The sequence below is a fragment of the Glutamicibacter sp. NPDC087831 genome (assembly GCF_044742845.1).
In the GTDB taxonomy this organism is placed as follows: domain Bacteria; phylum Actinomycetota; class Actinomycetes; order Actinomycetales; family Micrococcaceae; genus Glutamicibacter.
The window spans coordinates 111,154-167,774 of record NZ_JBIUVH010000004.1; the positions used below are offsets into that span (position 1 = coordinate 111,154).

Annotated in this window: 52 protein-coding genes and 2 riboswitches (2 of these 54 only partly in view); of the genes, 26 read left to right on the forward strand and 26 right to left on the reverse strand. The window is 61.9% G+C overall.

All coding sequences use genetic code 11. The features are described 5' to 3' along the window. From ACIOJF_RS13505 to ACIOJF_RS13570, 14 genes are all read left to right on the forward strand, one after another. A protein-coding gene (locus tag ACIOJF_RS13505) for a hypothetical protein (protein ID WP_402735254.1) crosses the window boundary here: on the forward strand, nt 1–1,141 show its 3' portion. 263 nt of this gene lie to the left of the window's left edge; 1,141 of the gene's 1,404 nt are visible here — the last part of the coding sequence; the start codon falls outside the window, past its left edge; it ends in the stop codon at nt 1,139–1,141. A 37-nt stretch (nt 1,142–1,178) separates the two neighbouring features. Beyond that, on the forward strand, nt 1,179–2,222 hold the full coding sequence (locus ACIOJF_RS13510; RefSeq protein ID WP_402735255.1) for a WxL protein peptidoglycan domain-containing protein: 1,044 nt from the start codon (nt 1,179–1,181) through the stop codon (nt 2,220–2,222). Between the two features lie 297 nt (nt 2,223–2,519). Next, a riboswitch (SAM riboswitch) is annotated at nt 2,520–2,610 on the forward strand. A 118-nt stretch (nt 2,611–2,728) separates the two neighbouring features. Then, nucleotides 2,729–3,748 carry a methionine ABC transporter ATP-binding protein gene (locus tag ACIOJF_RS13515; protein WP_402735256.1) on the forward strand — a complete coding sequence of 340 codons (1,020 nt, stop codon included), beginning with the start codon at nt 2,729–2,731 and terminating at the stop codon, nt 3,746–3,748. Beyond that, complete coding sequence (locus tag ACIOJF_RS13520; RefSeq protein ID WP_134781181.1) at nt 3,745–4,440, forward strand: methionine ABC transporter permease; 696 nt, start codon at nt 3,745–3,747, stop codon at nt 4,438–4,440. The genes ACIOJF_RS13515 and ACIOJF_RS13520 overlap by 4 nt, the downstream gene beginning before the upstream one ends. A gap of 29 nt (nt 4,441–4,469) precedes the next feature. Further along, nucleotides 4,470–5,381, forward strand: a complete 912-nt coding sequence (locus ACIOJF_RS13525; protein WP_134781180.1) for a MetQ/NlpA family ABC transporter substrate-binding protein — start codon at nt 4,470–4,472, stop codon at nt 5,379–5,381. 293 nt (nt 5,382–5,674) lie between these two features. Continuing rightward, nucleotides 5,675–5,766: riboswitch (SAM riboswitch) on the forward strand. 124 nt (nt 5,767–5,890) lie between these two features. After that, entirely contained in the window at nt 5,891–7,522 is a 1,632-nt protein-coding gene (locus tag ACIOJF_RS13530) for an ABC transporter substrate-binding protein (RefSeq protein ID WP_402735257.1), read from the forward strand. An 11-nt stretch (nt 7,523–7,533) separates the two neighbouring features. Next, nucleotides 7,534–8,490, forward strand: a complete 957-nt coding sequence (locus ACIOJF_RS13535; protein ID WP_402735258.1) for an ABC transporter permease — start codon at nt 7,534–7,536, stop codon at nt 8,488–8,490. A 14-nt stretch (nt 8,491–8,504) separates the two neighbouring features. Further along, nucleotides 8,505–9,392, forward strand: coding sequence for an ABC transporter permease (locus tag ACIOJF_RS13540; protein ID WP_402741735.1), 888 nt, complete (start codon nt 8,505–8,507; stop codon nt 9,390–9,392). 28 nt (nt 9,393–9,420) lie between these two features. Next, complete coding sequence (locus ACIOJF_RS13545; RefSeq protein WP_402741736.1) at nt 9,421–11,043, forward strand: ABC transporter ATP-binding protein; 1,623 nt, start codon at nt 9,421–9,423, stop codon at nt 11,041–11,043. 38 nt (nt 11,044–11,081) lie between these two features. Further along, nucleotides 11,082–12,323 carry an acyl-CoA dehydrogenase family protein gene (locus ACIOJF_RS13550; protein ID WP_402735261.1) on the forward strand — a complete coding sequence of 414 codons (1,242 nt, stop codon included), beginning with the start codon at nt 11,082–11,084 and terminating at the stop codon, nt 12,321–12,323. Nucleotides 12,324–12,325: 2 nt separating this feature from the next. Then, nucleotides 12,326–13,744 (forward strand): NtaA/DmoA family FMN-dependent monooxygenase, encoded by a 1,419-nt coding sequence (locus tag ACIOJF_RS13555; protein ID WP_402741737.1) that lies wholly within the window; start codon nt 12,326–12,328, stop codon nt 13,742–13,744. A gap of 103 nt (nt 13,745–13,847) precedes the next feature. Next, complete coding sequence (locus ACIOJF_RS13560; RefSeq protein ID WP_402741738.1) at nt 13,848–14,264, forward strand: CoA-binding protein; 417 nt, start codon at nt 13,848–13,850, stop codon at nt 14,262–14,264. A 10-nt stretch (nt 14,265–14,274) separates the two neighbouring features. After that, nucleotides 14,275–14,694: an MmcQ/YjbR family DNA-binding protein gene (locus ACIOJF_RS13565; RefSeq protein WP_402741739.1), complete on the forward strand. Its 420-nt coding sequence runs from the start codon at nt 14,275–14,277 to the stop codon at nt 14,692–14,694. A 4-nt stretch (nt 14,695–14,698) separates the two neighbouring features. Beyond that, a complete protein-coding gene (locus ACIOJF_RS13570) occupies nt 14,699–15,022 on the forward strand; it encodes a putative quinol monooxygenase (RefSeq protein ID WP_402741740.1) in 324 nt (107 codons plus the stop codon). Between the two features lie 65 nt (nt 15,023–15,087). Here the strand turns inward: ACIOJF_RS13570 and ACIOJF_RS13575 are convergent, their stop codons facing one another. The 5 genes from ACIOJF_RS13575 to ACIOJF_RS13595 form a co-directional block, all read right to left on the reverse strand. Continuing rightward, complete coding sequence (locus ACIOJF_RS13575; RefSeq protein WP_402735266.1) at nt 15,088–17,118, reverse strand: 5'-nucleotidase C-terminal domain-containing protein; 2,031 nt, start codon at nt 17,116–17,118, stop codon at nt 15,088–15,090. Between the two features lie 175 nt (nt 17,119–17,293). Continuing rightward, nucleotides 17,294–17,506, reverse strand: coding sequence for a hypothetical protein (locus ACIOJF_RS13580; RefSeq protein WP_038991944.1), 213 nt, complete (start codon nt 17,504–17,506; stop codon nt 17,294–17,296). A gap of 170 nt (nt 17,507–17,676) precedes the next feature. Next, the gene (locus tag ACIOJF_RS13585) at nt 17,677–18,384 is read right to left on the reverse strand and encodes a DUF1524 domain-containing protein (RefSeq protein ID WP_402741741.1); all 708 of its coding nucleotides are present in this window, start codon (nt 18,382–18,384) and stop codon (nt 17,677–17,679) included. Nucleotides 18,385–18,527: 143 nt separating this feature from the next. Beyond that, nucleotides 18,528–19,691: a Fe2+-enterobactin ABC transporter substrate-binding protein gene (fepB, locus tag ACIOJF_RS13590; protein WP_402741742.1), complete on the reverse strand. Its 1,164-nt coding sequence runs from the start codon at nt 19,689–19,691 to the stop codon at nt 18,528–18,530. A gap of 83 nt (nt 19,692–19,774) precedes the next feature. Then, nucleotides 19,775–20,968 carry a siderophore-interacting protein gene (locus ACIOJF_RS13595; RefSeq protein WP_402735268.1) on the reverse strand — a complete coding sequence of 398 codons (1,194 nt, stop codon included), beginning with the start codon at nt 20,966–20,968 and terminating at the stop codon, nt 19,775–19,777. A gap of 207 nt (nt 20,969–21,175) precedes the next feature. Here ACIOJF_RS13595 and ACIOJF_RS13600 point away from each other — a divergent pair, with 207 nt between their 5' ends. The 3 genes from ACIOJF_RS13600 (at nt 21,176) to ACIOJF_RS13610 (ending at nt 23,135) form a co-directional block, all read left to right on the forward strand. Further along, nucleotides 21,176–21,523 (forward strand): zinc ribbon domain-containing protein YjdM, encoded by a 348-nt coding sequence (locus ACIOJF_RS13600; protein ID WP_121866008.1) that lies wholly within the window; start codon nt 21,176–21,178, stop codon nt 21,521–21,523. A gap of 200 nt (nt 21,524–21,723) precedes the next feature. Beyond that, on the forward strand, nt 21,724–22,830 hold the full coding sequence (locus ACIOJF_RS13605) for an FAD-dependent oxidoreductase (protein WP_402741743.1): 1,107 nt from the start codon (nt 21,724–21,726) through the stop codon (nt 22,828–22,830). After that, nucleotides 22,827–23,135, forward strand: a complete 309-nt coding sequence (locus ACIOJF_RS13610; protein WP_402741744.1) for a hypothetical protein — start codon at nt 22,827–22,829, stop codon at nt 23,133–23,135. Before ACIOJF_RS13605 ends, ACIOJF_RS13610 begins: the two co-directional genes overlap by 4 nt. On the opposite strand, the gene ACIOJF_RS13615 is transcribed toward ACIOJF_RS13610, so the two are convergent. Then, nucleotides 23,118–23,798 (reverse strand): NADPH-dependent F420 reductase, encoded by a 681-nt coding sequence (locus ACIOJF_RS13615; RefSeq protein ID WP_402473753.1) that lies wholly within the window; start codon nt 23,796–23,798, stop codon nt 23,118–23,120. The two genes, ACIOJF_RS13610 and ACIOJF_RS13615, sit on opposite strands and share 18 nt — an antisense overlap. 16 nt (nt 23,799–23,814) lie before the next feature. Next, a complete protein-coding gene (locus tag ACIOJF_RS13620) occupies nt 23,815–24,858 on the reverse strand; it encodes an LLM class flavin-dependent oxidoreductase (protein ID WP_402741745.1) in 1,044 nt (347 codons plus the stop codon). A 209-nt stretch (nt 24,859–25,067) separates the two neighbouring features. On the opposite strand from ACIOJF_RS13620, the gene ACIOJF_RS13625 reads away from it, so the two are divergent. Beyond that, a complete protein-coding gene (locus ACIOJF_RS13625) occupies nt 25,068–25,595 on the forward strand; it encodes a hypothetical protein (protein WP_402735272.1) in 528 nt (175 codons plus the stop codon). A 150-nt stretch (nt 25,596–25,745) separates the two neighbouring features. Here the strand turns inward: ACIOJF_RS13625 and ACIOJF_RS13630 are convergent, their stop codons facing one another. From ACIOJF_RS13630 to purS, 9 genes are all read right to left on the reverse strand, one after another. After that, nucleotides 25,746–27,098, reverse strand: a complete 1,353-nt coding sequence (locus ACIOJF_RS13630) for an enterochelin esterase domain-containing protein (RefSeq protein ID WP_402741746.1) — start codon at nt 27,096–27,098, stop codon at nt 25,746–25,748. Continuing rightward, nucleotides 27,082–27,930, reverse strand: a complete 849-nt coding sequence (locus tag ACIOJF_RS13635; protein WP_402741747.1) for a siderophore-interacting protein — start codon at nt 27,928–27,930, stop codon at nt 27,082–27,084. Before ACIOJF_RS13635 ends, ACIOJF_RS13630 begins: the two co-directional genes overlap by 17 nt. Before the next feature lie 14 nt (nt 27,931–27,944). Further along, a complete protein-coding gene (locus ACIOJF_RS13640) occupies nt 27,945–28,964 on the reverse strand; it encodes a FecCD family ABC transporter permease (protein WP_402735275.1) in 1,020 nt (339 codons plus the stop codon). Next, nucleotides 28,961–29,980, reverse strand: a complete 1,020-nt coding sequence (locus ACIOJF_RS13645; protein ID WP_400291153.1) for a FecCD family ABC transporter permease — start codon at nt 29,978–29,980, stop codon at nt 28,961–28,963. The genes ACIOJF_RS13640 and ACIOJF_RS13645 overlap by 4 nt, the downstream gene beginning before the upstream one ends. A gap of 10 nt (nt 29,981–29,990) precedes the next feature. After that, on the reverse strand, nt 29,991–31,013 hold the full coding sequence (fepB, locus tag ACIOJF_RS13650) for a Fe2+-enterobactin ABC transporter substrate-binding protein (RefSeq protein ID WP_402741748.1): 1,023 nt from the start codon (nt 31,011–31,013) through the stop codon (nt 29,991–29,993). Between the two features lie 197 nt (nt 31,014–31,210). After that, nucleotides 31,211–32,590 (reverse strand): helix-turn-helix domain-containing protein, encoded by a 1,380-nt coding sequence (locus ACIOJF_RS13655; RefSeq protein WP_402741749.1) that lies wholly within the window; start codon nt 32,588–32,590, stop codon nt 31,211–31,213. Between the two features lie 151 nt (nt 32,591–32,741). Continuing rightward, a complete protein-coding gene (gene purL / locus ACIOJF_RS13660) occupies nt 32,742–35,057 on the reverse strand; it encodes a phosphoribosylformylglycinamidine synthase subunit PurL (protein WP_400291159.1) in 2,316 nt (771 codons plus the stop codon). Beyond that, nucleotides 35,054–35,806 carry a phosphoribosylformylglycinamidine synthase subunit PurQ gene (gene purQ / locus ACIOJF_RS13665; RefSeq protein WP_102598680.1) on the reverse strand — a complete coding sequence of 251 codons (753 nt, stop codon included), beginning with the start codon at nt 35,804–35,806 and terminating at the stop codon, nt 35,054–35,056. The genes purL and purQ overlap by 4 nt, the downstream gene beginning before the upstream one ends. Continuing rightward, nucleotides 35,806–36,057 carry a phosphoribosylformylglycinamidine synthase subunit PurS gene (gene purS / locus ACIOJF_RS13670; protein ID WP_102598679.1) on the reverse strand — a complete coding sequence of 84 codons (252 nt, stop codon included), beginning with the start codon at nt 36,055–36,057 and terminating at the stop codon, nt 35,806–35,808. The genes purQ and purS overlap by 1 nt, the downstream gene beginning before the upstream one ends. A gap of 220 nt (nt 36,058–36,277) precedes the next feature. Here purS and ACIOJF_RS13675 point away from each other — a divergent pair, with 220 nt between their 5' ends. After that, entirely contained in the window at nt 36,278–36,688 is a 411-nt protein-coding gene (locus ACIOJF_RS13675; RefSeq protein WP_402473694.1) for a YchJ family protein, read from the forward strand. Nucleotides 36,689–36,691: 3 nt separating this feature from the next. Here ACIOJF_RS13675 and ACIOJF_RS13680 read toward each other — a convergent pair whose 3' ends face one another. Beyond that, entirely contained in the window at nt 36,692–37,684 is a 993-nt protein-coding gene (locus tag ACIOJF_RS13680; protein ID WP_388024565.1) for an ankyrin repeat domain-containing protein, read from the reverse strand. A 179-nt stretch (nt 37,685–37,863) separates the two neighbouring features. Between ACIOJF_RS13680 and ACIOJF_RS13685 the strand changes: the two genes are divergently transcribed. Then, nucleotides 37,864–38,994: a methyltransferase domain-containing protein gene (locus ACIOJF_RS13685; protein ID WP_105657980.1), complete on the forward strand. Its 1,131-nt coding sequence runs from the start codon at nt 37,864–37,866 to the stop codon at nt 38,992–38,994. On the opposite strand, the gene ACIOJF_RS13690 is transcribed toward ACIOJF_RS13685, so the two are convergent. From ACIOJF_RS13690 to ACIOJF_RS13700, 3 genes are read right to left on the reverse strand one after another with little or no spacing between them, the layout of a single operon-like run. Continuing rightward, complete coding sequence (locus ACIOJF_RS13690; protein ID WP_105657981.1) at nt 38,991–40,568, reverse strand: sodium:proton antiporter; 1,578 nt, start codon at nt 40,566–40,568, stop codon at nt 38,991–38,993. The genes ACIOJF_RS13685 and ACIOJF_RS13690 overlap by 4 nt on opposite strands. 48 nt (nt 40,569–40,616) lie before the next feature. Next, nucleotides 40,617–41,048, reverse strand: coding sequence for a hypothetical protein (locus tag ACIOJF_RS13695; protein WP_388024563.1), 432 nt, complete (start codon nt 41,046–41,048; stop codon nt 40,617–40,619). A 32-nt stretch (nt 41,049–41,080) separates the two neighbouring features. Beyond that, nucleotides 41,081–41,980 carry a 3-methyladenine DNA glycosylase gene (locus tag ACIOJF_RS13700; RefSeq protein ID WP_105662398.1) on the reverse strand — a complete coding sequence of 300 codons (900 nt, stop codon included), beginning with the start codon at nt 41,978–41,980 and terminating at the stop codon, nt 41,081–41,083. 77 nt (nt 41,981–42,057) lie between these two features. On the opposite strand from ACIOJF_RS13700, the gene ACIOJF_RS13705 reads away from it, so the two are divergent. The 3 genes from ACIOJF_RS13705 to ACIOJF_RS13715 all read left to right on the forward strand — a co-directional run bounded on the left by ACIOJF_RS13705 (nt 42,058) and on the right by ACIOJF_RS13715 (nt 45,467). Further along, nucleotides 42,058–42,612 carry a DinB family protein gene (locus tag ACIOJF_RS13705; RefSeq protein WP_105662399.1) on the forward strand — a complete coding sequence of 185 codons (555 nt, stop codon included), beginning with the start codon at nt 42,058–42,060 and terminating at the stop codon, nt 42,610–42,612. A 221-nt stretch (nt 42,613–42,833) separates the two neighbouring features. Further along, entirely contained in the window at nt 42,834–44,183 is a 1,350-nt protein-coding gene (locus ACIOJF_RS13710) for a TIGR01777 family oxidoreductase (RefSeq protein WP_105662400.1), read from the forward strand. 153 nt (nt 44,184–44,336) lie between these two features. Beyond that, entirely contained in the window at nt 44,337–45,467 is a 1,131-nt protein-coding gene (locus ACIOJF_RS13715; RefSeq protein WP_400291172.1) for a ferrochelatase, read from the forward strand. Between the two features lie 231 nt (nt 45,468–45,698). On the opposite strand, the gene ACIOJF_RS13720 is transcribed toward ACIOJF_RS13715, so the two are convergent. The 4 genes from ACIOJF_RS13720 to ACIOJF_RS13735 all read right to left on the reverse strand — a co-directional run bounded on the left by ACIOJF_RS13720 (nt 45,699) and on the right by ACIOJF_RS13735 (nt 50,461). Then, a complete protein-coding gene (locus ACIOJF_RS13720) occupies nt 45,699–46,079 on the reverse strand; it encodes a twin-arginine translocase TatA/TatE family subunit (protein ID WP_402741750.1) in 381 nt (126 codons plus the stop codon). A gap of 160 nt (nt 46,080–46,239) precedes the next feature. After that, nucleotides 46,240–47,640: an LCP family protein gene (locus ACIOJF_RS13725; RefSeq protein WP_146112293.1), complete on the reverse strand. Its 1,401-nt coding sequence runs from the start codon at nt 47,638–47,640 to the stop codon at nt 46,240–46,242. 167 nt (nt 47,641–47,807) lie between these two features. Beyond that, entirely contained in the window at nt 47,808–48,701 is an 894-nt protein-coding gene (locus ACIOJF_RS13730) for a LysR family transcriptional regulator (RefSeq protein ID WP_402741751.1), read from the reverse strand. Nucleotides 48,702–49,036: 335 nt separating this feature from the next. After that, nucleotides 49,037–50,461, reverse strand: coding sequence for a CitMHS family transporter (locus ACIOJF_RS13735; protein ID WP_105662403.1), 1,425 nt, complete (start codon nt 50,459–50,461; stop codon nt 49,037–49,039). Nucleotides 50,462–50,647: 186 nt separating this feature from the next. Here ACIOJF_RS13735 and ACIOJF_RS13740 point away from each other — a divergent pair, with 186 nt between their 5' ends. Together ACIOJF_RS13740 and ACIOJF_RS13745 are read left to right on the forward strand one after the other, a co-directional pair. Next, complete coding sequence (locus tag ACIOJF_RS13740; RefSeq protein WP_402741752.1) at nt 50,648–52,342, forward strand: ATP-binding protein; 1,695 nt, start codon at nt 50,648–50,650, stop codon at nt 52,340–52,342. Next, a complete protein-coding gene (locus ACIOJF_RS13745) occupies nt 52,339–53,010 on the forward strand; it encodes a response regulator (RefSeq protein ID WP_105657990.1) in 672 nt (223 codons plus the stop codon). Before ACIOJF_RS13740 ends, ACIOJF_RS13745 begins: the two co-directional genes overlap by 4 nt. Before the next feature lie 12 nt (nt 53,011–53,022). Here ACIOJF_RS13745 and ACIOJF_RS13750 read toward each other — a convergent pair whose 3' ends face one another. Next, entirely contained in the window at nt 53,023–53,778 is a 756-nt protein-coding gene (locus tag ACIOJF_RS13750; protein WP_402741753.1) for a phosphotransferase, read from the reverse strand. 139 nt (nt 53,779–53,917) lie between these two features. On the opposite strand from ACIOJF_RS13750, the gene ACIOJF_RS13755 reads away from it, so the two are divergent. Further along, nucleotides 53,918–55,525: an alkaline phosphatase D family protein gene (locus tag ACIOJF_RS13755; RefSeq protein ID WP_402741754.1), complete on the forward strand. Its 1,608-nt coding sequence runs from the start codon at nt 53,918–53,920 to the stop codon at nt 55,523–55,525. 71 nt (nt 55,526–55,596) lie between these two features. On the opposite strand, the gene ACIOJF_RS13760 is transcribed toward ACIOJF_RS13755, so the two are convergent. Then, a protein-coding gene (locus ACIOJF_RS13760; RefSeq protein ID WP_105657993.1) for an aspartate kinase crosses the window boundary here: on the reverse strand, nt 55,597–56,621 show its 3' portion. It continues 262 nt past the right edge of the window; 1,025 of the gene's 1,287 nt are visible here — the last part of the coding sequence; the start codon falls outside the window, past its right edge; its stop codon occupies nt 55,597–55,599.

A 56,621-nucleotide genomic window follows, 5' to 3' on the forward strand; every position in this document is an offset into this window, starting at 1 on the left:
GGCTGTTGAAGGAAACGTCAGCATCCTCAAAGACGGGCCGAATTCAACCAGCATTGCCCCGACCTGGGACACCAAGTGCCAGACCGGTTCGGGTAGCGCAGTTTCGCCCATCGGTACCACCAACGTCAGCAACAACAAGGTAGTACTGAGCCAAGGTTCCGGCAATGTCGACCCGGTGACTGGCGAAGCCACGATTTCGTGGGAAGGGTCGTTCACCTCCGTGTTCTACAGCGGACTGACCTACTGGACCGCCACGGATCCAGTGCTGAACGTCAAAGCCGACGGATCTGCCACCCTGAAGGCCACCGGATCGGGCTACCAGGCAGACATGAACGATGCCAGTACCTGGGTTCCCATCGCACCGCAGACCATTACCCTGGCGAACCTGAAGGGCGTCACCGTTGATGCCGACGGATTCAGCGTCAGCCCGGAATACAAGGAAGTAGAGGCGCCAGCCGGCCTGAGCCAGGTCAAGGAAGGCGCCAATTGGGGTTCCTTCCCCGCGGATTTCGTTGAATTCCAAGGCAAAACCGGCACTCAGTCCTACTGGTACTCATCGGGTGGCAGCGCCGACGCACGCAAAGTCGCCACCCCGCTGAGTGTCGATTGGGACATCGTCGACGCAGAACTGCCAAGCGAGCCGGAAGCACCCGAGGACTCCGATTCCAAGGACGTCGAGGTGGACGTCACCGTTCCGGAGAAGGAGACCGAACCAAGCGAACCGGGCGTCTTCAAATGGAGCATCGCCGACTCGACTGCCAACCTCGGGGCTGCCACCCAGAATGCCGCAGGTTTTACTGCCAACGGCACCCTGCCGACCATCACCGTAAATGACGGCCGCGAAGTTTCCGGAGGCTGGAGCCTGGATGGCAAGGCCACAGACTTCACCGACGGATCCAACGCCTTCGGCGCCAAGGCTCTGGGCTGGACTCCGGCCGGCGCGGGAACCACGGGCGTTGTCAGCCTGGGTGCGGCCGTGGCGCCGGCGACCGGCAATGGCCTGTCAGCTACCGCTCCGCTGGCCTCGGCAACGGGCGCATCCGAAGCCGTTTTGAACACCGGCATCCAGCTGCTGGCACCGGCTGAAGCCGCTGCCGGCAACTACAGCTCGACTCTGACGATCACCGCCATCCAGAAGTAGAGTTCCAGCTTCACCGGCGGCACGCACAGCGTTCCCCGTGGTGCGTGCCGCCACCATTTCTGCCGACCACATTCCCGAGGAAAAGATGTTCCAGCAATACGCCACCCGCAAGAACTTGCGACACCGTGCAACGATCAGTGTGCTCGCGGTAGCCATCGCCACTGCCCTTACGGCGCCGGCTGCTCATGGCGATGACTTGTCGTGGGGCACCAACCCGGGCGGCACAGAAACCCGGTCGAGTTTCGCCTACGATCTCGAGCCCGGGGAACAGGCCCGGGATTCCTTCGAGATCACCAACTACGGGACCGAAGAAATTTCACTGGCCGTCTATCCCGCAGACGGTGCGACCACCAGCAACGGGTCGCTGGAACTCTCCGAGCGAACCGACCTGGCTACTACCGTGGGCGCGTGGATCGAGGTAGACCAAGCTGAAGTAGCCTTGGGACCGGGGGAGAAAACCTCGGTCGAATTCACTGTCGAAATTCCAACGGACGCCGCGCCGGGGGACTATCTGGGTGGCATGGTTTCGTCCTATATCGATACCTCGGCTGGAACCGTGGTGGTCGACCGCCGACTGGCCACGCAGCTGGCTGTCCGAGTCGGTGGCGAGGGAGCAGTCAAGCTGAACGTGTCGGCAGCCAGCGCCCAGGCGCCCATCGCGTGGAACCCGTTCGAACCGGTTGATGCCATCGTGGGCGCAACCGTGGCCAACGAAGGGAATCTGCGGGCCCGGGGCAGCTACACGATCACTGCATCTGGCCCCTTCGGCTGGGGATCCACATCGTCCGAATACCAGCTCGATGAACTGCTACCCGGGTCCATTGTGGCAATCGAACAGCAGCTGCCGGGACTCTGGCCGCTGCTATGGCAGCAGGTCGAAGTTAGAGTGAACGCCGAAGACATCGACTCATTGCCGGCCGGGTTCAGCACAGCTTCGACAACTTTCTGGTCCATCCCAGCCGGATGGATCCTGCTTCTGGTCGCAGTTATTGCGGCATCAATTCTCTTGGGAGTCCGGCGGTCCCGGCGTTGGGAAGCCGACGACGAGCTGGAAGAACCTGTTGCGGTGGAAAGCAACTAGTCCGACTAATGCTGAACGGGTTCGTCGTCGCTCCCAAATCATATGTGCGCAGTCCGTGGCCATTGGCCGCGGACTTAGCAATTTAAAGCTCGGCAATCGATCGCAAGGACGGCATCCAAGTCAATGTTTTGCCGTAATTGCAGTCGTAAATAGTCACAAGATGCTATATGACGTGGAAAATGACGCGAATCAAGGACACGGAAACACGTCACGGGGTTTCATGACGTTTTGCTGACTTCACGCTTGGTCACAAATTATTCCGTGCTCGACACTGAAGTTGTTCAAGATATTGAACGCCACCCATCCAGAGCGACCGAGAGACCTGGCTCGTTGACGTCGCAGCAACCACCCGAATCGCGGGACGGTGCTACCGCCAGGACCGATGGAGCAGTGGCTGCCACCGGGCCACGCCAAGCCGCGAGCCGGCGCAACTTCGGCCCCGGGCAGTGCCTCACGGTGCAACAGCCAAGGAGAATTATGGAGCGCATCGCCCAGGAGCATGCAGCATGATCGAGATCAAGGACCTGCATAAGCACTACGACACCGCGCAGGGGCGCATCGAGGTGCTCAAGGGGATCGACCTGTCGGTGCCCGAAGGCTCGATCACGGCCGTGGTCGGCCCTTCCGGGGCCGGGAAATCGACCTTGTCCCACTGCATCTCGCTGCTGGAGAAGCCCAGCAGCGGGCAGATCCTCGTCGACGGCAAGGACCTCGGCGCGCTGTCGGGCAAGGCCCTGCGCTCCGAACGCCGCGCCATCGGCACGATCTTCCAGAACTCGGCCCTGCTGAGCCGGCTGAGCGTCGCCGAGAACGTGGCCCTTCCGCTGCGGAACCTCGGGGTGGTTCACCATGAAATGCAGCAACGGGTGGCCCAGCTGCTGGACCGGGTAGGGCTGCTGGAAAAAGCGAACGCCTATCCCGGGCAACTTTCCGGCGGGCAACGGCAGCGCGTCGGCATCGCCCGGGCCCTGGCCCTGCGCCCGCGGCTGCTGCTCTCCGACGAAGCCACCTCGGGCCTGGACCCCGAATCCACCCACCAGGTGCTGGGGCTGCTGGATTCGTTGCGCAGCGACCTGGGACTGTCCATCATCCTGATCACCCATGAGATGGATGTGGTGCGGCATGTGGCTGACGAGGTCGCCCAGCTCGCCGGTGGACGCATTGCCGAGCACGGAGCCCTGCATGAGCTGGTGGCATCCCCGGGTTCGGAGACCGGGGCGAAGCTGCTGCCGCTGCGGGCCGAGGACCTGCCGGCAGGCTTCGACTACGCAGTGACGGTGGCCTACCGCAAAGACCGGGTCGATCCCGGCTGGATCTCGCGTCTGGGCATCGAACACGGGATCGCGGTGGCCCTGTTGGGCGGCGCCGTCGAGGCGCACCATGAGGGGACCTTGGGCCGCGTGCGCTTGGGCGTGCGGGGCGCAGCCCCTGAGTACCTGATCCGGTTGCTGGACGGGTGGGGCCTGCAAACCGACCCAAGCAGCCTTGCCCGCAACAACCACGAACTGGTGGAGGCCAACGCATGAGAATCCCCTTTGAAAGCGCAGCGGTGGGCACCGACACTCCGTGGCAGCAATTGCCCGAGTTGATGCTGCCGGCCTACGGCCAGACGTGGGCCATGGTCGGAATCGTCATGGCCCTGGTCATCAGCCTCGGAGGACTGATGGGCATCGCGCTGTACAACACCGATCGGCAGGGGCTCTTCCCTCGGGCGCGCCTGCATGCGGTGCTCAGCTGGATCGCCAACATGGGACGCTCCTTGCCGTTCTTGGTGCTGATGGCAGCGATCATCCCCTTCACCAAATGGGTCACCGGCACCACCATCGGCATTGCGGCGGCCGCCGTGCCCATGACCATTGCCGGCATCCCGTTCTTCGCCCGGCTGGTGCAGAACGCGCTGAACGACCTGCCCAGGCACAACCTGGCCGTAGGGCTGGTGACCGGCGGTTCGACCGCGCAAATCATCGGCACCACCCAGATCCGCGAGGCGCTGCCGGCCCTGGCCTCGGCTATCACGCTGAACACCATCTCGATGATCGAGTACTCGGCCATCGCCGGAACCATCGGGGCCGGCGGCATCGGCTATCTCGCTGTGACCTACGGCTACCAGCGCTTCGACATGAACGTCATGCTGGCGACCATCGTGGTGCTGATCCTGACCGTGCAAATTGTCCAATTCCTCGGCGACCGCATCGCCCGCGCCCTGGCGCGTCCCTGAATACCATCGACGAACGAACGAGCGAGACCATGACTACACCGCACGCCGGGCACGACCACGGCTTCACGCTGCGCAAGAACCGCAATGCCCTTCCCTGGACCATCGCCGCCCTCGCGGCCGTGGCCGCCCTCATCCTCGGTGTGCTGCTGGGCCAGCAGCGCTCCGCCCCTGCCGCTGCTTCGGCCGCCGGAAGCCAGACGAAGTTCACCGTGCACTTCGAACCGGCCATGGCCGGCGAGGAGAAGATCCTGGATTTCGTGGCGCAGGAGATCGCCCCGGACTACGGCATCGAAATCGAGAAGGTCGGGCTTCAGGATCCGATCCAGGCCAACCAGGCGGTGGCCAGCGGCCAATTCGATGCCACGATTTTCGAGCACCAGTGGTACATGGAGCAGTCCGCGGAGGCCGCCGGGGTTGAGCTGGAACCCACGGTGGAGCTCTTCCAGTGGGGTTTCGGGCTCTATTCGAACCATTACGACTCGGTCGAGGACATCCCGCGTGGCGCCTCGCTGCTGCTGCCCAATGATGTGGCCAACCAGGGCCAGGCGCTGTGGCTGCTGCAACGCGAGGGCCTGCTCGGCCTGGACCCTGACATCGAACCGCGCACCGCGAAGATCTCCGATGTCATCGATAACCCCCGGGGCTTCGAGCTGAAGGAAGCCGACCTGCTGGCGATGCCGCGCATGCTCGACGATGTTGGCGCGGCCATCGGCTACGTCTCCCAATTCGACGCCGGCAAGGTCGACCGCGAACAGGGGATCTTGTTCCCCGAGCCGCCCAAGACCTTCGCCTCCCGCCTGATCATGGGCGCGGAGTACGCCAAGAGCGCCGATGCGCAGAAGCTTGTGGAAGCCTTCTCCGATCCGCGGCTGCAGGAGTACCTGGCCACGACCGAGGATCCGCTGGTCCAGGGAGTGCTCACCCCGGTCTCCGGTTCCTGACGGAACTGCCATTGCGCTGCACTGATCGGCGTGCGCGAAGCGGCCCGGCACCGACAGGTGCCGGGCCTCTTCGCGCTCCAGATGGCACATTATCTCCGCCGAGGCTGGCAGCGTCAAGGATTTCCCGTCAAGATGATTAACCCTTGGACTTGTGACGGAGCATTACGCCCAATATGACGAACATCGGGCATTTCAGGATGCGTTGTGTGACTTCATGACCGCTGTCTTACGTAACGCTTGTCTGCTGAATTCACGGGTTGCAGACTTGAATTGTTCGGCCGGTACAGCCGGACACCCCATCCAGAGCGACCGAGAGACCTGGCTCGTTGAAGTCGCAGCAACCACCCGTGAACGGGAGCGGTGCTAAGGCCAGGACCGATGGAGATTGCTAATTTTCATGACGGTCTGCCGGGAGAAACTCGCCAAGAGTATTCCCACAAATCATGGCAGAACGTGCAGCGAATCTAGGCGTAATCCTCGGGTCACCAACCGAGAGGACATTTGAAATCATGCGTACAGCACATTTTGGACTGAAGACCACTGCGATTCTTGCCGTTCTGGGCTTGTCGCTCACCGCTTGCGGAGGCAACGCCACTAAGACGGGCGCAGCGCAAGCAGCAGCCGATCCAGGGACTCCGGTTGAAGGTGGCACCTTCACCTTCGCTGAAGTTACCCCTATCAACAATTGGCAGACTCAGGCAGCACGCTTCTATGAGAAAGCGAATGTTCTGAACTCAGTGCTTGATCGCCTGACCTACTACGATGTGGAAGCCGGCAAACTGGTTGGCTGGATCGCCAGCGAATTCGAAGCCAATGAAGACCAGACGGAGTTTACCTTCACCATTCGCGACGGTGTCACTTTCTCAGACGGCTCCACGCTGGATGCTGAGGCTGTGAAGCTGAACCTGGATGCCCTTGGAAAGGGAATCAAGTCTGCCCAGATTGCGCCAAACGTTGACTTTGCTGCCTATAAGTCGGCAGAGGTCGTAGGGGACAACAAGGTCAAGGTCACGCTCAAGCGGCCAGATGCCAATTTCCTTAGGTCGACTTCCTCCGTAACTGCTGGTTTGGTGTCCCCGAAGACCCTTGAACTGGACAATGCCGCGCAGTCTTCCATCTCCAAAATTGTTGGTTCCGGCCCATTCGTCTTCGAATCGGAAAAGCCTGATGAAGAAGTCGTGTTCAGCAGCCGAGATGACTACGCCTGGGCGCCAGAAACTGCCCCAAACCAGGGTGATGCCTACCTGGATACCTTGGTTATCAAGTACCTTCCAGAGGTCGCTAGCCGTGCCGGCGCCGCCCAGTCCGGGCAGGTGGATCTCGTCCGAGGATTGCAGCCGGTAGACGAACAGGTGCTGGCCTCCAGCGGAGGCAAGGTTTACGCGGCCGAAGGGGTGGACCTGACCACCAACCACGCAGCTGTGCGCATTGGCTCGGGAAAGCTGGAAGACGTCAAAGTCCGCCAGGCACTGCAGGTTGCAATCGACCGCCAGGCCATCAAAGACACCGTTCTCTCGGATAGCTATGTCATCTCGGGATCGATCCTCAACCACAAGGCACCAGGGTTTGTAGACCTGTCTGCCGAATTGGCCTATAGCCCGGACAAGGCCAAGCAGTTATTGGACGACGCCGGATGGAAGCCGGGCGTAGATGGCATTCGGGAGAAGGACGGGAAGAAACTGGAAGTCACGATTTCCACCTCGAATAACTCCGTGGTCATCAAGCCCGCTTTCGAACTGATTGAACAGCAATGGCGCGAGATCGGCGTCCAGCTGATCAACCGTGCGGCAGACAATACTTTCCTGACCAACGCACTTGTTGACGACAAGGTGGAGTTCTTCGGAACTCGCCAGTTTGCGTACGGCGGACTGGGCCCGGTGTATGCACCCGCGAACAACAACCAGACCCTTCGCGCTGATCCTGAACTGAACAAGCTTTTCACCAAAGAGCAGTCGGCGACTACCGATGAGGAACACCTGAAGCTGGTCGAAGAGGAACAGCGTGCCCTGGTGCTGGACAAGGCGCTGACGCTGGTTCTTTGGGACGAAGTCCAGGTCTATGGCGCCCATAGCTCGGCGAACGTCGAGTTCACTTCCGGTACCGCGCCAATCTTCCAAGGTGCTTGGAAGAGCGAAGGCTAGGAGCCAAATCCATGGGCACTTACATCGTAAAACGACTGGGGCAGGCGCTTCTGGTCATCTGGCTTGCCTACACAGCGGTTTTCATTGCCGTGCAATCCTTGCCGAATGACCCGGTCACGATCTTCCTGAGCACTGACTCGGCGGCGGATCCAGCCACCATTGCCCAGATGAAGGCGTACTACGGATACGACCAGCCGCTCTTCGTGCAGTACTTCTCGCAGTTGCTCGGGCTGCTTCGCGGGGATCTTGGATATTCGCTATCCAATGGTTCGGAAGTGGCAACGCGCATCGGGGAAGTCGCTGGATCCACCTTGATTCTGGCTGGTAGTGCATTCGTTCTTTCGGTGGTATTCGCCCTGGCCATCGCGTCGGCTGCGAGCCTGGCCAGAAGCGGGACGTTGCGCAAGGCGCTGCTGAACCTGCCACCTTTGATGGTTTCGATACCTGTTTTCTGGTTGGGGCTGCTGCTCTTGCAGCTGTTGGCCGTGCAGCTCGGCGTGATGTCGCTGTTCCCGGATGGATCGTTCATGTCGTTGGCGGTACCAATCTTCGTGCTGGCCGTGCATCTGAGTGCTCCGATTGCCCAGGTCCTGATCAAGAGCGTGCAGGAAGTGAATAGGCAACCGTTTATTGAAGTTCTGCGCGCCAAAGGCGCAAGCGAAGCATGGATCTTCTACCGGCACACCTTGAAGAACGCGGCCCCGGCCGGGCTATCCATTGCCGGTATCACCATTGGCGCCTTGCTCGCTGGTTCCGTCATCACCGAGACCGTGTTTTCCCGCGCGGGATTAGGCCAGCTGATCTTGCAGTCAGTCACGGCGCAGGACATTCCACTGGTCCAGGGACTGGTGCTGCTGACCGCCATCGTCTTCACCGCAGTCAACTTGCTCGTTGATCTCATCCACCCGCAACTCGATCCACGCATCGTCACATCAACAAGCGGGGCAACCCGCTCGCTTGTTGCGTAAGGAAAGTAGGACCAATGAGTCTCATAACCGAACATGTTGGATCGGTGGCCAGTGATGACCAGCCGCTAGCTTCAACCAAGCCTGCAACCAATAAAGGAAATCCAGCCGTACGCTGGCTGGCTGCCTGGTGGGTTCTCGTTCCGCTGTCCGTGTTTGTGGCGTGGGCTTTTCTTCCATCGCTTTTCACGGGCCAGAACCCGATTACTGGTGTGCCGGCTGACAAGCTGCTAGCGCCATCTGCGGAACACCTGTTCGGAACCGACCATCTGGGGCGTGACATCTACAGCCGAGTTGTCTACGGTACGCGCCAGACGCTGCTGACCGCGGGCCTGGCGTGCTTGGTTGGAAGCGTTGTGGGCTCGATCCTCGGTCTGCTGGCGGGCACTGCTGGACGGTTCGCAGATACCGTGGCAATGCGCTTTGTCGATATTGTCCTAGCAGTTCCGGCCTTCCTCATTGCGCTGATTCTGGTCACCGCAACTGAACCTGGACCGCTGTCCTTGGGCCTGGGTGTAGGCATCGCCTCGATCGCGGCCTTCGCGCGCCTCGTACGCACAGAGGTGCTGAGGGTCCGCTCTCGCGATTTCGTGCAAGCAGCGTTAATGAGTGGCGGGAAGTACTTCACGGTGCTGCGTAGGCACATCATCCCGCACATCGTCGGTCCGGTGCTGTCCTTGCTAGCTGTGGATCTGGGTGCCGCAATTCTTGCGATCTCCGGTTTAGGGTTCCTCGGCTTCGGGTCGCCACCGCCAACCCCTGAATGGGGACTGCTGATTTCCGAAGGCCGCCAGTACCTTTCGGTGGCTTGGTGGCTGACGACATTGCCGGGATTGGTTATCGTGTCGGCGGTCATGCTGACAGCCGTACTGGGACGTGCCATCAACAAGGCATTCCGCTTCTAGCTCTACTCTTCGATGAACGGACAAGACCATGAACGCAACCAACAACGCTTCTCCTGCGGTGATCCGCATCGAGGACTTAACAGTCCAGTATGCCCAAGGCACCGTGGCTGCCGACAACATCAACTTGGAAATCCCAGCAGGGCAAATCGTCGCCGTTGTCGGTGAATCCGGCTCCGGCAAATCAACGCTGACCAAAACCCTGATTGGCCTATTGCCGCAGGGGACGGAGATCCATGGAAGCGTGCGTTTCGGCGGTACCGAAGTCACCAATCTTTCCTTGTCCGACTGGCGTGCCATTCGTGGCGCCGGAATCGGCTTAGTCCCGCAGGATCCGGGCGCCTCGCTGAATCCAGTGAAGACCATTGGCTCCCAGATCATCGAAGTTTTCCGTTTGCATCCGTCACGCTCGGTTCCAAAGGCCAAGTGGCGTTCCAAGGCAATCGAACTGATGCAGAGCGTTGGCATCGACCGGGCGGAAAGCCGACTGGATCAATTTCCGCACGAGCTTTCTGGCGGGCTGAAACAACGTGTATTGATTGCCATTGCCTTCGCATTGAATCCTCAACTGCTCATTGCGGATGAACCTACCAGCGCCTTGGACGTCACCGTCCAGCGCACGGTTTTGGAAGTTTTCGTTTCGCTGGCTCGGAAGAAGGGAACCACTGTACTCTTCGTAACTCACGATCTGGCTGTTGCGACTGACATCGCAGACCGGGTGCTGGTCATGAATTCGGGGCGGGTCCTCGAAGATCGCAGCGTTCCGGCGCTGGTTGCACAGAGCACTGAACCGTACACCAAGGCACTGCTCGATCAGGCCTATGCGCATCAGGACCGGCAACAACCTTCAACCTCAGACGACATCGCGATCACAGTGGAAGGACTCGGCAAGGTCTTCGGCAAAGGCCGCAACGAGCACCAGGTTCTTTCCGGCGTCAGTTTCGAAGTGCAGCGAGGGACCACGTTCTCGCTGGTCGGTGAATCCGGCTCCGGAAAATCCACAACAGCGAAAATCATCATGGGAATGCATCCAGCCACCGAAGGATCCGTGCGGGTCAACGGGAGAGAAGTCGCCAACATCAGCGGCAAGCAGCGCTATGACCTGTGGAGGGACGCGCAACTGGTCTATCAGAACCCCGACTCCGCTCTGGACCCGCGACAGTCGATCGGCTCGATCATCGCTGAACCAATGGTCAACTACCGTCTGGGTGATTCCGCTTGGCGTGCCAAGCGAGTAGCGCAGTTGATGGAACAGGTGAACCTACCTGAAGAGCTAGCAGGAAGACGCCCAGGAGAACTTTCCGGGGGACAACGCCAGCGAGTCGCCATTGCCAGGGCTTTGGCAAGCGGTGCCAAAATTCTCGTCCTTGATGAAGCATTGAGCGCACTTGATGTACTCACCCAGGAACAAATACTTGAGTTGCTCGACCAGTTGCAGCGCGAAGAACAACTGACCTACCTGTTCATTTCCCATGATCTGCATGTGGTGGAACGGATCAGCCACCGCGTTGGCGTGATGTGTCGTGGGCAAATTGTCGAGTCGGGAACCGTCGATGAAATCTATTCCAATCCCCAGCATGAGTACACCAGAACCCTGCTTGCGGCGAATCCCGGCAAGGTACTTCGCAAATTGGCCGATACGCGTACCGCCTAGCCATTTCACACCAATTCCAAAATCTACAAGGAGCATCCATGAGCACTGAAGCCGTGGCAACTTTCCGTCATTCCGCCCAGCAACATACCGAAGCCGCTTACCAAGAACTTCTGGCACACTTCAGCCCGGTATTCGCCCGTATCGCGCAGGGCGCTACCGAACGCGAGCAGCAGCGTATCCTGCCTTTCGAGCAGGTGCAGTGGCTCAAGGATGCAGGTTTCACCACCTTGCGCGTGCCAGCCAGCCACGGAGGTTCGCCGATTAGCCATGAGCACCTGTTCCGCTTGCTCATCGAATTGGCGGCGGCCGACTCCAACGTGGGCCACTTGCTGCGCAGCCACTTCTCGTTCGTGGAAACCATTGCACTGCAGCCGCAGGAGTTCCAGGACCGCTGGTTCCCGCGGGTGCTTACCGGGGAAATTTTCGGCAATGCCGCCACCGAGCGCGGCGGCAACGCTCTGGGCAGCACCAACACCAAGCTCGTCAAGACGGACGCCGGGTGGGTACTGCGCGGCGAGAAGTACTACACCACCGGATCGATCTTCGCGGACTGGGTTGTCGTCATGGCCACCACCGACGGCGTTGAGGGGCGCCAGTATGCGGTAGTCGAACGCCATGCCGAAGGCGTCGAAATCCTGGATGACTGGGACGGATTCGGCCAGCCTCTGACCGGCACCGGCACCGCGATCTTCACCGACGTCGCGGTGGACGAGCAGAACATCATCCAGCGCAAGGTGGCATCCACTCTGGAACCGGCGTTCTTCCAGCTCTGCCTGCTCTCGGTGCTGGTTGGCATCGGCAAAGCAGCCCGCAACGAAGCCGCCCGCATCGTGGCGACCCGCACCCGCACCTTCAACACCGGCTCCGGCGCGCTGTTCAAGGACGACCCGCAGATCCAAGAGCTCGTAGGACGCCTTGCCTCCAACGTATTCGCTGCAGAATCAATTGTGGTGTCGGCGGCCCGTGACCTCGACGCAGCACTGGACCCGAGCCTCGGCCTGAATGCCGAGGAGGCCTTCCTGCGCGCCGAGCTCGCCGTGCAACAGGCGCACGTGGCCGCACCAAAGCTGGTCTTGGACGCCACCAGCGAACTCTTCGACGTCACCGGCGCCTCGGCGGTATCCACTTCCAAGTCGCTGGACCGTTTCTGGCGCAACGCGCGCACCGTCGCCACCCACAACCCAGTGGCCTTCAAGGCCCGTTCGGTGGGCGATTACTTCATCAACGGAACCATCCCGACGGGTTTGCACTCGATCGGTGAAGCCAAGGGAGCCAAGTAGCCATGGGAACCTTCGAATCGCGGCCGCGCTTCCTGCTGTCGGCCTTCCTCATGAACACCTCAAGCCACATCCTCGGCGGAATGTGGCGCCACCCTGAGGCGCAGCAGCACAAGTTCAACGAGCTGGAGCTATGGGTGGACCTGGCCAAGAAGCTGGAAGACGCCAAGTTCGACAACCTGTTCTTCGCCGACGTGGTGGGCCTCTACGGCGACCACGAAGGCGGCTGGGCCTCCCACGTGCGCAAGGGCATGCAGGTGCCCAGCCACGACCCGATGGTGCTGCTCTCCGCGCTGGCCGCCACCACCAAAGACATCGGTCTGGCGATGACCAGCTCAGTCATCCAATCGCACCCGTTCCAGTTCGCCCGGCAGATTTCCACGCTGGACCATCTATCGCAAGGCCGCGTGGCGTGGAACATCGTCACCAGCGTGCTGGAGAACTCGCACCGCAACTTCGGCGGGGCGAGCCTGGTCGCGCACGATGACCGCTACGCCTGGGCAGAGGAATATGTTGAAGCGGCCTACAAGCTGTGGGAAGGGTCCTGGGAGGACGACGCGCTGCTGGCCGACAAGGAGTCGGGCATCTACGCCGACCCGGCACGGGTCAACAATGTCAATCACCGCGGCGACTACTATTCGATCGACGGTCCGCATCTGGCTCTGCCCAGCGCCCAGCGCACTCCGTTCCTTTTCCAAGCCGGCTCGTCGCCACGCGGCTCGCAGTTCGCGGCAACCCACGCCGAGGCGACGTTCCTCTTTGCCCCGCACGCCGAGTACGTGGCGAAGAAGAACGCCCAGCTGATCGAGCACCTGGCGGCTGCCGGACGCAAGCGCGAGGACATCAAGGTCTTTGCCGGATTGTCTTTCGTCGTCGGTTCCACCGAAGCTGAAGCCAAGGCCTTGGAAGCTGAATACGACGAGTATCTGGATCTGGACGCCATCATTGCGCACATCGGCGGCGGCATCGGTGTGGATTTGGGCGGGCTGGACCTGGATACCCCGCTCGGCGAGATCCAGACCGAAGGCGCGCAGGGCGTATTGGAGGCCGCGCTGGCCTCCACCCCGGGACGCAATCCCACGCTGCGCGACCTGGCGCACTACCGTGCCAAGGCGCAGCAGATCGTGGGTACTCCGGAACAGATCGTTGATGAGCTGGAACGCTGGCAGGACGCGGGGATTGATGGGTTGAACATCATGAACCACGTACTGCCCGGATCCTATGACAACTTCATCGAAGGCGTCCTTCCGGAGCTGCGTCGCCGCGGCCTGGCGCAAACCCGGTACACGCCGGGGAGCCTGCGGCAGAAGGTGTTCGGCCGCGGGGACAAGCTCCCGGAGAATCATCCGGCGGCCCAATACCGCGGAGCCTTCACGCAGAACAGCGCAGCATCCACCCAGAAAGCAGCGCAGCTGCAGCACTGAATTCCCCAAGCTTGAAAGACCAGTGGCATGGATGGGTCCGGGCCACTGGTCTTTCTTTGATGCCCGGAAGCTGAATCGCCGGCAACGCGGTAGGGTGTCGTGCATGGACACCCATCACGTAAATGATCCAGAGACGATCCGCAGGCTGTTGAGCACACCGGGGCGCTGGGCCGTTGTCGGCCTGACCAATAATCCCGCTCGCGTGGCTCCTTCCATCGCACGGTTCCTGCGCGACGAGCTGTCGATGAAGATTTTTCCTGTGTCATTGAGCGGGGAAACCGAGATGGGCGAACCGGGATTCACGAAGCTTGCTGATATCCCGGAACCCATTGATGTGGTGGATTGCTTCGTGAACTCCTCCAAGGTGGGGGATATCGTTGACCAGGCGATCTCCGTAGGCGCCAAAGCGGTGTGGTTGCAGCTCGGTGTGATTGACGAAGCCGCTGCCCAGCGAGCCAAGGACGCGGGATTGGACGTGGTGATGGATACCTGCCCTAAGATTGAGTACCCATTCCGATAGCGAGGCTTTGATGGCGATATCAGCTGGTCAAGATGAACTGGAAAATGCCTGGGCGCAGCTGTGCCTGAGCATGCCCTGCGCTTATGCAGATTATCCTTTTGGACCTGAGAGCACCGTATTCAAGGTGGCGGGCAGGGATCCGGGCAAAGGCAAGATGTTCGGGCTGATCATGCACCTGAACGGCGAATTGGTGCTGAACCTGAAATGCGAGCCTGCCCTGGCTGACCAGCAACGCAACGAGCATCCGCAGATCACCCCGGGCTATCACATGAACAAGAAGCACTGGAATTCCGTGCGTGCTGGACTCGACCTGAACCTGATGCGTGAACTTATCGAGGATTCCTATGATCTGGCCGTCGACGGCATGCCCCGAAGGGACAAAGAATACATCCGCCTGCAAGGCACAATTAATACGGAGAGCCTAGACTAGAGGCATGTACTTCATCGTTGTTAAATACCAGGTAAAGCCAGAATCAACCCCGACCTTCATGGATCACGTCGCTGAATTCACCGCGGCCACCCGCGCCGAAGAAGGAAACATCTTCTTCGACTGGTCCGTGAGCGTTGAAGACACCAACGAATTCGTTCTGGTTGAGGCCTTCCGTGATGACGAGGCCGCTGCGGCCCATGTGAACTCGGCGCACTTCGCTGCCGGTCTTGAATCCATGCGGCCACACCTGGTCTCCACCCCGAAGATCGTCTCCCGCAAGGTGGACGGCGAGGGCTGGGATTCCATGGGCGAATTGGTCATCGATTAATTAACTGGGACAAAGGCATAGGGAAGAACCTCAACGGTTCTTCCCTATGCCTTTGCCTATGAACTTTAGCGGCCGGCCTTGTTGCCGAAGCGGCGTACCAGAATCAAGGCGATGCCGGCCAAGACAACTACACCGGCGATGATGCCGATCCAGCTGGCGTTGAACCCGGTGTCGGCCAGGTCATCGGTGTTCTGATCCGGGGAGTCGTTCTTTGGCTCGTCAGAGGCATCGGGGGATTCGCTTGCATCCCCAGTTGGCTCGGGCGAACTGGTTGGCTCTCCGGTGGGCTCGTCGGTCGCATCTTCAGATGGTTCCGGCGAAGCAGTTGGCTCGGTTGGATCCTCGGAGGGGTCATCCGAAGGAACCGGCGACTGCGTTGGCTCTTCCTCTTCGAGCAGGACCGAACGTCCCAGAGGAGCCGGCTCGACGACGTCGTGTGCCCTGAAGTAGTTTACGGTAGCGTCCAAATCGATCTGGCCGGAGTCGGCGTGATCGGTGCCGTCCGCGAAGGCATTGAAGTTATCGCCACCGGTCGCCAGGAAGGCGTTGGCCGCGACCCGGAAGGTTGCTTCCTCGTCCAGCGGCTCGCCCTTGAAGGTGATGTCCTTGATGTGCTTGCCCTGGGCGGCTTCCTCAACGTAGGTGTAGGACAATCCCTCGGAAATGCCCAGATGCAGCTTGGAGCGCTCCGAACCGGCCGGCTGCCACTGCTGCTCCAGCGCCTCGCGGATCTGTGCCCCGGTGAGGTTGAAGGTGATCAGGGTGTTGGCGAATGGCTGGACCTCTGCTGCGTCCTTGTAGGACACGGTGCCGTCTTCGCCGTAGAGCAGGTCGGCACGCAGGCCGCCCGGGTTCATGAATGCGATCTCGGCAGGTTCGCCGGCAAAGTCTTCGTTCGAGGTGGCCCACAGGTGGATGTCGGCTACGGTGTTGCCCAGAGTGGATTCAACTCCACGGTCTGAGCCTGGTTCTTCGCCTCCGCGCAGGATGTCATCGGAAATAGCGCCAATCTTCACGCTCCCGACCACTTCGGCTTCGGCTTCAGCGTCGCTGACGATTTCTGCAACCTGGGCGTTGGCCTCGAAGTTGCCGGCCCATTCGCCGTCGGCGCCCTCAGCGGCCAAGTCGATTCGTTCAGTGGAGGCTTCGGTGACCTCGCCGGTTTCGGGATTCACCTGCAGGGAAACCTTGCCCAAGGTGGTGCCGTACTGGTGGGACTGGATGACTGGGCGGTCCGCGATGTCGCAGTCGTAGGATTGGTGGGTGTGGCCCGAGAAGATCGCGTCAATCTCATCGCTGGCTTCGCGTATGAGCGTGCCATAGGTGCTGTCTTCGGTGGCAATATCTGCGCACTGGTCGCCAGCGGAACCATTGTGGGTAAGCAGCACCACGACATCAGCTTCGCCGTTTGTTTCATTTCCATCGGAGAGCTGGGCTGCTACCCGGTTCGCTGCTTCCAGCTCGCTGCCGAAATCCAGGTCGGCAATGCCAGCTGGGGAAACCAGCGAGGGCATGTCCTCGGTAACGGTGCCGATGAAGCCCACGGAAACGCCGGAGACTTCACGGATCGCATATTCCTGCAGGGCAGGAGTCTTGGTGCCCTTTTCATAGACATTGGCGCCCAATGCGAAATCTGCACCGTTTTCACCGGTGGAATCAGCGTAGCTGTCGATGACGCGTCCAGCCAGATCAGCAAAGCCCTTGTCGAACTCGTGGTTGCCTACTGCCGAGACATCCAGGCCGCCGGCTCCGAGCGCCGCGATGGTTGGTTCATCATCCTGGGACGCGGAAGCGAAGGTCGAAGCGCCAATGTTATCGCCGGCAGAGACGAACAGGGTGTTCTCGTTTTCTGCGCGCAGTTCATCAACGGCGCCGGCGAGCACCGCGGCACCTGCGGAGCTCCTGTCTGCGGAAATGCGACCGTGGAAGTCATTGATGCCGACTAGGTCCACGGTGACTGCTGCGGCATTCGCGGCTGCGGAAGAAGATGGGCTCTGCGTGGACGTAGCCTGGGCTGCTGCGGCACCGCCGGCCGCCAGCGAAATCGTCGCCAGCGAGGCGAGACCGAGTTTGCTTATCTGCCTGAATGCAGACATGGGTACTCCTAAAAGTGACGAGTGTGACAAGACATATGTCTATCGCATCTGAATGAACCTGTCGATGTTTTAGCGTTAAATTTAGGTGCAGAAGTACAAGTTCTGGCGGTTATTCAACAGAAGCAACCTCCCAGCCGTAGGCCGAGAGGTTGCTTCTGAAAATGGAATTTTGCAGCTATTGCCGACGCTTTCGCGGAGGGTCTCCCGCGGTAACGGTGGAGGAGCCGACAATCGCTTTCAGCAGCAGCATCGCTGCTCCAATGAACATGAGGGTGGAGACTACCCAGCAGGCAGTGGCCGTATCGCGCTGCGCGGTGTTCAGGGCAAAAGAGAAGATGAATCCGCTGGAAACCAGCAGGAGGACCCCGGGAATTCGTGTCTTCATCATGCGCCTTTGCAGTGGAGGATTAGGCCAAACGATCGCAGAACATAATCGCTATCGTGTTGAGTAACATCCATCTTGCCACAAATCCATCGACTTTACGATAGGCCTTAAGGTGGATATTACCTTGGGATATCCTGTGTCCGGCTATAGATGCAGGCAAAGCTGCTTGGCTGCTAGATGCAAGACTTAAGCAGTTTTCCGATCGCGGCGTGCTCTGCCTTGGTCATCCAAACGCCGTATTTGGCTTTTACCTGGGTCTGCCGCGAGACATAGTCGCAGCGGAAACTCTTGTTCGGCGGCAGCCACGATGCGGCGTCCTTATCGCCCTTAGCAGCATTAGTCGGCCCATCGGAAGCCAGCAGGTTCAACGGGTCGTTGGCAAATTCCAGTCGGGTGTCGGCATCCCAGCCCTGCGATCCCTTTTGCCAGGAATCGGACAGCGCGACAACATGGTCGATCTGCACCGCGGTGCTGGTGCCTTGGCCTCGCTTGAATTCAATGGTCTTGCCCGTGTAGGGATCATCGAACCGTCCGCTCAGGACAACGCAGGGTCGAGCGGCCGACTTATAGGTCACGTCCACCAAATCTCGCGACAGGATGTCGTTGCGCGCGTCGCATCCATTGCGGTCCGGATCTTTCCACCCCTTGCCGAACTTTGCTCTGTCGTAGCCGGTTTTCGGCGCGCGGCCCTTCACAGCAATTTCGTCGAGCAGTTCGAGGGATTCCGCATAGATCTCACGTTGCTCTTCGGTGCTTGGGGCAGGTGCGCCTTGCGCATCAGGCAGGGGAGGGAACTCTACGCCGTCCAGCGAAGAGCACGAACTGAGTACAAGAGTGGATACGAGGGTGAAAAACGCTAAGGTGCGACGCAGCAAACGCATGCGGTGGTACTACTCCTAAATTGGCCGGTGCTTGAGCAGGAAAATGCCTCTGACATGAACTATAAGCAGTGGGGCTGACTATTTAGCCGTGCCTGCTTCGTGTGGTGGCGTGACTTTGAATGCACAGGCATAAGAGACTGCTGCTATTCAAGCTCGGAAGAACTCAGACCTGGGAAATCGTGCTCGAAATAGTCCAGGATCTCCTGGGCCGCGTAGTAATCCAGCAGGTGCGGGGTGCTGAGCGGGAAGACGGAGCCGCTTTGCACCGAAGGCAGCTGGGCTAATGATTCATCCGCGGTAAACTCCTTGGCGGTTTTCTTGTTCGCCGCCAGCAGGAAGGTGGCATCGCCAGTGAGCGCCGCTGGCAGGTCTTGGTAGCTGACGAAACTGAAATCCTCCCTTGGCTGCGTGGACGTGTCGAACTGCTTTGGCGTTGAAACCATCGTGAAGCCGAGTCCGCTCAGCAGCTGCGCGTACGGCCCGGCGGCCTTGGCGATCGGAGAGGTGCCACGGGCAGCATAGGAAATGAGCGAGGCGGTGGTTCCGGAAGGGATTGACAGCTTCGCTCTCAGTGTTGAGATCCGTTCGGCAACGGCTGCGGTGTTCTGCTGTGCCTTGTCTTCGGTGCCGGTGGCTTCCCCCAGCAGTTTTGAAAGTTCGTTCCAATCCTTATCCGCATAGTCCAAGACAATGGTTGGTGCAATCTTTCGCAGCTCACCAATCTTGCCTAATTCGGAGTCTGCGCCTGTCGCCGCCACAACGATGAGGTCAGGCTTCTGCTCAGTGATTTCTTCCAGATCGAACTTTCCAACTTCATAGAGCGGATCGACTTTGCGAGCCGAGGCAACATCAGCCCAGTGCTTGAAGAAGCCGTCGCGATCAGCGTCTGGTCCTTCCGGTGCCGTCGCGCTGGCAATGACCGGCGCGTCCAGGGCCAGCAGAGAGCCCGTAAGCCCTACCGAGGTCGAGACGATGCGTTCAGGTTTTGCCGGAATCCTTACGGTGTTCTGCAATGAATCCGTGAACGTGCGAGGCCAGTGCCCGACGTCAAATGCCGCTGTGCCCGTATCCCGCGCTGGCTCGGCAGGTGTCGTCGCGCACGAGCCAAGGGAGAGGGCTAATGCGCTGATGAACAAGGCAACTGCGATTCGTGACAAGCTGGGGCGCACTAAAGTTCTCCTGGGCCGATGGCCAAAAACTGGCCAGGCGGCATATGACGGCAATGTATTACTCGAAATCTCTTTCCGAACCCATTTTATGTTCCCCAGCCGCAGGCACGCCCCTTGGGGCAAGAACAAGCGGATCACGTTGACTGCGTAAACCGCTGCTTCTTGCGCAGGGGAGCTGCGGAAGAGCCATTGCCGATGCCGACGCTCATGCAGCCTGGTCTTTAGCGGCGCAACCTCTCTTCACGGAGGGTCCAATATGAGGAGATATGGGTGGAACGCTTGTCGAGGTGCCAGTGCCGGGCAACGTGGCTGATCTCCTTGACCGCGGAACGCTCTGCATGAGCGATTAACCCAATCCGAAGATGAAGCAGCGGCAGGGAACTGAGCTCCTCGGCCAGCAATGTGCTGCGTCCCGCCGAAATGCCATCGCGCGGCAACCAGCGTAAATCAACTCCAGGAGGATGTTTCACGTCAAACATTGCGTTCTGATCCGCAACCTCGAGCAGCGCTATGCCGTGCGCATCGGCGGGCAATGCTTCCAGAGCCTTGCAGATCGCCGGGATGCCCGCTTCATCCGCTGCCAGCAAATAATAGTCGGCGTTCAGCGACAGCGAGGACTTGCTGCGCGATGGCGAAATGACCAGCGGAGCCCCGGGCTGCACCGTTCCGGCCCAATGGCCAACGGTGCCCGGCTCGCCATGAACAACGAAGTCGATAGCGATTTCCGGGACCAGCGCGTCGATCCATCGGATCGTGTACGACTTGGAACGTGGGACATGTTCGCGGGGCAGGCGTTGTCGCAAGGCCCGCAAATCATAGGGAGGCTCGAGTCCAAGGGCAGGATCAGCGACAAAGACTTTGACATATTCGTCGATTGCTCCATTGGAACGGTAGCCATCCAGATCTGGGGCACCGGCGATGATGCGCACCATCTGGTCATTCAGCCGCTCTACCCGGGTGATCGTCAGAACGTGCTGATCAACCTTTTTCCTTGGCGGTTCTTGATATCCCAGGGCAGGGGTGTGCCTGGCGAGGGGCTCCTCATAGGTTTCTGCGTAGCTGCGCGTTTCCGAAGGGACTGCGGGTGGCGGAGCAAGAGGGGCGGGCGAGGCCTGCGCCGGCGGGTGGTGATAGTGCTTGAAAGAGGTGCGCAGCGTCTTATCCAGGACTTTGCGTGCAGCGGCGAGCGCTGCGGCGGCACCGGCACGTTCGGCAGCTGCCAGCAGTTCGTCGGTTTGCTGCTCGTTGAACACCGAGTTGTCGCCAATATTCCGGTATAACTGCTCCTTGGCCACCGCGTATCCGGCCTTCGCTCCAGCCTTTTCTGCCTGGGCCAGGACTTCCAGGGTGAACCCTTCCCTAGGTGTCACCGTGTATTGCGGACCGTAGCTCTTGTACTTGTGATGCTTAGACATGGTGTGCCCCTAACCCGGCCGGTGTGAGCACCCGCCTGTATGCCTGAGTATGGGGGATATCGGGCATAGAAAACAAGTCATTTTAATCTGCAGAACGCCAAGCTCTATGCGCCTGGCGCCTTGGCCATTTCTACCGCGGATTTCCGCGGATTATTCGATATTCGATTCATTCGACAATGAGCAGATCCGGTCACTAAAATTAGCCCCATGTCTGATACCTTGCCACCGTGCCCTGAATGCTCCAGCGAATACACCTACGCAATGGATGCCCTGCTGGTCTGCCCAGAGTGCGCGCATGAATGGAATGCCGAGGCCGAACACACCGAAACCGCCGAAGCGGTGATCAAGGATGCTGTCGGCAATGTGCTGCAGGACGGCGATACCGTCAGCATCACCAAGACCATGAAGGTCAAGGGTGCGCAAAGCGCGCTGAAAGCCGGAACCAAGGTCCGCGGCATCCGATTGGTCCAGGGTTCAGGCGACCATGACATCGCCGCCAAGGTCGATGGCTTTGGGCAGATGGAATTGAAGTCTTCCATCGTCAAGAAGATCTAGTTTTCCAATCCGGAGTCCCATAAGGTCCCAGAATCCTCCGATGGAAAGCATCCCGAACTCAGACGCTCATGGCAGTTCCCACAAGTGGCATGCCCAGCGCTTCTGTCTGCCGCTGGGGAAGATCCGTGAAGTGTTGACGGAAGCGCCCGCGGGAACAAGACTCGTGCTGGAAAGAAGGTTTCAGCAGCGAGGGGTTTGCCGTGGATTCAACAAGCGTGGACGAAAAGCTCGACGCGATAATCATCGGGTGGGGCAAGGGCGGCAAGACCCTGGCCGGCACCTTGGCCCGGGCAGGCCAGCGGGTGGCAATCATCGAGCAGTCTTCCCAGATGTACGGCGGCACCTGCATCAATATCGGTTGCGTCCCCACCAAGGCGCTGATCCCTGATGCCGAAAACCGGGACGGCAGCGGATATGACCAGCAGATTTTCGACGCGGCAGTCGATCGCCGGGACAAGCTCACCGCCAAGATGCGCGCCAAGAACTTCTCCATGCTTGACGAGCTGGACTCGGTGCTGGTGGTCAACGGCACGGCTGCATTCACCGGGCCGAAGCGCATCAAGGTCAATGCCGGTTCAGAAGAGCTGGAACTGAGCGCAGAAACGATCATCATCAACACCGGCGCCCTCCCTGCAGTCCCGGAAATCGACGGCGCGCAGATTGGCGGGCGGGTGCATGACTCCACCACCATCCAGCACGCCCCGTTGCCCAAGACCCTGGCCGTGGTGGGCGGCGGATATGTCGGCATCGAGTTCGCGTCGATGTTTGCCCAGTTCGGATCAAAGGTCACGGTGCTGGATCGCGGAAGCCGTGCACTGTCCAAGGAAGATGCGGATGTGGCCGCCGAGGTCCAGGGATGCCTGGAAGATGCGGGAGCCGAGATCATCAGCTCGGCCTCCGTGCGCTCAATCAGCCAGGACGAGCACGGTGCTACCGTCAGCTATGAACGCGAGGGCGAGGTGCATCGATTGCAGGCCGATGCGGTGCTGATCGCGCTGGGGCGCGTGCCGAATACTGCCGGCCTGGGCTTGGAAGCCGCCGGGGTTCGCACGGGTTCCCGCGGGGAAATCGTGGTGGACGAGTTCCTGGCCACCAGCGCTCCGGGCATCTATGCCGTGGGTGATGCCAATGGCGGCCAGCAGTTCACCTATATCTCGCTTGATGACCATCGGGTGCTGGTATCTCGCTTGATGACCATCGGGTGCTGGCCAACCGGCTGCTGGGCGACGGATCGCGCAGCACCAAGGGCCGGGTTGCTGTTCCGTACACCATCTTCACCACCCCGTCGCTGGCTCGCGTCGGCTTGAGCGAGGAGCAGGCTGAACAACAGGGACTGCAGGTCAGGATCGCGGTGAAGAAAGTTTCCGAGATCGCCGCCATGCCGCGCCCCAAGATGGTGGGCGACCCGCGGGGCATCATCAAGTTCGTCGTCGATGCGCGCAGCGAGAAGATCCTCGGAGCGGCGCTGATGCACGTGGACTCCCAGGAAGTGGTGAATCTGGTGGCGCTGGCCATGCGGCAGCGAATGAGTGCCGCTGAACTGCGCGACCAGATCTTCACCCATCCCTCGTCCACCGAAGCGCTGAACGAGGTGCTAGCGCAGCTCGGCTGAGGCCTGGACCTGGGCGGCGTCGATGAGCGCTGCGAGCTCGGCCCGCGGCTTGTTCGCGCCGAAGGCAGGCTGGCCAGGCTGCAGGCGCAAGCCTTCAGCCAGGGATCCTATCGGCAGCGGATCGAAGCCGAAATCGTCAACGATCCGGGCTGCCTGGTCAACGTCGGAGTCCAGATCGCCGGCCAGCGCGATGGCCTTGCGGCGCTCGGCGCCGGCCGGACGGGACTCGTCCTCGAGGTCGTGGTAGCCCATGTGGTTGAAGGCCTTGACGACCCGCGAACCTGGCAGGAACTCCTGGATCAAATTGCTGGTGGAGACCTGAGGGCCGTTCAGGTCCTCGCGGATGCCATCCGTTTCCCACCAGTAGTTCATGGCGTCGATGACCAGCTTGCCTGCGAGCTCGGCAGCCGGAATATTCCGGTACTTGCCCAGTGGCAGGGCCAGTATGGCAATGTCGGCTTCCCGCGCGGCGGTTGCCGGATCCACGGCCAGCGCGCCCGGAGTCAGGATCTCGATGGTCAGGGCAATGGCGCCGGGGTCGCCGGAGCCGGCGATGAGCACCTTGTAGCCGGCCTGCAAGGCGCGGCGGGCAAGAACCGTGCCGATCTTTCCAGCGCCGAGGATGCCGATGGTCTGCTGTGTCATTTTCTCTCCTTCAGGCAGGTCTTCGAATCCGGGTCTAGCTCTCGGAAAGCATTTCGCGTACCAGCGGGATGACCTTTTCGCCGTAGAGTTCCACGGCACGCAAGCGGGCGCCAGCTTCTACCGCGCCGCCGGAGTAGATCAAATCGAAACGGCCGATATCCAGGGACTTGAGGGTCTTGGCGATCTTGCGGGCCACGGTTTCCGGCGAGCCGACGTACAGCGAGCCTTCGCTGATCTCGTGCTCGAATTCTCCGCGGCCCATTGGGCTCCAGCCACGGGACGCGCCGATGCGGTCACGCTGTTCCTTGTAGGCGTCGAACATGTGCTCGCGGGCCAGCTCGTCGGTTTCTGCCACGAAGCCGGGGGAGTGCAGGCCCACGGGCAGGGTTGGGTGGCCGAACTGGTCGTTGGCCCGGCGGTACAGGTCGATGTAGGGTGCGAAGCGCTCGGGGGACCCGCCGATGACAGCGAGCATCATGCGCAATCCATAGTGCGCCGTGCGGATGACCGACTGCGGGGAACCGCCCACGCCCACCCAGGTGTTCAGGCGGCCGGACTCGGTCTTCGGGAATACTTCCATATCCTCCAGCGGTGCACGCTTGGTTCCCTGCCAGGTCACCGGCTTTTCGTCGAGCAGCTTGTGGAACAGGTCGATCTTCTCGTCGAAAAGCAGTTCGTAGTCAGCCATGTCATGGCCGAACAACGGGAAGGACTCGGTAAAGGAGCCGCGGCCCAGCATGACCTCGGCACGTCCGTTGGACAAGGCATCAACAGTGGCGAAGCGCTGGAAGACGCGGACCGGATCGTCGGAGGACAGCACGGTCACGCCGGATCCGAGGCGGATCCGCTCGGTCGCCGTGGCAATGCCCGCCAGAACGGTCTCGGGGCTGGAGATGGCGTATTCCGGGCGGTGGTGTTCGCCGACAGCGATCACATCGACGCCGGCCTGATCGGCCGCGATGGCTTCCTGGACCGTGGCGCGGATGCCCTGGGCATGGGTTACCAGCTTGCCTGACTTGTCGCTGGGTACGTCGCCAAAGGTGTCGAGGCCGAATTCGATGTTCTCGAAGGCGTTCATTGCGTGTTCCCCGTTTCAAATACTTGGTTGATGCATCAATTATCACCTTAATTCATTGACGTGTCAACTACTTTAGTTTGACCCTCTCCAGCTGATCTATTGAGAGCTGCAAAGGAGCCAAACTGCAACGGATTCGTGCTGGATTGGACTCGCCGCGCACGGCTACGGTGGGAACGCCATTCGTTCGAGTTTGGCGAGGAGGAATTACCATGCGAACTCAACGAACCTCCCCGGTGCCATTGGCGCTCGCTGTTGCGGTGCTCATGCTTGCGGCCGGCTGCAGCCAAGGCCCCGGCAGTGAAACGCCCGGAAGCCCGCCGCAGCCAACCAGCGCTGATACTGCTACCGCGGAGCCGCCAGCCAGCACCGGCGCCTCTACTGAGGCGCAGAGCGCGGATCCGGCGGCGAGTTCCGCGGAGCCAACCACAGCCGCCCTGACGCTGTTCTATGTTGCCGTGGGCGATGAGGGGAAGTCGGGGTCGGAGATCGGCTGCGGCGACTCGCTGGTCGCGACCGAAACGGGACCAGAGGAATTCACCAACCAAGTCGAGGCCTCGATCACCGCACTCCTGGCTGATGACGAGGAAATGCTCGGAGAATCAGTGCTGCGCAACGCCTTGGCCGGCTCCGGCCTCGACTACGTTTCATCGGCGGTGGAAGGCGATGCGGTGACCGTCGAATTGAGCGGAACCGTGAAATCCGGCGGCGCCTGCGATGATCCGCGCATTGTCGAATAGCTCCAATACACCGCGATGACCGCGCCCGGTACCGGCGAGGCCCGGATCCTTGTTAACGGAAAAGAGCTCGAAGAAGTGCTCAGCGCCAAATAATCTGCCCAAACAAAAACGGCGGCCCTGCCCAAAGAGGAGGACCGCCGCCAACTGCACTCAGTGGCCTGCCGCGGGATAGGCGCGCACCAGCGCGGAAAGCAGTTCCGGTGCCCACCAGGCCCAGTCGTGGCCGCCGGAGAACAGCTGGTACTGGATGCGCTGTGCAGCATCGCTGCCCTGCAGGGCGCCGAGGGTCTGCGCACAGGATTCGGCAATGCGCGTTTCATAGCACCCCGCCTGGATTTCCAGCTCAACGTGCGCAGCCAATGACTGCAGCTGCGCGGACACATCGGTGTGCCACAGCGAGGGGGATTGCGCCACTGCCTTGCCGAACAGTTCCGGGTAAAGCAGAACCCCCAGCATCGCGGCGAGACCGCCGAAAGACGAACCGGTGAGCAGCGTGCCGGCAGGATCGGCCCGCACGTTGAAGCCGCTGCGCGCCCAGGGCAGGAACTGCCCAGCCAGCGAGCGGGTGGTGCCCGTTGCGTGCGGCAACTCGTCGGAGCGCAGCGGAATCGACGTGGAATCCACGAACATCACGTGCACCGGCGCCAGCACTTTGGCGTTGATCGCATTGTCCAGGCTCTCGGCGAAGGACAGGTGCTTCACCCAGGTGGCCCCGTCATGCACGACCACCAGCGGGGTCGGCTCCTGCTGGGCGCCGGATTCGCTGCCTGGCGGCTGGTACATCCACACGCTGCGTTCGCGTGCGCAGTTCTCATCCTGCACAAGGTGGTGGCTCAGCCGCGGGTGCAACCCCTGCGTGCCGGCCTCGGCCGCACCCCAGCCGCCCAGCGATGGCCCACTGCGCCCCGCGGCGGGAACCGCCGGGGCCAGATGCGGGTTGGCCGTGGCCTTGGGACCGCGGAATACCGACACCGCGGCGCCGTTCATGGTGGCCGAAACCTGCGGGTTCAGCGGATCGGGGCCTCCGCCATCAGCCGCCAGCCGGATCGCGCGGCGGTCCGCTGCCTGATGCCAGGGGGCCGGGCCGTCACCGCGGTGCACGGTGATCCGGTAGGAGGCAACCCAGTCGGCAGGCACCAGCAGGGTAATGCTCCACAGGCGCTCGCCGGACTGCTCGAATTCGCTGGCCGCCAGGTCCTCATGGTCCACTAGCGCATTGGCTGACAGGATCACCGCCCGCGCCGGATCCGCGGGCTGCTCGTCGAGGAACAGGAACGTCGCATGCACCATGTCCTGGCCGCCATCGCCTGTCGTGGCGCAGCGGTCGACCAGCGGGTAGTCCAGGCTGCCCGCGGCCAGGGCCGCCGGCAGGGCGGCGATGCCTTCGGGGCTGACCCGGGAAGCGAGGAATCCGCGCGCCCGCGGGGTGGCCGCCCCGTTGCCGCGGGCTTCGACCCGCGGTGCTGCCGCGGCGTACGGGGTGCGCTCAGTGTGCATGGGCATGCTCATGTCCCGGGCGCTCGTAGTCCATCTCGTCCTTGACCCGGTCGTGATCCGAGTCCTTGCCGTAGGCCACCTCGTCCATCGATTGGTGCCAGTAGCCGATGATCAGCCGGTTGGCGCGCTCGATCCCTACGCGGGCCGCCCACTTGCGGGCGAAGCGCACCACCTGCGACTCGGCCCCGACCCACAGGTGCACGCCGGAAAAGTCTGCGTGACCGGCCGGCGGCTGCAGCCGCTGCATTGCCTCGATGAGCAGCCCGGTGCTTCCCGCCGGCGCCCCGCCGCGCGTCAGCCAGTGCACCTGCACGCCCTCGGGCTTGGCCAGCGGGTGGATGTCGTCCTCGTCCGCCACCTCGATGAACACCTGGCCGAGCTGGCCGGCGGGCATCTGCTCCAGGGTGTCGCTGATGGCAGGCAGCGCGGTCTCATCGCCGAAGAGCAGGGCGTGGCCGCCGGGCTTGAGCACCAGCCCGCCGCCGCCCAGGGCGCCGAGCACATCGCCCGGGGCGATGCGTTCCACCCAGGCGCTGGCCAGCCCCTCGTCCCCGTGGCGGACGAAGTCGATGGCCAGCCTCGAGGCCTGCTGGTCCATGAAGCGCACCGTGTAGGTGCGCACCCGCGAGCGCTGGTCGCCGGTGAAGACCCAGCGTCCGCGCTCGTCCTCGCCGGGCTGGTCCAGCGGCTGGCCCGGAGCAGGGAAGTAGATCTTGATGTTCGGCACGCACGGCGGGGCGGCCAGGTACTCGGCCACCCCGGCTCCGCAGAACACCACCCGGCGCATCCGCGGGGTGTAGTCGATGATCTCCTCGACGATCATTTCATTGGCTGGCATGGGTGCTCCTCGGGTCAGGTTCGGGTAGTCGGTCGGGTGAGCAGGTAGAGCAGGTAGAGGCCGCCGGCCAGCGAGGTGGCCAGGCCGATGGGCACCTGCGCGCGCAGCGGCAGATGCTGGGTGGCAACGTCGCAGGCCAGCAGCAGCAGCGCCCCGGTGAGCGCCGCCTGCCAGATCGGCACCGTGCGGTTGCCGATCAGCTGGCGGATGATCTGCCCGGAGGCCAGGGCCACGAAAGCGATCGGGCCGGCGGCGGCGGTGGCCGCGGCGGTCAGGCAGACGGCGGCGAAGATCGTGATCCGGCGGACCAGTTCGGCGCTGACGCCCAGCGCCTGGGCGGTGTCATCGCCCATTTCCAACAGGGTCAGGTGCCGGCCGTGCGCCATCAGCAGCGGCAGCAGCGCCAGCAGGCACAGGCCCACCAGGCCCGCGTCGGCCCAGCTGCGCCCGCCCAGCGATCCCGAAAGCCACAGGTTCGCCTGGGCGGCCAGGTCCGCGTCCCCCTTGGAGAGCAGGATGGTGTTCACCGCGCCGAGCATGGCGCCCACGCCGATGCCGATGATCACCAGGCGCTGCCCGCCGGTGGTGCGCTTGGAGAAGGACAGCGCGTACACCGCCGCGGCGGTGAGCAGCCCGCAGACCATGGCGGCCAGGCCGGTGGCCCAGGCGCCGGCGCTGAACAGCACGATCTGCGCCACGGCGCCGGTGGCGGCACCCGTGGTGAAGCCGATGATGTCAGGGCTGCCCAGCGGGTTGCGGGAGATCGACTGGAAGCAGGCGCCGGCCGCGCCCAGGGCCGCGCCCACGCCAATGGCGGTGAGCACGCGCGGGGCGCGGATCTTCTGCACCACCAGCACGTCCTTCGGCTCGCCGGAACCCAGCAGCGCGCCGAGCACCTGGCCCGGGCCCAGCATGATGGTTCCGGTGCCCATCGCCAGCAGCGCGCCGAGCGTCAGCAGCAGCGCCAGGATGCCGAGCACCAGGCGGGTGCGGGTGCGGGTGAATCGCTGTGTTGCAGGGGTTCGGGTGCTCATTTGCCCGCCTTCAGTCGTCGACGGGCCAGGTAGATGAACACCGGTGCGCCGATCAGGGCGCTCATCGCCCCGGCACCGATTTCCGCCGGGGCGGCCACCATGCGCCCGGCGATGTCGGCGATGAGCAGCACACCGGCGCCCAGCAGCATGGACAGCGGCAGGCTGCGCAGGTGCTGTGCGCCAACGAGCATCCGCGCCGCATGCGGGGCGGCCAGGCCGACAAAGCTGATCGGCCCGGCGGCCGCGGTGGCGGCCCCGGCCAGCAGCATCACCGCGAGCGAGGACAGCAGCCAGGCCCGGGTGGGATTCACGCCCAGCGCGCGGGCGCTGTCTTCGCCCAGGGCCAGCGCGTCCAGCGAACGGGACAGGCCCAGGGCGATCACCGCGCCGGCGAGCACCACCAGCGCGGCGATCGGCAGCACGTCGTAGCCGCGGCCCTGCAGCGAGCCGGTGGTCCAGGAAGCGAAGCGCTCATGGGTTTCGGTGCCGCCGCCGATGACCAGGATCTGCGTGGCGGCCATCAGCATCACCGACAGCCCGGCGCCGGCGAGCACCAGGCGCACCACGTCATTGCCCGACTGCCTGCGGCTGCCCATGAAGTAGACGATGAGGCTGGCCGCGGCCGCCCCGGCGAAGGCAAAGGACATGTAGCCGGCCGGCTGCACGACCCCGACGGTGATCGCGATGGCCACCGCGAAGGCGGCGCCGGCGTTCACGCCCAGCAGCCCGGGCTCGGCCAGCGGGTTGCGGGTCATGGACTGCATCAGCGCGCCGGCCAACCCCAGCCCGGCGCCGACCACCACGGCCAGCAGCGTGCGCGGCACGCGCAGCTCGCGCACCAGCAGGTGGTCGTTGTTCCCCGGATCGAAGCTGGCCAGGGCGGCCCAGGACTCGGCCAGCGAGATGTTCTTGGTGCCCAGTGCGCAGGAGAGCAGCCCCAGCAGCATCAGGACGGCCGAAGCCGCCAGCCAGGGCGAAACCCTGGGCCGGCGGCGGGCACTGCGTTCTTGAAGCACTGCCGGTGGCCTACTTGCCTGCGTTCAATCCCGGGAACTCGTTCTCGAAGTAGTCCAGGATGTCGTTGGAGGAGTAGTAGTCCAGGCGGAAAGAGTTGGCCAGCGGGAAGATGTTGCCGCTGGTCACCGAGGGCAGGTTGGACAGCGTCGGATCCGCGGCGAAGGACTTCGCGGTCTTGTCGTTGGCGGAGATCAGGAAGACCGAGTCGCCGGTGGCGGATTCGGACAGGCCTTCGTAGCTGGTGAAGGCGAAGTCCTCGCGCTTCTGGGCGGAGGTGTCGAACTGCGCCGGAGGCTCGATGATCTCGAAGCCCATCGCGCTGATCAGGGCCGAGTGCGGTCCGCTCTGCTTGCCCACGGGGGAATCGGCGCCCTTGTTGTAAGAGACGATCGAAGCGGTGCTGCCGGCCGGGATGGCCAGCTTCTCCTTGATCTCGGCGGCGCGCTGGTCGAATTCGCTGACGATCGATTCGGCGTTGGCTTCGGTGCCGGTGGCTTCGGCCAGCTCCTCGGCCAGCGACTTCCAGTCCTTGTCGCCGTAGTTGACCACGTAGGTCGGGGCCAGCGACTGCAGCTGCTCGAGGTTGTCCATTTCGGAGTCGGCGCCAGAGGTCGAGACCACGATCAGATCCGGATCCTGGGCCACGACGGCCTCCAGATTGAAGTTGCCCAGCTGGTAGACCGGTGACACCTCGCGCTCAACTGCGACATCGGCCCACTGGGTGAACCAGCCGTTCTCGTCGCTCTGCGGGCTGATGGCGGCGGTGGAGGAGCCGACGACCGGGGCATCCAGGGCCAGCAGGGTGCCGGTGGTGGACACCGTGGTGGAGATGATGCGTTCCGGCTTGGCCGGGATCTGAACCTCGTTGCCGGCGTCATCGGTGAGCGTGCGCGGCCAGCTGCCGGTGTCCGCGGAATCGGCGGCCGGGGAGCCGTCTGCTGCGGCAGTTCCGTTTGCGGCGCAGGCGCCAAGCGAAAGGGTGAGGGCCGCTGCAGCGGCCAGGGATGCGAATTTGCGAGCGGATGAACGCATGGGGGGTTGCTCCTCGGTGGGTATCCGCGCCGAAGGCGGCGCGGTGGAGTTCAGGGGTGACGGTCTCCCACCTTAGCCGGGGTTAATTTAGGCTCACCTTGCCCCTATGGTTCCAACCGAGCATTATCTGCCGGAATTTCCGGGATTTCCAGCGGGTTCCGGTGGTGGATCGAGAAGGCTAAGATGTCGTTAAGTGATCAAAAAATGTCCGTTGGGAGGGTGTAGTCTGCCGGCTTGGGACGGCGTCCGCGGGTCTTAGCGTAGGCGCGGGAGAAGTTCCCGGCGTCGCTGAATCCGAGCTGGAGGGCGACCATCGGCACCGGGAATCCTGCATTCAGCAAGGCTTCGGCATGCTGGAAGCGGGAGGCCTGGCGCCAGGAGCGCAGGCTCATGCCGGTCTCGGCGCTCCAGCGCCGCTGCAGCTGGCGCAGGCTCAGGCCATGCTGCGCGGCGGCAGCGGACGCCGGCAGCTTGCCCCGGGTATCGGCGGCCAGGGTGCCGGCCAGCGAACGCATTTCGGCAGAGTGCGGCCAGGGCAATCCGGGATAATTCGGCACCAGCTGCAGCAGCTTCACGGTGTCGAGCGGGTCGAAGTGGACCGGACGCAGCAGCGTGATGTGCGAAACCGCGCGGTGCAGCATGGCCTGGAAGAACTCGACCGGCAGCTGGCAGGGCATCCGGTGCTGCTGCCCGGACGGCAGAGAACCGGCTGGCAGGGACAGCGGGATCAGCAGCGAGCCCTGCTCGATCTGCAGGCGCAGGGACTGCCCGGCAGGGACCAGCATGAATTGCCCGCCCTGCAGCTGCTGGGTGCGTTCGCGTCCGGTGCCTTCCCCATGGGCCAGCTGGCAAATGCTGGCTCGTCCGCGCACCGCCCAGAGCACCAGATCCTGGTTGGCAAGGTTCATCCAGCGGGTGGTCAAGGCCGGAGGCTGGCTGGCGCTGTGCGGAAGCACACGGTCCAACGCGCCGAGCCGTGCCTGCTGGCGCCATTGCCGGAAATTCAGTCCGGTTTCGGCGAGGAATGCGCGGCGCAAGGTCCGTTCGGACACGGCGAACTTCCGCGCATAATCGGCCAAGTGCAGCGTGCCGTGCGGATGGGCCAGCAGGTGGGCGACTACCTTCCGGGCTGCGCTGTGCCGTGGCATGGCCAGCGGAACGGGCCGGGTGGAGGAGGGGGAGGCGACGGCGAAATGCGCCAGCGTATCGAGCACCCGCTGCGCACTGGCCTGGCCCTGGTGCACGGGCGAGAGGGTCAGTAGCATCAGGTGGAACATCCACTGCGATTGGGCCGGCGGCACGTTGATCAGCCGCCACCCGTCGCCCAGCCTGTGGTTGGACGTTGTCCTGACCATGATCGACAAGGCCAGGGAGTGGGCATCATGCTCCACCTTGTGCGCAATGAACCGCGGGATCCACAGCGCTTGGCCGGCCTGCAGCAGCTGCACCGTTTCCTCGAAATGCACGCGCGCCGTCCCGTTGCTGACCCAGACCACGATGCTGTAGGTCAGATTGCATTTCCAGTTCACCACCACTGGCTGCAGGGCCGCGGCGGGCAGCCCGTCGGGTTCAGCCATGGTCAGATCCTTTGGAAGCCGGGAACGGGAACTGTGGTGTTCCCAGATTATCGTTTCCGAGGTGCGGCGCGCGCGGGGACAGCCTGGGTGCAGATGGACAACGGCGGCCCTCCTCGATGAGGAGAGCCGCCGTTGACAGGTTGGCTGGAGCCTAGCCGAAGTACTTCTTCATGGTGCCTTCGGAAGCTTCACGCAGCTCATCCACCGAAACGGTGAACTCGCCCTGGACTTCCAGGACGCCGGACTGCGCATCGACAATGCCCATGCGGGCCACGGTTACACCGCGGGCACTGGTCATGTCGTTGAAGCGGACCTCTTCGCTGCGTGGAACGGCAACCAAGGCGCGTGCCTGGGACTCCGAGAACAGCGCGGTGAAGGAATCGATGCCGTCACGCTGCTTGATCTCGTCCAGGGCCACGCGAGCGCCAACGCCGTAGCGCAGGACCATCTCGGACAGCGCTGCAAGCAGGCCGCCCTCGGACAGGTCGTGCGCGGCGTCGATCATGCCGTCGCGGCTGGCGTTGATCAGGATTGCGCCCAGTGCCTTCTCGGCAGCCAGGTCGACCTTTGGCGGCAGGCCGCCGAGGTGGCCGCGCAGGTTGGCGAACTCCGAGCCGTCCAGTTCATCGGCGGTGGTGCCGATCAGGTAGATGGCCTGGCCGTCGGCCTCTTCGCGCCAGCCCGAAGGGGTGCGGCGAGCGACGTCGTCGAACTTGCCCAGGGTCGCAACCACAGGGGTTGGGTGGATGGCCTTGTCGCCGGTCTGGTTGTACAGCGAGACATTGCCGCCGGTGACCGGGACGCCGAGCTCCATGCACGCATCGGACAGGCCGCGGATGCCCTCGGCCAGCTGCCACATGACATCCGGGTCCTCTGGGGAGCCGTAGTTCAGGCAGTCCGAAACAGCGGCAGGGATCGCACCGGAGGTGGCGACGTTGCGGTAGGACTCAGCCAGCGCCAGCTGGGCGCCGGCGTACGGGTCCAGGTAGGTGTAGCGGCCGTTGGCATCGGTGGCGATGGCCACGCCGAGTCCGGTGGACTCGTCGATGCGGACCACGCCGGCATCGTCCGGGGCGGCCAGCGCGGTGTTGCCGCCGACGTAGCGGTCGTACTGGCTGGTGATCCAGGACTTGTCGCACATGTTCGGGCTGGCGATCAGCTCCAGGGCGGCGGCCTTCAGCTCTTCGCCGGTAGCTGGCAGGTTGGCGCCGGCTTCCGAGGACTTGAAGGTGTCAGCCTGCAGCGCATCCTGCCACTGCGGGCGGGCATACGGGCGGTCGTAGACCGGGCCGTCGTGGGCGACGGTCTTCGGGTCCACGTCCACGATGACTTCGCCATTCCAGGTGATGATCAGCCGATCGGTGTCGGTGACCTCGCCCAGCCAGGAGTACTCCACGTTCCACTTGGCCATGACGGCCTCGAACGCTTCGATGTTCTGCGGGGTGACTACGGCCATCATGCGTTCCTGGGACTCCGACATCAGGATTTCGCCCGGGGTCAGGGTGGAGTCGCGCAGCAGCACGTTGGTCAGCTCGACCTGCATGCCGCCTTCGCCGTTGGAGGCCAGTTCGCTGGTGGCGCAGGAGATGCCCGCAGCGCCCAGGTCCTGGATGCCCTCGACCAGCGAGGCCTTGAACAGCTCCAGGCAGCACTCGATGAGCACCTTCTCGGCGAACGGGTCGCCTACCTGGACCGCCGGGCGCTTGGATGGCTTGGTGTCGTCGAAGGACTCCGAGGCCAGCACCGACGCGCCGCCGATGCCATCGCCACCGGTGCGCGCACCGAAGAGCACGACCTTGTTGCCCACGCCCGAGGCGTTGGCCAGGCGCAGATCCTCGTGGCGCAGTGCGCCCACGGCCAGTGCGTTGACCAGCGGGTTGCCCTGGTAGATCGGGTCGAAGACGGTTTCGCCGCCGATGTTCGGCAGGCCCAGCGAGTTGCCGTAGCCGCCGATGCCCGAGACCACGCCGTGCACGACGCGTTGCGAGTCCTCGTGGTCGATCGCGCCGAAACGCAGCGGATCCATCACGGCGATCGGGCGGGCGCCCATGGAGATGATGTCGCGCACGATGCCGCCGATGCCGGTAGCGGCACCCTGGTACGGCTCGACGTAGGAAGGCGAGTTGTGGGACTCGATCTTGAAGGTCACGGCCCAGCCGTCGCCCAGGTCGGTGACACCGGCGTTTTCGCCCATGCCGACCATCAGGTCCTTCTTCATTTCCGGGGTGACCTTCTGGCCGAACTGGCGCAGGTGGTTCTTGGTGGACTTGTACGAGCAGTGCTCGGACCACATGACCGAGTACATGGCCAATTCAGCGGCGGTCGGACGACGGCCCAGGATCTTCACGATCTCGGCGAACTCGTTGTCCTTCAGGCCCAGCTCTGCCCATGGCAGTTCTACATCCGGGGTGCCCGCTGCGTTATCGACGGTGTCGATATTGAATTCCTTAGTGGCTTCCTGGCTCACTTTTTGCCTCCAACAAGGTGGGTCAGAACGCTGGTGAAGAATGCCAGCCCGTCGGTGCCGCGGTGGTCCGGGCCGAAGCCGGCCTCAATGGCGTGCTCCGGGTGCGGCATCAGGCCGACAACGTTGCCGGCCTTGTTGCTCACGCCGGCGATCGAGCGGCGCGAGCCGTTCGGGTTCCAGCCCACGTAGGAGAACGCGATGCGGTTTTCAGCTTCGAGCTCGTCCAGGACCTTCTCGTCGGCCACGTACTGGCCATCCTGGTTCTTCAGCACGATGGTGATTTCCTGGCCTGCTTCGAAGCCGTTGGTCCATGCGGTCTGGTTGTTCTCCACGCGCAGCAGCTGATCGCGGCAGATGAACTTCAAGTGGTCGTTCTTGATCATCGATCCGGGCAGCAGGTGCGACTCGGTGAGGATCTGGAAACCGTTGCAGATGCCCAGCACGGGCAGCTTGGCATCGGAGTTCGCGGCATCTGCGATCTTCGCCATCATCGGTGCGAAGCGGGAGATCGCGCCGGCGCGCAGGTAGTCGCCGTAGGAGAAGCCGCCGGGGATCACCACGGCGTCGACATCCTGCAGGTCGGTATCGGCGTGCCACAGGGACACCGCTTCGGCACCGGCTGCGCGCACGGCGCGAGCGGCGTCGCGGTCATCGAGGGTGCCCGGGAAGGTCACCACGCCGATGCGCGCTCCGGAAAGTTCAGTGCTTGGCGTTGAATAGTCGCCAATCAGGGGAAGTTCGGCACTCATTAGTCTTCGAATACCTCGACGTTGACGACATCTTCGATCACCGGGTTGGAAAGCAGGGTTTCTGCAGCCTCGCGAGCCTGGGCGAGGATTTCTTCGGTCACCTCGCCGTCCACGGACAGTTCAAAGCGCTTGCCCTGGCGGACAGCTTCGAAGGAGGTGAAGCCTAGGCGGGGAAGAGCTCCCGCGATGGCCTTGCCCTGAGGGTCAAGGATTTCTGGCTTGAGCATGACATCTACAACGATGCGGGGCATCCGGCATATCTCCTGTTGGCGAGGTTAAGTTAAATGCCACACGGAGATGCCGTCTCACACCAGGGGGATTTGGCGCTCCGCGAGCTTGCCTTCATAGTCTACCCGTGAATGTGATGGGGAAAACGTCCCTGTGCGCGATAGCACCGATATCCTGCGGTTTAAGTCATGTGATCTTAGGCTCACGGGTTGTCGAAGCGCGCTCGACGCGTATGCTGAAACTGTGAAAAATGCTAGTCAAACCGTCTGCGCCTGCCGAGTCCTGGACGCTGCGAAGCTGTCCTACGAGAACTGCTGCAAGCCCTTGCATGACGGAAGGGAAGACGGCTCCTTGCTGCCGCAGACCGCGGAGCAGCTGATGCGCTCACGCTACAGCGCCTTCGTGCTGGGGCTGTCGCAGTATTTGCTGGCGACCTGGCATGAGAGCACGAGGCCCAAGGAACTGGACGTGGATTCGCAGATGCGCTGGACCGGCTTGGAGATCATTTCAACCCGTGCTGGCGGCGCGGCGGCCTCCCGCGGGGTGGTGGAATTCGCTGCGTACTATCGCGACGGCCGGCATGAAGCGCAGCAGCATGAGGTCAGCACCTTCGTGAAGCAGGACGGCGCCTGGTTCTACCTCGACGCCCTCTAGGATTCAGCGCTTGGCTGCAGCCTGCAGCATGGTCAGCATCTGGCTCTGCTGGCGTTCACGCGCTAGCTTGAATGCATCAGAACCGGAGTGGTCCTCCAAATGCGGGTCCGCCCCGTTGATAATCAGCAAACGCGCGATGGTGATGGCATTGGCGGTGCCCTGGCCCAGGACAATGGTTTCGTGCAGGGCCGTCCAGCCCAGGTCATTAACCTGGTCTACCGGGATATCGGTGCGGAGCAACTGGCGCACGGCCTGAACCCGGCCATTCTCGCTGGCGACGGTCAAAGCGGTCCCGCCCATGCGATTCACCGCCGTGAGGTCGGCCCCGCCGTCAATGAGAAGCTTCAGCGTTTCAACCTGGCCATTGGCGCTCGCGCGCAGGAACGGCGACTCGTAGAAGTCGTCCTTCTTGTCGGGATCCGAGCCTGCTTCGAAGAGGGTCTTGGCGATGGCAGGGTTCTTGTTGATGACTGCACGCATCAGCGCGGTGCGACCGGCCTCGTCCTGCGCGTCGAGGTCAGCTCCATCCTTGAGCGCCGCCTTGACGTCCTTCAGCTTGCCTCGATTCACTGCAGCGAACAGCTGCGTGGTGGCCTTGGACATTTCGGCCGCTGAACTGGGAAGCGCCTTGATGGAGGCACCAGTGTTGGCACCCGAGGCCAGGGGCGACAGCGATGTCTTGGAGCTTTCGGGCTTGGCCGGAGTGCCGGCGGGCTGCTTGGCTGAATTGCTCGGAGTCGTGGTGGGAGCAGTGGCATTGTTCCCGGTTGGAGCCGGAAGCGGGACGCTGGAGCTTGCTGCGGCCTTGCTCGGAGCGGGCAGGGATTTTTCGGTGGCACTGCTGGAAGACGGGGCGGGAACCGGGGTGGAAGAAACTTCATGAGCCTGGGGTGAAGAAGCGGCGCAACTCGTGCAGGCGCCGATCACGGCAGCAAGGGGGAGTGCAAGCAATGCAATGCCACGGCGATGCGTGGATAGCCCGGTATGAAGTGCCATCTGTCCTTTCGCGGTTAAACAACCCTTCCCCGTATGGCTTTCGCATCATGCAGGGATTCTGCTCAGTAACTTTTGATCAATTGCGAGCTTAGCGGCCAAAGCTGAAAATTTGCGGTCAATCAGCGCCAAGATTTCTCTGTGCTCGGTGCCGGCCGATCTTCGCTAAAATCATAAGCACCATGGAATGCCTTTACTTTTCTGCCTCCCGTTGCCGCTCATGCACCTTGATGACGGTGCCTTACGCCCAGCAACTGCAATCTAAGGTAGCGGATTGCCAGCAGCTGCTGGCCGGCTTCCCAGGCCTGGAATTCCTTCCGCCCCAAGCCAGTAGCGAACAGGGCTTCCGCAACAAAGCCAAAATGGTCATTTCCGGAACCACCGGCCAGCCGACCATCGGCATCCTGGATGCCGACGGCCACGGTGTCGATCTGCGCAACTGCGGAGTCATCGCAGCACCGCTACGTGCCGTATTCCCGGTCATCGAGCAGTTCATTCATGATCTGAAGCTCATTCCCTACGACGTTCCCAAGCGCAAGGGCGAACTCAAGCATGTGATTCTCACCCTGTCGGATACCGGTTCGGTGATGGTCCGTTGGGTATTGCGCACCAAGAAGCATTTTGTGGCACTGCGTGATTCGCTGCCGCAATTCCTTGAGCAGCTTCCACGCCACAGCGTGGTGTCGGTGAACTTCTTGCCTGAGCACAAGGCAGTGCTGGAAGGCGAAGAAGAAATCATTCTTACCCGCCGAACCACCTTGGAATTCGGGCTGAACGGCGTACCGATGCACCTGCGCCCCCAGGGCTTCTTCCAGACCAACAGCGAGATCGCTGCCGCCTTGTACCGGCAGGCCCGCCAATGGATCAACGATGCCAACCCCGAAAGCGTTTGGGATCTGTACAGCGGGGTGGGTGGTTTCGCACTGCATTGCGCTACCGAGGACCGTACCGTGTACGGCATCGAGACCAGCGGGGAAGCCGTTGAATCGGCAAAGACCAGCGCCAAGACCATGGAGCTGGATGACATCCATTTCAGGGTCCAAGACGCAACCGAATTCGCGCTGGGTGCCGGCTGGGCGCCAGAGGCGGTAATCGTGAATCCTCCGCGCCGCGGTATCTCCGCAGAGCTATCGAAGTGGCTGAACGAGTCCGATGTCCAGCACATCATTTACTCCAGCTGCAACGCGAAGTCACTGGCCAGGGACCTGGAGCGTTTGGAGAACTACGCTCCGCAGCAGGCTCGCGTCATGGACATGTTCCCGCAGACCAGCCACTACGAAGTCATCGTGAAGCTGGAGCGCAAGGCCGCCTAGCGATCCAGGGTTGCGGTGCGTCGGTCAAGGCGGCCGACAATCTCGTCAACGATGTGCGGGTCGATATTCGGTTCGCGGCGGGCCTTGAGCAGCTCGTCGCGGGCGGCTTCCAGGGCGATGGCCTGGATCGAATCGGCCTTGGCGATCACCGCGCGAATCTGCGTGTACTTTTCGTCCGAGATCGCATCGTGCGGATCCGGGTCCTTGGCCAGGATGGTATGCAGCGAGTTCATGCGCCGGCGCACTGCCTGCTGGTAATTCTCCGGCAGCTCTTCGAGCTGCACGTTCTTGCGCAGCGCCGCCAGTGCGACAGCCTCGGCGCGACGGGCCAGGGCCCGGCGGGCACGCTTGGCATCTTGCTCGTTGTTGCGCAGCTTCAGCACGCGCATCAGCGCTGGCAAGGTCAGGCCCGGGAGCACCAAAGTGCACAGCAAGACGGAGCAAGCGGCGACCACCACGAAGTTGCGTCCCTCGATGGCCGATCCATCCGCTGCGACCTTGGGCAGTGCCAGGGCCAAGGCCAAAGTCGCCAGCCCGCGCATGCCGCACCAAGTGAGCACCAGCGCATCCTTGCGCGCAGGAATCTTGGGCTTGCTGCGGTTGGGCAGGTAGTAGGTCGCCAGCATCCACAGCGCACGCACTGCGATGACCACGAAGCAGATCGCGGCGATGCCCGGGATGAAGCCGATCAGGTTGCTGCCTTCCTCCTGGATCACCTGGTTCATCTCGATGCCCATCAAGCCGAAAGCCAGGCCGGTGGCCAGCAGCTCGAGCACTTCCCAGAAGGATTGCCGGGTTAGGCGTTCGGCAGAGTCCTGGGGGCGGTCCCGCCGCACCATTTCAAGGGCCGTCACCACCACTGCGATGACCCCTGAAATATGCAGCTCCTCCGCAATCATGTAGACCGCATAAGGTGCCACCAAGGTGGCCGCGCAACGCGCTGCCAGGTTGGGAACGAAACGGTTCAAGGCGCCGATGGCCCAGCCCATGGCCAGACCCAGGACTACCGCCCCTGCGGCACCGAGCAGGAACTGCGGAATGATTTCGAGTCCGACTTCCGAGCCATTCAGGGTTGCCTGGACGGCCAGCTGGAAGATCACGATGGCCATTGCGTCGTTGAACAGGCCCTCGGTTTCCAGCAGGGACGTCAGGCGCCGCGGCATTTTCACCTTGGTGGCAATCGCATCCACCGCGACCGGGTCAGGCGGGGCCACTACTGCGCCCAACGCCAATGCCAGCGGAATGGAAGCGATGGGGGAGAAGGCCAGCGCGGTAGCGGCCACGGTGCCTGCTGTCACCACGATGAGCACCACGGCCAGCCGGATCAGGGCCTTCCAGCGGAAGCGGAACACCGACCAACTGCTGCGCTGGGCCGTAGCGAAAAGCAAAGGCGGCAAGAAGATCGGCAGGATCAGCTCGGGCTCAATATGCATTTCGGGCATGAACGGCAAGAAACCTGCCAGCGTCGCGAAAATCAGCATCAAGATCGGGTAGGGCAATTTAATGCGTTCCCCGATGCCGACAATCAAGATCGTGGCGAATAGCAGCGCGATAACCAGCAGGAAAAACTCCATAGTCTTACTATTCTAGTTTCTCCGCGCAGTTATTCAGGGGTTATCGACTCATGATTTCACGGAACCGAGTAGAAATGAGGCGGCATCCCAACGATCGATGGCGCAGCCGTTATGCCGTGAAAAGCTCGTATTCACCGTCTCGCCGTGCAGGGTTCCGCTTATTTCGGCCCGTTGCGGTCCACCGTATATTTCGGTGCAGATTTCCTGGGGATCAACTTCTCCGGCAATGGCACCGGGTTCAAGCTCGAGCTGCAAGCAAGCTTTGGATGCGTTCGGCAATGTGCTGGATTCAGCGGCTTGTTCGCCGGTGCATTCCAGGGAGTACTGCTGTGAAATTTCGCTGCCGTCATCGCGAATGGTGATTTCCAATTGGGTCTGCGGCCCCTGTCCGATGCTGGTGGCGCAGGAAGCCAGCGAGAGGCTCACGCAGCCGAGCGCGATACCGGCCGGAATCAGGCGAAGGCCCCGTGCAGTAACCATGGATCAATCTTGCCTGCGGCCGCGAATAAGTTCTAGTCTTCCGGGAAGATTGGCAGGTTGTTGGCGACTTCCAGCAATTGATTGCGCAGCGAGTCGGCACGCTGGGCAAATTCCTTTTGCAATCTCACGTACGCGGCCTTGCCCTCGGGAGTTTCAATGCGGATGGGTTCATGGCCCCAATCGCCCAGATCATAGGGGGACGCCTGCATATCCATGGTGCGAATGTCCCAGGCGAGCTCGAAGCAGTCCATGACCAAGTCGCTTGGCACCGCAGGGGAGAGCTTATAGGCCCACTTATACAGATCCATGTTGGCGTGCAAGCAACCGGGCTGCTCCAGGTCGCGCTGGGTTTCCCTGGTCGGCTGCAGCTCGTTGAGCTCGATCGCCTGGGGAGTGTAGAAGCGGAATGCATCGAAGTGGGTGCAACGGATCTTGTGGGTTTCCACCACTTCGTCGGTTCCCTGCGCACCCAAGCGCAGCGGGAGATATTCATGGCGGATGCCGTTGGCCTCGGATTTGTAGGCCATCGCCCATTCATGCAGGCCGAAGCAGGAGAAGTTTCCTGGCCGCTGCGCGGTGCCGGCCAGAATGATGCGGGCGAACTCGATGGCTCGGGCGCGCGCCTTGCCGAATGCCTCCGCATCGAAGTGGTATCCCGTACCGTGGCCGGTTTGGACTCTGCGGTAGAACTTCCACTCGCCGCGTTCTTGGGCCGCGTCTCCGGCTAGAACCACGTTCATCCCTGGATGCCAGCGGTAGAGCTGGCCCGGCTTTTGCGTGTAATAGGTGAACAGGAAGTCCTCGATGGGATGCTTCTTGCCCTTCATCCGCCGTTCCACGAAAGGTTCGCCAAAGGCCCGAGCCCGTGCTTCATGCTCAGCGGCAGGCGGCATCCACTGCGAGGGTTCCAAAATGGCGGCGGTCAGAGGCATACTTCTAATTATTCAATTCATGGGCCGATGAAACCAGTTTGGTACGCCAACTCACACTTCTCGCAAAGGGGTACGCCATGGAAATCCTGCCTCCCTGGGAACCGCCAATGAGCGGCTCCGACCAGCAGCATCTGTTCGGGATGCTTGACAGGCTGCGCGCCACTTTCAGATACAAGGCCGACGGGCTGGACATCGAACAGCTGGCAACCAAGTTGCCCAGCAGCCAGCTCAGCCTGGGCGGATTGCTCCAGCATCTTGCCCTTGTCGAAGATGAGAAATTCACCTACTTCATTGCCGGGCAACGACCTGAAGTCCTCCTTGGGTTCACTGCCAACGGGCGCGAGCACTTCGTGGTTGATCTGGAAGAGGATCCGGAGAATCTTTATCAACGCTACGACCGGGCCGTGGCCAAAAGCCGGGGAATCCAGCAGTCCGTTATCGAGGAAGGGAAGCTGGACACGGACTCGGGGTTGGCATTCGATGGCAAGCATGCGTCGATACGCAGAATCATCTGCGACCTGATTGAAGAGTATGGGCGGCATGCAGGGCATGCGGATCTCTTGCGTGAAGCCATCGACGGGCGGGTGGGCGAGGATCCTCCCTTCGGCTATCTTCCTGCATGGTATGCCTAGCTTTCTGGTTGCATTGGCAGCCGCTTCGGGCAACAGCCGGCCCGTTAGTTGTCCGCAATCAAGCTCTGTTCAGAAGTTCTTGTTCCTGCTCCAAGTCTGCCGGGGTAGCGTGCTGCAGGAAACCGAGGGATTCATTGCGGCGCCGGACCAGACATTGCGACGGAATTCAGCAATTTCCCATCCTCGGGAACCGGCCTGCCTGAAGCCTCTAGGATGGGGCCATGAACACTGAGCGCTCCAGCCAGCTGCCGGCATCTGCATCCGTTGTCTTCGACTGGTTCTCGCGACCCGGGGCCATGCAGCGGCTCTTGCCGCCGTGGCTTCCGCTGAAGGTCATTGAAGAAGCCGGTTCGCTGAAGGACGGGACGGCCGTGCTGGGCCTTCCCGGCGGAGTGCTGTGGAATGCCAAGCACCAGCCTGAGGGGTTCGCGGAGAACCGCAGTTTCGTCGACCAGCTTGAACCCGAAGGGGTTCGCGGCCTTCCTGCCCGGGTGGTGCAGTGGCGGCATGAGCATTACTTCGAGCCCGCGGGCGCACAGTGCACGACCGTGGGCGACTGCATCCAGTCGAATATGCCAGGACGGCAGATCGAATCGATGCTTGCATACCGCCACCGCCAGCTGGCAGACGATTTTGCCGCACATCAGAGGGCGGCGCAGGCCGGGTTGAAGCCGCTGGTGATAGCGCTGACCGGTTCAAGCGGATTAGTCGGACAGGCTTTGTGCGCCTTCTTGTCCACCGGCGGGCACCGGGTCGTCAAGCTCGTGCGGCACGAGCCGGAATCGGCAAGCGAACGGCGCTGGAATCCGCTGGATCCTGACCCGGGCCTGCTCGATGGCTGCGACGCGGTCATCCATTTGGCCGGAGCCAGCATCTTCGGCCGGTTCAGCCAAGCACATCGGCAGGCAATTCTCTCCAGCCGCATCGAACCGACCCGATCCCTTGCCCTGCTGGCGTCACGTTCAGGTGTCCGGACCTTCATCAGCGCTTCGGCCATCGGATTCTACGGTGCTTCAGCCGGACCGCACCCATTGGACGAGACCGATTCCCCGCGGGCCGGGACTCCGGATTTCCTGGCTGACGTGGTGGACCGCTGGGAACGTGCGGCGAATGCGGGGGACAGCGGCATGCGCCGGGTGCAGATCAGGACCGGTATCGTGCTGAGCCCCAAAGGCGGGATGCTCGCCGTTTTGCGTCCTGTATTCTCCGCAGGCCTGGGCGGTCCCCTGGCAGGGGGAAAGCAGATGCTTTCGTGGATCGGGCTTGATGACCTGCTGGACATCTACCATCGCGCGCTCTGGGATTCGCAATTGACAGGTCCGGTCAATGCGGTGGCACCGCAGCCGGTGAGCAACGCCGAATTCACCAGGGCCTTGGCGCGCGCAGTGAGGCGGCCTGCCATCATTCCGGTTCCTGCCGCGGCTCCCAAATTGCTGCTGGGAGCCGAAGGGTCCCACCTTCTGGCCATGGCTGATCAGAAAATTGTCCCGCGCAAATTGCTCGATGCCGGTCATCAGTTCCGCAATGAGCGCATTGAGCTGGAACTGGCTCATAGCCTGGGCAGTCGTTAGGGGTCGGCGACGCCCGCTGGCGATTCGGAGGCAAAGCAATTATTGTTAGCTTGGCTAGATAAAAGCTAATCTAGGTAATTGCTTGCGACTGCCAGCTCCGGGGAATTTTGCCCATGGCGGCAGTTGCCCGAGAAGAAAGCGTGGACGATCCCGATGGGAAACATGCAGGTAGCGCCGTTTGATGCAGTTGTGCTGATGTCCTTTGGCGGGCCGGAAAAGCCCGAAGATGTCCTGCCCTTCCTGCAAAACGTTACCCGGGGACGAGGGATTCCGGACGAGCGCCTTGAAGAGGTGGGCGAGCACTACTACATGTTCGGCGGAAAATCTCCGATCAATGAGCAGAACCAGGCTTTGCAGCAAGCCGTTCAAGAGGAATTCGCAGCCCGCGGCATCGATACGCCACTGCTCTGGGGGAACCGGAATTGGGAACCGTACCTCACCGAAGTGGTCGGAAACCATGCGCGCAGGCACGGCTCGAGAAGGTTCCTGGCCATCGATACGTCGGCCTACTCCTCATATTCCTCGTGCCGGCAATACCGCGAGGATTTCGCCGGAACTGTGGCGGCACTGCAAGAAGAGGGCCTCGAGGTGGTGATCGATAAAGTCCGGCAGTACTACAATCATCCGGGATTCGCTCATGCGCAGTTGGACTGCGTGCGGAAGGGATTGAAGGAATTCAAGCAGCTCGTCGGCGGCCTGGACCGCAACCGGCACAAGATCCTATATGTCACCCATTCGATCCCTACTGCGATGCAAGAATCATCGCAGAAGTTCACCGCCGGCTACCAGCGGCAGCATGAGGAGCTCATGGCCTGGATTGGCGGGGAACTAGCTGGTGAGGAGCAGCTGGATGCCGAACTGGTGTACTGCTCCCGTTCTGGATCCATGCACACTCCCTGGTTGGAACCGGACATCAATGACCGCATGCGCGAGCTTGCGGAAACTGGAACTGAGGGCGTTCTGGTTGTACCCCTCGGATTCGTTTCGGACCACATGGAGGTCAAATTCGATCTGGATACCGAAGCGGCAGATACCGCGCGCGAGTTGGGGATGGCGTTTCTCCGTGCCGGCAGTGTTGGCACCTCACCGTCGTTTGTCAGCGGCTTGGTCGATCTGGTCCTGGAACGGGCAGCGCAAGTGCGTGGCGAGCAGCCGGAGTCATCGACCATCGCCGGAAGCAAAGCGCTGGGCCCGGGCAGTGGCGCCTGCTCCCTGAATTGCTGTGAAGGCACTACTAGGAAAAATACCGTTCCGAATTGGAGCGCCGGCGTGCCTACAGGCTAGGCCGGCAGCAGGCTGGTGGCCGATCCCGGGAATCCTTTTTCGGCCGGCCATCACGGTTGGCCGACGAATCAGCGAAGCTGGACCGATTGCGGATAGATGCCGGAATCCGTGCGATCCGGATGAAGGAACCGGGTGGAGCTTTGGGGACTGCGATGAATGAATTCTGTCCACCGGATCCGTATTCACTGCTCGCGCGGTCAGCGGACACTTGCGGCAAGGAGCAGTGGCGTCCTAAGTGCTTTCGTCGTCAAAAGGGGCCGGACCGGAGGGTTCTGGCGGTGATGATGCACTCCTGGTCTCGGGTCCCCTTGAGCGGGCAGAATCCGGGAATCCTTGGACAGGCGGCTCTTCGAGTTGATCTCGCAGCGCTTCGCTGATGATCCTTCGAGGATCATATTGCCGCGGATCGAACTTCTTCAGATCCATGTCCGCGAAATCCTCGCCAAGCTCCTCGCGGAGTTGTTCCTGGGCACCAGAGGCGAGTCGGCGCAACTCGCGAATCAGCGTGGCTAGTTTCCTTGCGTAGTCGGGCAATTTTTCAGGTCCGAGCAGCACGGCCGCCAAAATGGCCAGCACGATGAATTCATTGCCATTGATGCCTGCAATGCTCACTGTGAATCACCTCGCTGCAAGGGACGCGGTCAAACGGAATTGGCAGGTGCAGCCCAGCCGGAATACGAAGGCCAACAGCCGCGGGCAAACGGAGATTCGCCTGGCAGCCATCGCGGCATGGCAGGATTTTCCGGTGGCGCGGCCTGCCCTTGGGGCCGGCTCAGCCGCAGAGTTTCTGGTCTGCTTTGCGGCTGTTCACCTTGACAGGCTGCTTTTCTGGCCGCCCCAGGTTTTGGTAATCCTGGCCCAGGATCAATTCGATGCTTTCGACATCGGCGACTGTTGCCTCGATGTCGAGATCGACTGCCTTGGCGAATGCGTCGGCTGTTTTCCTGGCTGCATCAGTATCCGGAATCAGCAGCCGTGTTTGCGCCTGCAAGGACGCCGCGGTAGTGATTGAAGTGACGGTGAAGCCTTGCTCCGTGGCTTCGTTGGCGAATTTGCCGGCCAGTCCGCTCACTCGCGCTGCGTTGGCTATGCTGACAGGAAGCTGCCGGGCGGAGGTTTTCGCCGTGGCAGTTTCTCCTGCATCGGATTCGGAGCCGGATTCGGACTCGGAATCCGGATTCACCGGGATGTCTTGCTTGATGCGTTCAAAGATGAGGGTCGCGTCGGGAGCCGGGACAACCCGGTTGGCGTTTGATGGTGCAGGCTGGGTCGGCATGGTCATGAAGGTGATCTTGTCCGTGGGAACGTCCTTGACCCGCGCAGCCAATCCTGCAAGTTCCGGTAGCGAACTCAGTTCCGGGTCAACGGTCATCGAGGAGGTAATCGCGTCAAGGAAAGAGTAGAGCCGGTCCGGGCGTGCGAGAACTTCCTTGCTGGTGGCACGCTGGACTATTGCGGACATGACCTTCTGCTGGTTTCCGAGCCGAGCGAGGTCGCTTCCATCGCCAACGGCATGGCGGGTCCTGGCCAGGGCAAGCGCATCGGTTCCGTCCAGCTCCTGCAGCCCGGCTGGAAGATCCAGGTTCGCTTTCGGATCGGTCATTGGCTGGGCCAGGCACACGCTGACTCCGTCGAGTGCGTCGATGATTGAAATGAATCCCTCGAAATCCACCTCAATGAAGTGGTTCAGGTGAACTCCGGTGAGCGTTTCCACCGCGGCGACAGAGCATGCGGGACCGTAATTCAGCGCAGAATTGATCATGCCGTATCCTCCGGCATAGGCGCCGGACCCGGTATCCGCGCAGGCCGGGCGCTGCAATACGGTATCGCGTGGGATCTGGACCGCCTCGATGCGCTCGTTGCCTGGCGACAAGTGGACAAGCAGCATGGAATCGCTGCGTCGGGAACCGTTATCCGTGCCGAAGCCGGTGGAGCTGAAATCCCGGCTATCGGAACCGAGCACCAGCAGATTCAGGCCTTCGCTGGAGTCCGGGACATCCGCTTCAGACGCCCTGAGCGCCGAGACGGAAATATTTCCCTGCAGGCGCAGGAAGGCAATGCTGGTCGGCACAACTACTGCTAGCACCAGCGCCGCTGCAATGATGGCAGCTACCCGGCGCCGCGGCCGTTTGGAACTACGCCTGGCAGAGGAAGGTGTTCGTTGGGAATTCACGATCTTGCTCTCCTTGGTAGGACCATGGCCGGATTACCCATCAAGCTGACCACGTGGAACGCCGCTGGAACCAATAGCATGATTGATTAGAGCCATGCATGCAGCGCATGAAAGGCCGATTTCGCGCGCAGGTTCAGGAGAGCGGAAACCGCCTGGAGATCTCTGTCTCAGAGGTATTCGAGGAATTCGCCCAGCGCCGGATTGCGGTATTCTTCGCGGCGGTAGATGACGCCCAGGGGCCTGCTGGCTGGCAAGCTCAGCGGGACCTGCTTGCCGCCGAAGATCACGGCGGTGCTGGCCATGATCCGTGGAACCAAGGTGATGCCGCCGGCGGCGATGCCCAGATGGACCAATGCGTCGCGTTGCGTTGTGGTGATGAGCCGCGGAGCGGTGGCCTTCAAGCTCCGGTAAACTTCGTCGGTGATCTTGCGAATCGAGGTGCCCTGGGGGAGGGTGGCCAGAGTCAGGGAATTGAGCAATTCAGTGCTTAGCCCAGTGTCCGGGTCCACCTCGGTATCCTCGGATACGACCGCCGAGAATTGCTGATCGCGCAGGGATTTGCCGATGAGGTCCGCGGGGATGCGCTCGTTCACGCCAAAAGCCACATCGGCACGATTCAGGCGAAGCGCATCGGCAAGCTGCTCGTCGTCCTCCACGCTCAGGATCTCTACCCGGACACCGGGGTGCTGGCGATGGAAGGGGCCGATGTACTCGGGCATGATTCCTCCAACCAGGGAGGGCAACCCCGCGATGCGCAGGGATCCGGTGGCCAATGCACGCGTGGAGGAGGCGATGGTTCCGATCGCGGCGACTTCACGCAGTGCCCGGCGGCCGGCAGGAATGATGCTCCGGCCAACCTCGGTCAGCACCATGTCCCTTCCAGCGGCCCGGAACACGGGCATGCCAAGAGTGCGCTCCAACGCGCTAATGCGCCGGGACAAGGAGGGCTGGGAGATGCCAAGGATATCCGCGGCGGCGGTGAAGGAACCATAGTCCACAATCATGACAACCGCTTCGAGCTGGGCTAGGGAGATGCTGTTGTCCAGAGGTTCTCTTTCCATGCGCTGGAGCCTTCCTTTGCGTCGGGAGAAGACGGTCGAATTCGCGGTGTGGCCCAGTGGCGTGTCCATCCGGTCCAGGGGAAGCACGCGCTGTGCACGTCTTGCCCTGCCTCCAGTTTTTCACGGGAAACTGTGCTTGCTGAACCGGCGCCCTGTGCAGACCGTCAATGGCTGGCGGGAAGAAGCAACTGGGTGCTCGAATAGCTGCATGCGGCAGCCTCCGGCGGGCTGCCAACAGGGTCAGCCCGGGTTAAACACCGGACTCCGTGCCACCCGCTTGGAAATGTCCGGGTGGCACGGAGCCTGGCTGACGACGGACCTTTGGTCCTGGGGCGTTAGCCCATGTGGATGACACCAAGGAGCATGCCCGAAGCGAGCATGACCAAGGAGACCACCAACGCACGCCACAGCACCTTCTTGTGGTGATCGCCCAAGTCCACACGAGAGAGCGACACCAGCAGCAAGATGGCTGGAACGAGCGGAGACTGCATGTGCACTGGCTGTCCGGTGATGGAGGCGCGAGCCATATCCACCGCTGGTACACCGAAATGCGCGCCGGCTTCGGCGAGAACTGGCAAGACGCCGAAGTAGAAGGCGTCATTGCTCATCAGGAAGGTAGCTGGAATCGAAATCAGCCCGGTCAGTACTGCCATGTATGGACCCATGGAGGTAGGAATGACATCCACCAGCCACTGGCTCATGGCATCAACCATGCCGGTGCCGGAGAGCACGCCGGTGAGCACTGCCGCGGCGAGCACCATGGAGACCACGGCAATGATTTCGCTGGAGTGCGCGGCGATCATCTTCACCTGGTCGGAGACCTTGGGGAAGTTGACGATCAAGGCGATCGCGGTACCCACCATGAACAGGTAGGGCAACGGAGTGACATCGACTACCAGCAGCACCATGATGGCGACGGTCAGCGCCAGGTTGAAGTAGAAGGTCTTGGGGCGCAGGGTCTCGCGATCCGGATCCAGGACGGTGCCGTCCAAGGTGGAAGCTTCGGTGCCATCGCCCTTGCGAGCCACGGATTCCAGTACGGCCAGGTTGCCTCCGGCAGGGGAAGTGCCAGCAGGGCTCTTTCCTCCGGTTGGGGTGGAAACGTTGCCGCCACCGAGTTCGGTGCCCCAGATTTCCGGACGCTCGCGCTGCAAGCGGCGGCGTTCGGATACGCCCATCTGCCATGCGAACAGGGCAATGACAATGAGGGAAATTCCCAGCGCAGGGAGCATCGGCACGAAGATTTCCGAGGCGTCAACACCTAGTGCCGCTGCCGCGCGGGCCGTTGGGCCGCCCCAGGGAACGATGTTCAGCGTGCCATTGGTCAGGCCTGCAACACAGGTCAGGACCACTGGGCTCATGCCCAGGCGCTGGTAGATCGGCAGCAGTGCCGCGGTAACCACAATGAAGGTGGTCGAGCCATCCCCATCGAGGGAAATTACGGCGGTGAGCAGCGAAGTGCCCATGACGACCTTGGCAGGGTCGTTGCCCACTAGCTTCTGGATGCCGGAGACCAATCGGTCGAACAAGCCGACGTCGATCATGATGCCGAAGTACATGATGGCGAACATCAGCAGGGCTGCGGTACTGGACATGTCCTTGACCGCGTCCATGACCATGTCGCCAAGGCCGAATCCAGCACCGGTGAACAAGCCGAAGATGGTTGGAACCAGAATCAATGCCAGCAGCGGCGTCATGCGTTTTGTCATGATCAGCACCATGAAGGTGGCGACCATGAGGAATCCGAGTACAACGAGCATTGACCCGACCTCCATTTCAGTGTGAGTGAATCCTTAGTCCCCACAAGCTAGGAGGGGCACCCATTCAAGGTACGTGTCGGTGCTCACTTTGCGCGTCTTGTGCTTATTGTTGAAGGCTTAAGTTCTTTGCCAACTTTTTGCTCATTAAAATCACGAGAGTGGAAAGATGGGTTTATGCTGGGTGGCATGTTCCGTTCTGGCGCCGGCACCCGGCATTTCGCATCACGCATCATGCGGCTTCAATTCCTGGTCGTAGGTGTGCTGATTGTTCTCGTTACTGCCGGAACGCTTTTCGCCAGCTATGACCGCGTCTATTCGAAAGCCGAGGATACCTCGCTGACCATAGCTCGTTCGGTCGCCGTCTTGCCGGAAGTAGTTGAGCAGGTCTCGCACTATGCAAAGCTGGACAAACTGGAAGCCAAGGAGCTCGCCGATGGAAAACTGCAGCAACTGGCTAACGCTGTCATTGGGCAAGAGCAAGCGTATTTCGTGGTGATTACCGAGGACCGCGGACTGCGCTTGAGCCATCCGAACCCCGAGGAACTGGGCCAAATGGTTTCTACTGACCCGGTGGCGTTGGAAGGCATTGAAGCGGTCTCCCGGGAACACGGAACCCTTGGTGAATCGGTGCGTGCCAAGGTCCCGGTCTACAGTACCGCGGGTGCGGTCATCGGAGAGGTTTCCGTGGGCGTGACCACTGACTCCTTGACCGGGGCGCTGCTTGAGTCCTTCGCCTGGATTGTATTGCTTGCGGCGATTTGCGCAGCCTTGGCAGTGCTTGCCGGACGAGTCACCGTACGCCGTTTGAAGCGCCAGACCCTCGGGCTGGAACCGGCCGAAATTGCCCAGCTTGTCAGGGACCAGCAGGCCGTGCTCTACGGTGTTACCGAAGGTGTCATGGGCATTGGCGCAGATAGCCGGATTACCGTGCGCAACAGGGCTGCCAGGCAATTGCTGGGACTGCCGCACCGCACCGAATTGGAAGACGTGGTCGGCCGCCACTTTGAATCCGCTGGATTGGATCACCGGCTGGTCAGGGCGATCAAGGAATGCGACCCGGCACCGGTGCGCTTTGCGGCCAATGGCAACTCGCTCATAGCCCGCGTGACCAAGGTCGACCGTGACGGAGTGGACCTCGGACTGGTCGTGCTGCTCCATGATGTCACCACCCTTGAAGCGCTGGGCACCAAACTCGATGCAGTCCAGGACATGGCCGATGCGCTGCGCGCCCAGCGCCATGAATTCGCCAACCGGATGCACGCAGTCCTCGGGCTGATCAACTTGGGCAAGATCGAACAGGCAGAAGACTACCTGCGTGAGGTGATGGAATCCGGGCCGAAGATCGCTCAGGTTCCCGGGCTGGAGGCCATCCAGGACGCTTACCTCTCGGCTTTTATTTCGGCGAAGGCGGTGCGCGCCCACGAACAAGGCATAGAACTGAGAGTGTCTGCCCAATCCATGCTTTTCGGACACATCGCCTCGGCCCACGATGCCCAAGACGCCACCGCAGTCCTGGGGAATCTGCTGGATAACGCCTTCACTGCAGCTCTTTGCACAGATGCAGAACCCTGGGTAGAAATCGACTTGCTCTCCGAAGGGAGCACCTTGCACATCGCCGTGGCCGATTCTGGACCCGGCATTACCACCGACGAGGATATCTTCGCCCGGGATGTCAGCACCGGATCCCATCTGGGTGGCGATCATGGGCATGGCGTCGGATTGCCGCTGATCAGACGGCTCGCCCAAGCCCGCAGCGGGGACGTCTGGATAGCGGACCGCGGGACGGATGGTTCCGGGGCGGTTATCGCAGCAAGATTGCCGGCGGTACTGGTCGAGCCAGCCAATACGGAAAACGACGAGATTGAAGGAGCGCAACATTGAGCGAGAATTCCAGTGGCAACTACCGGGTGCTAATTGTCGATGACGATTTCCGGGTAGGAGAGCTGCACGCTGAGATGGTCAACGCCATTCCCGGGTTCCAGGCCCTGGAGCCAGTGCAGGATCCGCGTGTTGTGCCCAAAATGGTGCAGAGCCTGAAACCTGATCTGGTATTGCTGGATCTCTACCTGCCGCATGTCAGTGGAATCGAGCTGCTGAGAGAACTCGATGTTGATGCGATCATGATTTCCGCGGCGATTGAACCGAAGAATATTGACAAAGCGCTGCGCTCGGGAGCACTGGCGTTCATCATCAAGCCCTTTGAGGCCAAGACCCTGGCCGCCAAGCTCAAAGGCTGGGCTCGCTATCGTCGCCAATTGACCGGGACCGCGGAGTTCAACCAGCAGGGCGTGGACCGGTTGTACCGGGCGCTCCAAGGGGGCGAAGAAACTAACGCATCGGTGGGTGCCGCCCCCACCGAACAGGCAGTTCTTTCCTGCGTCAAGGACGCTACCGAACCCATGAGCGTCGCCGAGGTCGCGGAGGCAATTGGGGTTGCCCGTGCGACAGCGCAACGGTATTTGGCGGCGCTGGTGGCCAATGAATCCCTGGAGCTGCAGCTTGGATACGGAACCCGTGGCCGTCCCGAGCACCGTTACGTGGCACGCTAGCGGCTCGGCCTCCTAGGTTGCGTCCCAGACCTTTCGGTAGAACGACACCTTCCGCTCATCGGGTTCGATTCCGTACCCGGCGTAGACATGCTGTTCGAAACCAGGCCCGTAATTCCACTCGGTGCTCCATGCGGCAACGGCGAGATCCGCCCAGCGGTCTCCGACACCCAATTTCCCCATATCCACATGCGCGCTGAAATCATGGCTATCGGTGATGATCGTGTTGGGCAGGCAAGCATCGCCATGGCAGACCACAAGATCAAGCTCCGGGATTTCAGCCAGCAAAGCAGCTTGCTCCCGGGCAGGCAGGTGCTGGATGCGGGATTCCAGATCCCAGCTGAAGGGGCACTGGTCGACCGGCAGCCGATCGTGCAGGTGGCGCAGACCGGCGCCCACTGCAAACGCGGATCGCGCCGGATCGCTTTTGCCAAGCTCGCTGACTGCACTGTGCCCGGGCAATGCTGCCGTGACGAGCAGCTGGCCGTCAGCATGCTGTCCGCAGCTGAGCACTTCGGGGACTCTGATGAATTCTCCCGCCCACCGCATGCGCAGGGCTTCAGCCAGGAGATCGCCGTCCTCTGCGGGAGGGCATCCCGGCGACCACTTGGCGAAGCGCATCTGCTCGCCCTGTCCAATCCGGTATGTTATCCCGCCTAATGCTTTCTGCCAGATACCCTCGATTTCCGCCTGGCCGGCTGCAGTGCGCACAGCCGGAGGAATTGGGTGGCCAGCCGCCGCCGGGCCAGAAATGACTTGAGGTGAACTCATTTTTCCAGTCTGCCAGTAATGGGCGTGCTTTGGAGTTCAGGATCTCTGGATTCGTGGTGTGGACTGGACACGAATGATTTCTCTTGGTGTTCATCTGGGCTCAAGGAAATGGCTGATCAAGTCGTGAACACTGAATCCCATGAATAATATTTCGCGACGCAAATTGCTCACCGGCGCCATTGGTGCAGGTGCATTGGCCTTGGTTGGGCCCACTGGAGCAGCGCTGGCTTCCAGCAGTCCCCGACTCGTGCGTTCCCGCCTGGGATTGACCAGCGGATTTTCCATGGGGGATGTCTCTGCCAGCAACGCCGTACTCTGGGCTCGCAGCTCCGGGGAAGGCCGCTTGCGCGCGCAGCTGCGTGCGGTGGACGAAGCAGGGGAAATCATCCGCGGCCGTGGATCCTTCGCCAAGACTTTGCGCGGTGCCTACGCCCGCGAGGCCACTGACTTCACTGCAAAGATCAATGCCGAGCATCTGCCTGCCGGTACCCGTTTCGCAGTCAGCATCGGTTTCGAGGACGATAACGGCACCCTTGGCGAGACTCAGAACGGCTGGTTCAGCACCGCACCGGCGTTGACCGGTCGCCGCAACCACGACGCCTCCCGTGCCCAGAGTTTTGTGTGGTCCGGCGACACCGCTGGCCAGGGCTGGGGCATCAACGAAGAAATCGGTGGCATGCGCGCCTACGCGGCCATGCATGCAACCAAGCCGGACTTCTTCGTGCACAGCGGCGACACCATCTACGCCGACGGTCCGATTGCCGCAGAAGTTGTGGAACCGGACGGCCAGATCTGGCGCAACTTGGTCACCGAGGAAGTCTCCAAGGTGGCCGAGACCCTGGCCGAGTACCGTGGGCGGCACCGCTACAACCTGATGGACCACAATGTGCGTGCCATGTATTCAGAGGTTCCGGTGATTGCCCAGTGGGATGATCACGAGACCCATAACAACTGGTGGCCGGGTGAGGTCCTCGAAGATGAGCGCTACACGGTGCGCGATATCAACACCCTTGCCGCCCGTGGCCGCCAGGCCTGGCAGGAATACCAGCCGATCGCCGACCCGCGCGCCATGCGCGCAGGCACCGGATTCGAGGCGGCACGCATCTACCGCAAAATCTCGCGTGGTCCAGCAATGGACCTGTTCGCATTGGACATGCGCAGCTACAAATCCGAGAACACCACCGGAATGGAAGAGAAGTCCACTTCAATTCTCGGCGAAGAGCAGCTGAATTGGCTAGTCGATTCCTTGGCTAAGTCCAAGGCAACCTGGAAAGTCATTCTCAACGACCTGCCGCTGGGCATCATTGTTCCGGACGGCAAGGCGCAGGAATCAATTTCCAATGCAGACCACGGCGCACCACTAGGCCGCGAGCTGGAACTTGCCCGCCTGCTCAAGGCCATCAAGGACCGCGGCATCAAGAATGTCGTCTTCCTGACCGCGGATGTGCACTATTGCGCGGCGCACCACTACTCTCCAGAGCGTGCTGCCTTCAGCGAGTTCAATGAGTTCTGGGAATTCGTGGCCGGTCCAGTCAATGCCGGTTCCTTCGGGCCGAACCAAATGGATGGCACTTTCGGACCACGTGTGGACTTCTCGCTGGCTGGCAGCACCAACCAGTCGCCGCGCGAAGGCAAGGGCCAGTTCTTCGGCCACGTCGAGCTGGATGAGCAGGACCTGTTCACCGTCACGCTGCGCAATGGCTTGGGCGAAATCGTCTATACCAAGACACTGGAACCGAATAAATAGCAGTTAATAGGGAGAACGCCTGCGAAACAGTAATTGTTTCGCAGGCGTTCTCCTTATCAGCTTGTCGGCGCTTAGCGGCCGGTGCCGCCGTAGACGGTGGCTTCCACATCGGTATCCAGATCGAACGCGGTGTGGATAGCGCGTACTGCATCGTTGAGCTTGTCGGCGTCGGTGACCACGGAGATGCGGATCTCTGAAGTGGAGATCATGTCCACGTTCACGCCCGCGCGGTGCAAGGCCTCGAAGAAGGTGAAGGAGACTCCTGGATTCGAGCGCATTCCGGCACCGATCAACGAGAGCTTGCCAACCTCGTCATTGTGCTCGATTTCCTCGAAACCGATCTCCGGCTTCGCGGTGTTCAGTGCTTCAAGCACATGCTTGGTCTCGGTCATCGGCAGGGTGAAGGAGATATCGGTGGCACCCGAACCGCGGGTCGAGATGTTCTGCACAATCATGTCGATATTGGCCTGCGCAGCGGCGATAACGCCGAAAATCTGTGCTGCTTTACCGGGGATGTCCGGTACGCCAATGATGGTGACCTTGGCTTCGGAGTGGTCGTGGGCGACACCTGAGATGATTGGCTGTTCCAAGGGTTCTCCCTCTTGAATTTTGATTTTGTCTTCGGGATCCGGGAGCACCCAGGTGCCCTCGTTGGTGCTGAATGAAGAGCGCACGTGCAGCGGCACGCCGAAACGGCGGGCGTATTCCACGCAACGCAGGTGCAAGATCTTCGAGCCGCTGGCGGCCATTTCCAGCATTTCTTCACTGGTGATCTTCTCGATCTTCTTGGCCGAGGCGACCACGCGCGGGTCGGCTGTGTAGATGCCGTCTACGTCGGTGTAGATTTCGCAGACATCGGCGCCCAGCGCTGCGGCCAGCGCGACGGCGGTGGTATCCGAGCCGCCACGGCCCATGGTGGTGATGTTCTTGGATTCCTTGCTCATGCCCTGGAACCCAGCCACGATGGCGATGAATCCGCGGTCGATAGCACGGCGCACGCGCTGTGGGGAGACCTCCATGATGCGGGCTTTGCCGTGGGTCGAGTCGGTGATCAATCCTGCCTGCGAGCCGGTGAATGAAGCGGCCTGCTCGCCGA

What these genes read in the sequence shown, in the direction of transcription:
- ACIOJF_RS13755 (WP_402741754.1), top strand. Translation starts at nt 53,918, where the DNA reads ATGAATAATATTTCGCGACGCAAATTGCTCACCGGCGCCATTGGTGCA.
- ACIOJF_RS13585 (WP_402741741.1), bottom strand. Translation starts at nt 18,384, where the DNA reads ATGCGTTTGCTGCGTCGCACCTTAGCGTTTTTCACCCTCGTATCCACT.
- fepB (WP_402741748.1), bottom strand. Translation starts at nt 31,013, where the DNA reads ATGCGTTCATCCGCTCGCAAATTCGCATCCCTGGCCGCTGCAGCGGCC.
- ACIOJF_RS13710 (WP_105662400.1), top strand. Translation starts at nt 42,834, where the DNA reads ATGAACACTGAGCGCTCCAGCCAGCTGCCGGCATCTGCATCCGTTGTC.
- ACIOJF_RS13655 (WP_402741749.1), bottom strand. Translation starts at nt 32,590, where the DNA reads ATGGCTGAACCCGACGGGCTGCCCGCCGCGGCCCTGCAGCCAGTGGTG.
- ACIOJF_RS13695 (WP_388024563.1), bottom strand. Translation starts at nt 41,048, where the DNA reads ATGGTTACTGCACGGGGCCTTCGCCTGATTCCGGCCGGTATCGCGCTC.
- ACIOJF_RS13525 (WP_134781180.1), top strand. Translation starts at nt 4,470, where the DNA reads ATGACTACACCGCACGCCGGGCACGACCACGGCTTCACGCTGCGCAAG.
- ACIOJF_RS13715 (WP_400291172.1), top strand. Translation starts at nt 44,337, where the DNA reads ATGGGAAACATGCAGGTAGCGCCGTTTGATGCAGTTGTGCTGATGTCC.
- ACIOJF_RS13640 (WP_402735275.1), bottom strand. Translation starts at nt 28,964, where the DNA reads ATGAGCACCCGAACCCCTGCAACACAGCGATTCACCCGCACCCGCACC.
- ACIOJF_RS13680 (WP_388024565.1), bottom strand. Translation starts at nt 37,684, where the DNA reads ATGGCACTTCATACCGGGCTATCCACGCATCGCCGTGGCATTGCATTG.
- ACIOJF_RS13580 (WP_038991944.1), bottom strand. Translation starts at nt 17,506, where the DNA reads ATGATGAAGACACGAATTCCCGGGGTCCTCCTGCTGGTTTCCAGCGGA.
- ACIOJF_RS13705 (WP_105662399.1), top strand. Translation starts at nt 42,058, where the DNA reads ATGGAAATCCTGCCTCCCTGGGAACCGCCAATGAGCGGCTCCGACCAG.
- ACIOJF_RS13570 (WP_402741740.1), top strand. Translation starts at nt 14,699, where the DNA reads ATGTACTTCATCGTTGTTAAATACCAGGTAAAGCCAGAATCAACCCCG.
- ACIOJF_RS13560 (WP_402741738.1), top strand. Translation starts at nt 13,848, where the DNA reads ATGGACACCCATCACGTAAATGATCCAGAGACGATCCGCAGGCTGTTG.
- ACIOJF_RS13625 (WP_402735272.1), top strand. Translation starts at nt 25,068, where the DNA reads ATGCGAACTCAACGAACCTCCCCGGTGCCATTGGCGCTCGCTGTTGCG.
- ACIOJF_RS13620 (WP_402741745.1), bottom strand. Translation starts at nt 24,858, where the DNA reads ATGAACGCCTTCGAGAACATCGAATTCGGCCTCGACACCTTTGGCGAC.
- ACIOJF_RS13565 (WP_402741739.1), top strand. Translation starts at nt 14,275, where the DNA reads ATGGCGATATCAGCTGGTCAAGATGAACTGGAAAATGCCTGGGCGCAG.
- ACIOJF_RS13555 (WP_402741737.1), top strand. Translation starts at nt 12,326, where the DNA reads ATGGGAACCTTCGAATCGCGGCCGCGCTTCCTGCTGTCGGCCTTCCTC.
- ACIOJF_RS13730 (WP_402741751.1), bottom strand. Translation starts at nt 48,701, where the DNA reads ATGGAAAGAGAACCTCTGGACAACAGCATCTCCCTAGCCCAGCTCGAA.
- ACIOJF_RS13740 (WP_402741752.1), top strand. Translation starts at nt 50,648, where the DNA reads ATGTTCCGTTCTGGCGCCGGCACCCGGCATTTCGCATCACGCATCATG.
- ACIOJF_RS13735 (WP_105662403.1), bottom strand. Translation starts at nt 50,461, where the DNA reads ATGCTCGTTGTACTCGGATTCCTCATGGTCGCCACCTTCATGGTGCTG.
- ACIOJF_RS13685 (WP_105657980.1), top strand. Translation starts at nt 37,864, where the DNA reads ATGGAATGCCTTTACTTTTCTGCCTCCCGTTGCCGCTCATGCACCTTG.
- ACIOJF_RS13595 (WP_402735268.1), bottom strand. Translation starts at nt 20,968, where the DNA reads ATGTCTAAGCATCACAAGTACAAGAGCTACGGTCCGCAATACACGGTG.
- ACIOJF_RS13515 (WP_402735256.1), top strand. Translation starts at nt 2,729, where the DNA reads ATGATCGAGATCAAGGACCTGCATAAGCACTACGACACCGCGCAGGGG.
- ACIOJF_RS13750 (WP_402741753.1), bottom strand. Translation starts at nt 53,778, where the DNA reads ATGAGTTCACCTCAAGTCATTTCTGGCCCGGCGGCGGCTGGCCACCCA.
- ACIOJF_RS13600 (WP_121866008.1), top strand. Translation starts at nt 21,176, where the DNA reads ATGTCTGATACCTTGCCACCGTGCCCTGAATGCTCCAGCGAATACACC.
- ACIOJF_RS13635 (WP_402741747.1), bottom strand. Translation starts at nt 27,930, where the DNA reads ATGCCAGCCAATGAAATGATCGTCGAGGAGATCATCGACTACACCCCG.
- purS (WP_102598679.1), bottom strand. Translation starts at nt 36,057, where the DNA reads ATGCCCCGCATCGTTGTAGATGTCATGCTCAAGCCAGAAATCCTTGAC.
- ACIOJF_RS13575 (WP_402735266.1), bottom strand. Translation starts at nt 17,118, where the DNA reads ATGTCTGCATTCAGGCAGATAAGCAAACTCGGTCTCGCCTCGCTGGCG.
- ACIOJF_RS13550 (WP_402735261.1), top strand. Translation starts at nt 11,082, where the DNA reads ATGAGCACTGAAGCCGTGGCAACTTTCCGTCATTCCGCCCAGCAACAT.
- ACIOJF_RS13535 (WP_402735258.1), top strand. Translation starts at nt 7,534, where the DNA reads ATGGGCACTTACATCGTAAAACGACTGGGGCAGGCGCTTCTGGTCATC.
- ACIOJF_RS13690 (WP_105657981.1), bottom strand. Translation starts at nt 40,568, where the DNA reads ATGGAGTTTTTCCTGCTGGTTATCGCGCTGCTATTCGCCACGATCTTG.
- ACIOJF_RS13540 (WP_402741735.1), top strand. Translation starts at nt 8,505, where the DNA reads ATGAGTCTCATAACCGAACATGTTGGATCGGTGGCCAGTGATGACCAG.
- ACIOJF_RS13520 (WP_134781181.1), top strand. Translation starts at nt 3,745, where the DNA reads ATGAGAATCCCCTTTGAAAGCGCAGCGGTGGGCACCGACACTCCGTGG.
- ACIOJF_RS13530 (WP_402735257.1), top strand. Translation starts at nt 5,891, where the DNA reads ATGCGTACAGCACATTTTGGACTGAAGACCACTGCGATTCTTGCCGTT.
- ACIOJF_RS13545 (WP_402741736.1), top strand. Translation starts at nt 9,421, where the DNA reads ATGAACGCAACCAACAACGCTTCTCCTGCGGTGATCCGCATCGAGGAC.
- purQ (WP_102598680.1), bottom strand. Translation starts at nt 35,806, where the DNA reads ATGAGTGCCGAACTTCCCCTGATTGGCGACTATTCAACGCCAAGCACT.
- ACIOJF_RS13630 (WP_402741746.1), bottom strand. Translation starts at nt 27,098, where the DNA reads ATGCCCATGCACACTGAGCGCACCCCGTACGCCGCGGCAGCACCGCGG.
- ACIOJF_RS13700 (WP_105662398.1), bottom strand. Translation starts at nt 41,980, where the DNA reads ATGCCTCTGACCGCCGCCATTTTGGAACCCTCGCAGTGGATGCCGCCT.